Below are 57,671 nucleotides of genomic sequence, written 5' to 3'. Positions count from 1 at the left end.
GTCAAGACCTGCGGATGACGAAGGTTATCGACTGGTCTGTGACGGCCGGTGATTTCTCGGACGCTCGACGAGCGTGCCTTTGACGAACGTGGCCCCGGCGCCGTCCTCGGGCGGCTGTCTCGGTGATCGCTGTTGCCGAGCCGCTGGTCGGCGCGGGCGTGCCTGCTAACCGCTGCGTGTTTCCGCCCCTTTTCGGGCTGTCCGGAAATGGGTAATCGCGGCTGGGCTCCCGGCGCGGCGCTCGGGTGGACTTCCCGGAAATTGGCGCTACCAAATCGCATTGATATCTGTAAATATCAGTTCAGATGGTGCTGGAAGTGGCGCTTCGGGTCATGTGACGACGGGTCGGCTGGTGCGGTACAGCCGGACGTCGTGCGGTATGTCATGTCAAGGGGAGGCCTAACGTGCGCGACTCGTCAGTCCGTCTCGCCCGGATCGGTGATTTTTGGTGAGCCCGGCGTTGCCCCGCCGGGCGCTGGCCGAGTATGTGGGCACGCTGCTGCTGGTGACGGTGGTGGTCGGGTCGGGGATCATGGGGCAGGAGCTTTCGCCCGATGACGTGGGACTTCAGTTGCTGGAGAACTCGATGGCGACGGTCTTCGGGCTCGGGGTGTTGATCCTCATTCTCGGCCCGATCTCCGGGGCGCACTTCAACCCGGTGGTCACGCTGGCCGACTGGTGGGTGCACCGCGAGCTTTCGCTCTCCGGCGTGGGGGTCTACGCCGCCGCCCAGATCGCCGGCGCCATCAGCGGGTCCGTGCTGGCCAACGCGATGTTCGGCAAGGCCGCCGTCACCTGGTCCACGCACGACCGCTCGGCCGGGAACCTCCTGCTCGGCGAGGTCGTCGCCACGGCGGGGCTGGTGCTCGTCGTCTTCCTGCTGGTCCGCGCGGGCAACGCCCGCCTGGCGCCGGTCGCGGTCGCCTCCTATATCGGCGCGGCGTACTGGTTCACCTCGTCGACCAGCTTCGCGAACCCGGCCGTGACCATCGGCAGGGCCTTCTCCGACACCTTCGCCGGGATCGCTCCGTCCTCGGTGCCGGGGTTCGTCGTCGCCGAACTGATCGGAGGCGTGATCGGTCTCGCCCTGGTCGCCGGGCTGTACGGCCGGGATCCGGGCGCGGTGACGGGCACGGCGACGGGTGCGGTGACGGGCACGGCGACGGCCGGACGCGCGGACGCCGACCCCCTGCTCGCCGATCGCACGCTGTGATCTGGCGGAATTGGCCGACGTGTTATATGGCGCAATTACGAAAAGTATCGTAATGGTCACGTAACATGAGCCGTATGCATAAATAGACAGTCTTGTCCAGACTCTTGACCATTGCCGCCGGCCCATTTTAATGTGCACTCGTCGGCTACATCGATGGTTATCAATGTAGTTCACCTGATTTGAGATGGGGGGCGCTCTGTGGGAGGAAGGGAGCGCACCGTATCCTCCACCACATCGCATTCGGCTCCGGCGGTGGACGCCCCTGACGGCTGGCGGGGATCGTACGTCTGGGCCACGCTCATCGGCCTGGCCATCGGCGTGTTGCTCTGCGTCCTCAACGTGCTGGTCCTGTTCCGCACCGGCACGTCCTTCGGAGGGTCGGCGCTGGTGGCCGCGCTGGGCGCGGCGCTGCTCCGGGTGGCGGGGGCGCTCAGCTGGCAGGGTCTGTTCGTCGTCTTCTCCATCGCGTCCAGCGGATACATGGCCACGGCCGCGCTGGACACCGGCATCGGAGCCGTCGTACTGCGGGCCGGTGAGTTGCCGGCCTGGGGTTTCCTGGTGGTGCTGGCGATGGCCGCGAACGCTGTGGGCATTTTCCTCGGCGGACTCGTCGCCCGGACGCTCGTGGTCGCCGAGAGACTGCCCTACCCGACGCTGAAGCCGGCCATCACGCTGATGGCGTCGCTCAGCAGCCCCAGGGACGGGGAGAGCGACCGGCTCGGCCGCATGCTTCCCATCGCCGCCGGCGTGGGCGCCGCGTCGGCCCTGGGGGTCGCCCTGTGGGGGCACGACGTCACGCCGGAGGTCACGGGCACCCATCTGGCCCTGGCCCTCTCGCCGTTGCTGTACGGGGTCGGGTTCCTCATCGGCCCGCGCGCGTGCGCCTGGCTGGCGGCCGGCGCGGCGTACACCGTCGTCGTGTGGGCGGTCCAGGACGGCACGGCGGGCCGGTCCGTGTCGTTCACCGACCACCTGTCCTATCCGTGGGTGCTCGCCGCGGGTGTCGGCCTCATCCTCGGCTACTCCCTCGCCTCGATCGCCCGGGTCCGCGGTCCGCTGGCGCGTTCCCTCAAGGGGGGCCGTCTGCTCCCGGGCCGTGCCCGGTGGCTCGCTGTCGCCGTCCTCGCAGGAACGGCGCTCCTGGCGCTGATCTACCCGTCGCTTCTGCGCTACGTCGGCTACGGCCTGCTCGGCGTCGTGCTGCTCGCCGTGATGACCGTGTTCCTCACCCGGGCCGGCGGCGAGATCGGGCTGGTGCCGCTGTCCCCGGCGCTGTACTTCAGCGTCGTGGCCTTCGCCGTGTCCGGCGCGGACCAGACGGCGGCGTTGCTGATGGCCTCGACCATCTGCTGCGCGGCCCTCGCCGCCGTGTACTTCACCTATTCGGTGAAGGTCGCCCACGATCGTCCCGAGGGCCTTTCCGCGCCGCCCAGGCGGCTGACGGGCTGGACGCAACTGGCGGGCGGCCTGGCCGGCGCCGTGGTCGGCGTCCTGGTGATCGCGGTGCTCAGCCGCGCGGGGGTGCTCGGAGGACGTTCCTTCCCCGCTCCTGTGGCCACCGCGGTCCAGTTCGTGGACGCCACCGTCCGGGGATCGGCCGAATACCCCGCCACCGTGGCCCTCGCGCTGGCCGTCTCGGGCCCGGTGGGCCTGGGCCTGGCCTTCACCTCGGCCATGCCCACGATGATCGGCCTCGGGGTGCTGCTTCCCCCCGCCTACTCGCTGACCCTCGCCGCCGGAGGCCTGACCCAGTGGCTGCTCATCCGCCGCAACCCTGGCCGGCGCAGCGGCACCGAGATCGTCGCCTCCGGGCTGATCATCGGCGAGGGCCTGGTCACCGTCGCGGTGCTCATCCTGCGAGAGGTCCTGCGATGACCCGCCACCTGGGGCACGTGCCCCACCAACGACTCTCCCCGCCGTGTCGCGGCGGGGAGCGGGCCGGAGAGCGCGGCAGAGATCACAGTGGAGGAGGTGATACCTATGATCGCCATTTCCATGATCGAGAACGCCGAAGTGTCCGAGAAGCAGACCGACTGCTGCACCGCCATGCGCGGCCGGAAGAACCTCGACGTCGTGACCAGCATCATGGCCAACGACCCCGACGGCTGCGAGTGATCGTGGCCGGCGGACCGTACGGCACAGGTATCCCCTGCCGCGCCCTCCAATTCCCGGCCCACCCCCTCACCCACCCCCTGGCGGCACCACGGACACCCTTTCTGGGAGACACACCATGCTTGTGAGCCCGAACACCGTCACCTTCTCGGTGGAGCTCCCCGAGGGAACCTTGGACCCGGCCTATCTCGACGACAGCGGCAAGGTGAGCGTCCTCGCCAACGCGGTGTCCGGATCGATGGACATCGTCACCCCCGCCGAAATCGCCGTGCTGGAACGGGTGCGCGCCGGGGACGCCGCCGTCGACGGCGAACTCGTGGCGGGCCTGCTCGAACGCGGGTACGTCTGCACCGACCCGGTCGAGGAGGAGGCGCGCTACCGCGCCATCGTCGACGGCTACTTCCAGGCGATCCAGGAAGCGCCGTTCCAGTTCATGTTCATCCCGTCGTTCGTGTGCAACCTGGCGTGCCCGTACTGCTTCGAGGGCGAGCTGACCACCAAGAGCCCGCGCATGGACGAGGAGATGATCGAGGCCGCGTTCGACACCATCCCGGAGATCCAGGACCGGCACCAGAACTCCGGCCCGCCGTACATCACCCTGTTCGGCGGGGAACCGCTGCTGGACACCGCGTACCAGCGCGGCGCCGTCGAGCAGATCCTGCGCGGCTCCTACGATCGCGGCTACCCGGTCACCGCGATCACCAACGGCGTGGCGCTGGACGCGTACGTGCCGATGCTGCTCAAGTACGGCTGCGAGGAGGTCCAGGTCAGCCTGGACGGCACGCCGAGGACCCATGACACCCGGCGGGTGTTCCGCAACGGCAAGCCGACGTTCGAGCTCATCGAGCGCAGCATCGACGTGGCCGCGGAGGCCGGCATCCGCGTGCTGATCCGGGTGCTCGTCGACGAGGACAGCGTGGACGACATGCCGCGCTTCGCGGAGTTCGCGCAGGCCAAGGGGTGGCTCGACCACCCGAAGATCCGCCTGTTCAACGGCTTCACCAAGGCCACCACGTTCCTGTACGTCACCCCCGACCACCCCGAGGAGAAGCGCAAGCGCATGGTCCGGGGGGACGTCAAGGCCGGGCTCCAGGAGGCCTTCTGGAGCATGGTTCAGCAGAACCCCCTGGTGGACCGCATGCTGCAGCCCGACCTGGCCCGCATCAGGTCGGCCGTCCTGGAGGGCGACCGGCTGCGGCCCAATCTCCAGGGGTGCAGCGCCGGCACGAGCGTCGTCGCCTTCGACCCCTACGGAAAGATCTACGGCTGCCCGGAGACCGTGGGCCGTCCCCAGCACGCCTGCGGGACGTTCTACCCCGAGTTCAGCTACGCGGCCGGCTATCGGGATCCCTGGCGGCACCGCCACGTGGACACCGTGCCCATGTGCCGCGACTGCAACGTGAAGTTGTTCTGCGGGGGCGGCGGCTGCCCCATCAAGGCGTGGGCGGCCAACGGCGGCGACTTCAACACCTGCTACTGCCCCAAGGTGTCCAGCATCACGACGCGTGTCGAGACCCAGTTGGCCTACCTGTTGCCCATGGCGCTGCGCCGGCGGCAGGAGCACGCGAACCGACCGGAAGGAGAAGAGGGAACGTGGGAGCAGATGACACGCGTGGGTTCGTTTCCCTGGATGAGCTGATCCGGCCGCAGGCGGCGGCCGGCATGGTCGCCGAGCCGGACGCCTGCGGATGCGCCCCCGCGACCGCCGACCAGGCGGCGGGCTGCTGCGCGGCCCCGGCCGACCAGGGTCCCGTCCCAATCGAGACGCACGTCAAGAAGCGCTACGACGCGCTGGCGGTGCAGGGCACCAGCACGCTGTGCTGCTCTCCCACGTCGGTGTACACGCCGGAGGAGCTCGCCGAGATCCCCGACTGGGTCCTGGAGCTGTCCAGCGGCTGCGGCTCGCCCATGAACGCGATCGGCCTGCGCGCCGGGCAGACTGTCGTGGACTTCGGCTGCGGCGCCGGGCTGGATCTGCTGATCGCCGCGCGCCGGGTGGGTGAGACGGGCCGAGTCATCGGCGTCGACGCGTCGATGCAGATGGTAAGGACGGCTCGCCGCGCGGCCAGGGAGATGGGGCTCAAGAACATCGACGTGCGGGTCGGTGACATCCGGCGCCCGCCGGTGCGTGAGGGCAGCGTGGACGTGGTGATGAGCAACTGCGTCCTCGGCATGTTCCCCGACAAGAAGGAAGTGCTCCACGCGGTCGCGGCCGTCCTGCGCCCGGGAGGGGTGGCGGTGATCTCCGACGTCGTGTACTCCGACGACGGCCCGCCCCCGGCGGACGTGGCGGCCGGCGAGTCCGCCGGCGCGGAGGACTTCGCCCGGTGCGTGGTGGGCATGACCGAGAGCCAGTACCGCGACCTGGTGCTCGGCGCGGGCTTCGGCAGCGTGGACATGCGCAGCGACGGGCTCGTCTCCTACCGTGACGGTGCGCAGGTCACCAGTGCCATGATCTTCGCCTACCGGGACGACAGCCCCGCGCGACCGTGCTGCTGACCGGCGGCTCGCCCGCGCTCTTCCGGGACGCCGGTCTGCGGGCGGGCGACTACGCCGAGGTACGGCTCGAACGCGCCAGGACCGTCGATCTGGTGTGGCGCGGTGACGGCCTGGAAAGCAGCGTGACCAGCCGTGACGAGGGGTGCTGTGCCCGGGTCGTCGGCCGGTCGGGGTCGGCGTTCGCGTCGAGCACCGCCGTGGACGCCGGGCCGGTGCTGCGCAGGGCCGCGCGCGACGCCGCCGAACTTGGGTGTGCGGCGGGACGTCTCGCCGCACACCGGCCCTACCGGGACGACCGTCCCGGCGAAACCGGCGAAACCGGCGAAACCGGCGAAACCGGCGAGGCCGGTGAGCTCGCGGAGACGGTCGGCCTGGCGGAGAAGATCGAACTGCTCGGCGCCTACCACGCGGCGGCGCTGGCGGCGCACCCCGGCGTGACCGGCGCGCTGGTCTACTACCGCGAGTCGGTCGCGGACGTGGAGCTGTTCACCAGCGAGGGGACCGGCGTCTCCTACCGGCGCAGGGACCTGACGCTGCAGATCACCGTCTACGCCGACGGCGGCGCCGCGAGGACCGCCGGCTCGGTGTCGGCCGGCAGCGGCGGCGACTTCTCCGTGGTGCGGGGCCTGGCCCCGGATGTGGAGGCCGCCGTCGCGACCGCCGTGGACCTGCGCGCCGCCCCCGTCGTGGCGCCCGGGGACTACGACGTCGTCTGCGACGGCCCGCTGGCCGGCATCTGGGCCCACGAGACGATCGGGCATCTCGCCGAGGCCGACCACCACCTCGGGGACGCGCATCTGCAACGGTCCCTGGCCCCCGGGCGCCGGCTCGGCCCGTCCATGCTGACGATCACCGATCACCCCGGACGCCCCGGTGCGCGGGGCTTCGTACCGGTGGACGACGAGGGCACGGCGGGGTCTGCGGTGGAGCTGCTGCGCGACGGTGTCGTCACCCGGCCCCGGCTGCACGACCGCTCCACCGCGGCGGCCTTCCGCGAGGAGCCCACCGGCAACGCCAGAGCCCTGAACTTCCGCCACCCGCCGCTGCCCCGGTTGCGGACGATCGCCATCGCCCCCGGCGCCGCGTCCGAGGAGGAGATGATCGGCGGTGTGACGCGCGGGCTGCTGGCCCGCGGCGTGCTCGGCGGGCAGACCGACCGCGCCGGATTCACCTTCCTGCCGGCGGAGTGCCGGGAGATCCGCGACGGCGAGGTCCGCGGCCGGGTCAGAGGCGTGGTGCTGTCCGGTGACGTGCTCGGCGCCTTCGCGGCCATCGACGCGATCGGCCGTGACCAGTGGCGCGGCGACACCTCGGCGAGCTGCGGCAAGCAGGGCCAGAACGCGCTGCCGGTCAGCTCCTGGGCCCCCACGCTGCGATTGCGAGGCATACGTGTCACCTCTGGCTGACCGGCTGGAACAGGTCGGAGCGGAGGCCGCGGCCCGCGCCGACCACTGGGAGATCATGTCCGTCGAGCGCGACGACACCGTGGTGGAGGTCGGCTCGGGAGTGCCCGACCTGGTCAGGTCCGCGCATGAGACGGCGCTGTGCCTGCGGGTGCACCGCCACGGCCGGGTGGGCACGGCCACCACGACCCGCCTCGACGACGTGCACGGGCTGGTCGGCGACGCCGTACGGAACGCGGCTCACGGGCCTCCGGCGCCACGCGACCCGGTCATCGGGCGGAACGCCGCCCCTGCGGCCGCCGAGACGGCCGCCGTGGATGAGGGAACCCGGTCCGTCCGGCTCCTGGCCGAGCAGCTGGGCGCGCTGCAACGCTCGGCCGGGCTGACGGTGCACGGCACGGTGACCCGGACCGAACAGACGGTGCACCGCGCGGCCCCGGACGGGCGGACCACGACCTCGGACCGGTTCTTCCACATCGCCGCGCTGGCGGAAGGGTCGGTCGTCCAGTTGCCCTGGACCGGCTGGACCCGGACGCCGGCGCTGCCCGCCGCGCTCTCCGCATGGCTGGAGGCCGCGGCCGGCTGGGACGGGTTGCCCGCTGCCGACGTGCCCTCGGGCGACCACGACGTGCTGCTCGCGCCGTCCGCGGTGCACACCCTGCTCACCCCGCTGGTGACGGCGCTGAACGGCACCGCCGTCACCGCGGGCCGCTCGTTCGTCGCCGGGCACCTGGGGGAGCCGTTCCTGCACCCCTCGATCGGCCTGCGCGACCACCCTTCGGAGCCGGCCGCGCCGGACGCCGCCGACGAGGAGGGCACCGGCGGGCTGGCCTGGCCGGGCTGCGACGACGACGGCGTGCCGTGCGCGCCCCTCACGCTGGTCGAGCGGGGTGTCCCGGTCCGGGCGTACCACAGCGTCCGTACGGCGGCCGCGTGCGGGACGGCGCCCACCGGGCACGGGTTCCGGGGCAACGCGCTGCGCCGTACGGTGCTCAAGCCCGCCACGCCGGTGCTCAACGGCGCGACGCTGTCCGCCGGACCGGCCGACGCCGGTTCCCTCGACGACCTGCTGGCCGGCGTCCGCGAGGGGGTGCTCGTCGAGTCGCTGATGGGCGGGCACCAGCGCGCCGGCCTCTCACCGGTCGTCGAGGGCAGGCTGCGGCTCGGGTTCCTGATCAGGGACGGACGGGTGGCCGGGATCCTCCGGCAGCGTCCGATCGCGCTGGACCTGCGTGAGGTGCTCGGCCGCCGGTTCCGCGCGGTCAGCGACCGCCGGTGGGCCGTCAGCAGGATCTGGTCGGGCCGCATGCCGTTCGTGCTGGCCGGCGGGACATGACGCGAGGAGTGGCCGATGTATGACGTGATCGTGGTCGGCGGCGGCGTCACCGGGGCCGCGAGCGCCGCCCTGCTCGCGCGGGAGGGGCTGCGGGTCCTGGTGTGCGACCGCACCCGGCTGCCCGCTCCGGCCGTCTCCACCCACTTCTTCGGCCCGACGACGCTGGCCTTCCTGGACCGGCTCGGCGTGCTGGAGGAGGTCCTCGCCACCGGCGCGCCACCGCTGCGGCGCTGGCACCTGGAGGTCGAGGGCGGCTACTACGGGGCGCCCATGCTGCCCCGCTCGCCGTACCACTACAACCTGTGCGTACGCCGGGAGACCCTCAGCGGGGTCCTGCTGCGCGCCGCGAGCCGTTACGGGGCCGAGATCAGGGAACGCAGCCCCGTGCGGTCCCTGCGCTGGGACGGTGACCAGGTCATCGGGATCGAGGGCGCGGGGTGGTCGGAGAAGGCCAGGATCGTCGTGGGCGCGGACGGGCGGGGATCTGCGACCGCCCGCCAGACCGGCGCGGCCACGACCTTCGACGCCGGGGCCATGCGCTGCACCTTCCACGCCTACTGGGAGGACGTCGTCCCGCTGCCCTCGCCCGCGCTGGAGCTGTGGCACGACGGCGGCCACGTGCTCCAGGCCGGCCCGTGCGACGGCGGGCGGTGGGTGATCATGCTGTCGGCGCCCGTGGGAGAGTACGCGGCGATCCGGGCGGAGGCGGGGGGAGAGGAGGGGTACGAGCGCCTGCTCCGCTCGATCCCCGCCATGGCGGACCGGTTGCGTGCGGCGCGGCGGGTCTCGCCCGTGTACGCGTCCAAGAGCCTGCGCAACTTCCACCGCGAGCCGGCCGGACCCGGCTGGCGGCTGGCGGGCGACGCCTACTGCCACAAGGACCCGCTGTTCGGCGCGGGCATCACCGACGCCTGCGCGGCGGCGGAGGCCCTCGCCGCCACGGTGCCCCTCGCGGTGGACGGCGACACGCCGCAGGCCCGGGAGAGCTACGCGACCCGCCTGGACGAGCGCGTCGGGCGCAAGGTCCGCGCGGGTCTCGCGGGGCTGCGCATCGACCCGCCGGAGCCCGGCCAGCTCGCCTGGATCCGGGGCGTGCTGGCCCATCCCGGGCTGGCGCTGGAGATGACCCGCCGCTGCTCGGAGCTGTTCGCCGGGCTCCCCGAGGACCGGCGCGACTTCTGGCAGCGGGTCGCCGACGGCGCCTCGGAGGTGCTCGGCCTGCCCCCGGCGGCCTCCGTGGACGCGTCGTGACCACCGTCCCCGGCTACCTGGCCGGTCACGTCGAGAACCTGGCGGCGCTGCAGGCCCGGGTCGCCCATGCCCGCTGGCTGGCCGCGACGGGGCAGCGCGAGGACCACCCGGCCCTGCCGGAGGGCGGGCTCACCTGGCTGACCGACGGCGGGCTCGTCCTCCTGGCACTGGAGCACGGTGACCTGCACTACGCCGGGGAGCTGGTCCTCTGGTACTTCCGCGTCCGGCTGACGGAGGCGACCGCGGGGCTGCGGCTGCTCCAGCGCACCGTCACCGCCGAGGCCGGCGGCAGGACGCTCACCCACGGGGAACTGGTCGCCCTGTCGCGGACCGTCACCGACGACCGGCGGCGCGCCGAGGTCCGGGCCGCCCTGGCGGACGTGGGGGAGCGGCTGCGCGAGGGCCGGCGGCGCTGGCTCGGCGCGTACGCAGAGGCGCGGGCCGAGCTGGGGTTCCCGACGCACGCCGCGCTGGTGCGGGCGCTGCACCCGGAGGTGGACCGGTTCGTCGCCCACGCCCGGAACTGGCTGGACGCCACCCGGGCCGGGTTCCTCAGGCGATGGGACGACTGGCGGGCACGCGACGCGATCTCCACCCCGTCCCTGGCGGACGCCCGCCTCGTCGCCGCACGCGCCGTCCTGCCCGAGGGCGCCGTCGGCGCGCTCGCAAGCGTCCGCGCCACCGTACGGGAGTGGGGTTTCGGCGGATGTCTGGAACGCATCGTCGTCGACGACGTCGCACGGCCCGGCAAGTCGGGCACGGCGTTCTGCTCGCCGGTCGCGCCGCCGGCCGACGTACGGGTGTCCATCACGCCGGGCACGACGCTGGGGCACTACGCGACGCTTCTGCACGAGTTCGGGCACGCCCTGCACTTCACCGCGGGCACCCGGCACTGCGCCGACCTGTGGCGCACGCATCCGGCGCTGACCGAGGCGTTCGGCTTCACCCTGGAACAGGTCGTCCGGCGGCCGGACTGGCAGCGGCGCCACCTCGGTGTCACGGTGGACGCCGAGGCCGTGGAGCGCCTGGCCCTCGCGCGTGAGCACGTCCGGCGCCTGGTGGCGACCGGCCTCTGCTTCGAGATGGCCGTGCACGACGGACACCCGGACCCGGCCGGCGAGTACGTGCGCTCGCATGAGCGGGAGTTCGGCGTCGCGGTGGACCGAGGGGCCGCGTGGGATCGGATGCAGACCTACCTGGAGGGCAAGCCCTGCTACCCGCTGGTGTATCACCAGGCGTTCGCACTGCGCGAGACGCTGTGGGACCACCTGGCGGGCCGGGCGGGGGAGCGGTGGTACGCGGGCCCGGACGCCGGACCGGCCGTGCGGGAGCTGTTCGAGTCGTTCGCCGCCGGTGACGGCGCCGAGGAGTGGTTGTCACCCGGCGGCGTCCCGCTCCGACAGGTCCACGGCGAGGGCGAGCTCGGCCCTGGCCGCGCCGGTCAGTCTGACGAACCGGTCGTCGGCGGGCAGGCGGTCGATCACGCCGAGCGTGCGTCGTGAGACCGACCAGGAGGGGAACATCCGGACGGCGACCGTACGCGCCGGCTCCCGGTCTCCCATGGCGGCCAGCAGCGGGGGGACGTCCTGCGCGTAGCGCCGCGCGAACGGCGTGAGCAGGTGATGGTGCGCGGGGTGGGCGAAGCCGTCGGCCAGCGCGCGGACCTGTGTGACGCTCTCGCTGCGCAGGGCGGTCGTCCACGTCCACTCCTTGGCCTCCGCGGTGGGCACCGACGCCCTGAGCCGCTCGGCGAGCCGTTCCTCCACGGCGGTGAAGGCGCCGGTGACGTCCTCCAGGGGCTCACCGTGCGCGACCAGGGACCGGGCGAGCCTGCGGCGCAACGCGTCGTCCACGTCGAACGGGGCCGCTCCGTGGAACCATGCGCGCACGGTGTCGACGTGGCCGGCCGTCAGCGCCGCATCCGCGGCGGCCCGCGCCGCCGCCAGCCTCTGGTCCGTGTCGCCGTCCGTGTCGCCGTCCGTGTCGCGATCGTGGGCGCTGCTGACGACGTTCAGCAGGCGGTCCACGTACGAGGGCCAGCCGTGGGCGCGAGCCCAGCCCTGCTCGGTGTAGGCCGTCAGCACGGTGGCGGCCCGGACGAGGAGCCGCTGGAACACGCCGATCTGCGTCTCCGCCGTGAGCCCGCCGAGGACCATCGTCAGGAACCGCCGCGGCGGCAGCTCCCCGTGCCGGACCATGTCCCACGCCGCCGTCCAGCACAGCGAGCGGGCCATGGGATCGGCCAGCCGGCCGATGCGGTGGACGACCTCCTCCGTCGAGCGGGCGTCCAGCACGATCCTGCAGTACGTCAGGTCGCCGTCGTTGGGCAGCACCAGCGAGCCGGACCGGCTGCCGACGAGCGCGTCCACGCTCGTCCGGGGGCCGTCGGCGTCGAGTTCGTGCCTGCGCACGCGCACCAGGTCGCCGTGGCGGTCCTCCGCGTAGACGCCCACCGCGAGACGGTGCGGCCGGGGCGACCCTTCCTGGAGCAGGTCGAAACGCGTGAAGCACCCGGTCTCGTCGACGTCGAAGTCGGCCCGCACCTCGGTGAGCCCGGCCGTCAGCAGCCAGGCGTCCGTCCAGGTGGTCAGGTCCCGGCCGCCCGCCGCCGCCAGGGCGTCCAGCATCTCGGCCCGGCCGGCGGTGCCGTAGGAGTGGTCCGCGAAGTAGCGCCGCATGCCCTCCAGGAACCCGTCGAGCCCCAGGCGGGCCACGAGCTGGCGCAGCACGCTCGCGCCCTTGTGGTACGTCAGCGCGTCGAAGGCCGACCCGGCGGCGTCCACGTCGGGGACGCCGGTCACGACTGGGTGGGTGGAGACCGACTGGTCCAGGAGGTAGGCATGCGCCTTCTTGCCCGCGGCGAAGTCGGCCCAGGCGTCGGCGTCCCCCGTGAGCCGGGTCAGCGCGTGGACGCCCGCCCAGGTGGCGAACGCCTCACTCAGCCACAGGTCGTCCCACCAGCGCAGCGTGACGAGGTCGCTGAACCACTGGTGGGAGATCTCGTGGAAGATCATCTCGTCCCGGCGGCGGTGCGCGTACCGGGTCACCGCGCGGTCGAACACGAACGTCTCCGCGGCGAACACGCAGGCGGCGTTCTCCATGGCCCCGAAGTTGAACTCGGGGACGAAGCACAGGTCGAGCTTCAGGAAGGGATAGGGCGTCGCGAACGCCTCGGCGAAGAACGTCACCCCCGCCCCGAGCCGCTCCAGCAGTACGGCCGGGTCGAGGTGCGTCGCCAGGGAACGCCGGGAGTGCACGCCCAGGGGCACGGCGCCTGCCCGGTCCGCCGTCCACGACACCCACGGGCCGGCTGCCACGGCCACCACGTACGTGCTGATCGGCGGGGTGGGTGCGAACCTGTGGACGCCTGTCCGGGGCCGGTCATCTAGCGGGGCGTTGGACAACACGGTCCATCCGTCCGGTGCGGTCACGCTGATCTCGAAGGGCGCCTTGAGGTCGGGCTGGTCGAAGCAGGCGAACACCCGGGGAGCGTGGCCGGGCTGCAGGTGGCTGTACACGTACACCTGCTGATCGGCCGGATCCGTGAACCGGTGGAGGCCCTCGCCGCCGGTGGAGAAGCCGTAGTCCGCCTCCACGGTCAGTTCGTTGACGGCGGCCAGATCGGGCAGCGGGATCCGTCCCGCGCCGTCGTACTCGACCGGCCGCCCGTTGAGCACGGCGGAACGCATCCGCCGGGGCAGCGCGTCCGCCCAGCTGGAGGCACCCGGCCGGGCGCAGGTGAAGCGGATGGTGCTCCTGGATCGGAACACCGGCTCCCCGGTCCGGCTCAGATCGACGTGCAGATCGTAGGACCGCACGCGCAGCAGGGCGCCACGCTCCGTCGCCTCGGCGTGGGTCAGCGGGGGATGCGGTATGACGAGACCTCCTGGGCGGAAAGGTTGTCTAGACTCGTGGGGGATGCGGCCGGGTGACCCACGCCCGGGGCGCCTAGGGAGAGGACCCGATCGTCATGGCCGAGCACGACGAGCCCGTGCTGCTGCCGCATGAGGATCTTCCCGTGGTCGAACCCGGGGTCCCGCGCCCGGCGCGGGTGACGGAGCCGCTGACCCTGGAGCAGAGCGTCACGCTCGCCGCGGGCTTCAAGGCGCTCGGCGACCCCGTACGGCTGAGGCTGCTCTCCCTCGTCGCCTCTCATCTCGACGGCGAGGCGTGCGTGTGCGATCTCGTCGGGGCGTTCGACCTCACCCAGCCGACCATCAGCCATCACCTCAGGGTCCTCCGGGACGCCGGGCTCGTCACGTCGACTCGTCGGGGCACCTGGGTCTACTACCGGGTCGTGCCCGAGGCGCTCACCGCGCTGACGGGCATCATCGCCCTGCCTTCCGCCATCGCGAGATAGGCGATTCGACGAACGGTCGGGTGCCGATGCCGTCATTGCGGAAATGATGCGCGATTAATTTCCCACACAAATAGCTTCGTAATGATTGTAGCATCTGTATTGACTGTCATCAATACCTCTTTTCGGCACGGTCCCGCGGCATTGTTAATCATTCGTTTCCTGGCGTCAAGGATCTTGACCTGGGGGAACGGAGGCTGTTAGCTGACTGCGGATGGCGGATCACTGACACCACCTCGACACCCTGTGACGCGAATACTCACTCGTGCCGTGCCATGCGGCGATATCTGTAGAGCACCGTTACCAGAAGTGAGGCGAACGCCGGTTGATCACCTTTATGACCTTGAGCGGTTTTCTCGGGGCGGGCAAGACCACCACTCTCGTCGCGGTCGCGAAACATCTCCAGTCGCAGGGCCGCAGGGTCGCGGTCATCACCAACGACCAGGGCACCGAGCTGGTGGACACCCAGCTCGCCAAGTCCGCGATCGCCGAGGCCGGCGAGGTCACGGGCGGATGCTTCTGCTGCCGGTTCGAAGACCTGCTGACCGTCGCGCAGCGCCTGGTCGAAGGCCACCAGGTGGACACACTGCTCGCCGAGGCGGTGGGCAGCTGCACCGATCTGCAGGCCACCGTCATCCGGCCGCTCAGCGCTCACTACGGTGAACGGTTCACACCCGCACCCCTCCTGGTCGTCGTTGAGCCGGAAAGGCTCGACGCGCTCCGTACGTCGCTCCCGCTGGACGACACGGAGTCGGACATGTCCTACCTGTTCGGCAAGCAGTTGCAGGAAGCCGACGTGATCGCGCTCAACAAGATCGACCTGCTCGACGCGGCGGAGGCCGCCGCGATCACCGCGGATCTACGCGAGCGATACCCCACGGCCACCGTGCTCGGCTACTCCGCCAGAACCGGCGAGGGGCTGGAACAACTGGTGTCCCTCTGGCTCGGCTCGGAGCCCGCCGGGCGCGGCCTCGACATCGACTACGACCGCTACGCCAACGCCGAGGCCGCGCTGGCGTGGCTGAACCTCAGCCTGGACGTGACGGCGGCGGAGGGCTTCGACCCGGACACCTGGGCCCGTGGGCTGCTGGAGCACCTGTCCGCGACCGCCGCCCGCAACGGCTGGATGATCGGCCACGTGAAGGTCAGTCTGGAGTCCGCCGGTGACCTGAGCAAGGTGAGCGTGACCGCCGGCGGCGCCGAGCCGACCGTGGACGCCGTCGCGGGCAGGAGGTTCACCGGGGCGGAGGCACGGCTCAACGCCCGCGTCGCGTGCGAGCCCGCCGAGCTCGACGCCGCGGTGGCCGAGGCGGTGGAGGCGGTGTCCGCCGCCACCGGCACATCAGCCGTACAGAGCGCCGGCGTCCCGTCGTTCAAGCCCGGCTACCCACGTCCCACCTACCGGATCCCCGCCGCGGCGGGCTGAGCGGAATCGGGGGGCGGCCGGAGTGCCCGCCGCCCCCACCTGCACGTGAAGGAGGCCGCCGTGGCCCGCGAGGAGATCGTCGACCGTTACTCCCGGCTCGCCAGGGCCGCGATGACCGGTCAGTCCGTCACTGGCCGCGACTCGGCCTCCTTCGATGCGTCCGACGGCTCCTCCGACGCCGGCTCCATGGATGACGGCTGCTTCGGAGCCGCCGGCTACGAGGACACCGCCGCCCTGCCCGACGGAGCCCTGCGCGCCAGTCTCGGCTGCGGCAACCCGGTCGCCGTCGCCGACCTTCACGAGGGCGACGTCGTGCTCGACCTCGGCTCGGGCGGCGGAATCGACGTCCTGCTGTCCGCCCGCCGCGTCGGCCCCACCGGCAAGGTCTACGGCCTGGACGCCAGCCCCGACATGCTGAGCCTCGCCCGCGACAACGCCGCACAGGCCGGCGTGACCAACACCGAGTTCCTGCACGGCACCATCGAGCACGTCCCCCTGCCCGGCCGCACGGTCGACGTGGTCATCTCCAACTGCGTCATCAACCTGTCCGACGACAAGGCCGCCACCCTGGCCGAGGCGTTCCGCGTCCTGCGCCCCGGTGGCCGGTTCGGCGTCAGCGACGTCGTCAGCGACGACTCCGTCCCCGACCAGGACCTACGCTGCCGCACGGAGGCCCGCATCGGCTGCACGGCCGGTTCCCTGACCGTCACCGAGTACCGCACCCTGCTCCTGAACGCCGGCTTCACCGGCATCGCCATCACCCCGACCGCCGACCACGGCGACGGCGTCCACTCGGCCATCGTCAAGGCCACCAAGCCCCCCGTCACCCCCGGCTTCGAGATCCGTCCCATGCGGGACGCGGACGCCGACCAGGTCCTGAACGTCTACCAACTCGGCCTCGACACCGGCCACGCCAGCTTCGAGACCACCGCTCCGGCCTGGGAGACGTTCAGCTCCGCCCGCCTCCGCCATTTGCGGTACGTCGTCGCCGACACCCGTACCAGCCGGGTGGTCGCCTGGGTGGCCGCCTCCCGCGTCTCCGCCCGTCCCGTCTACGCGGGCGTCGTCGAACACAGCATCTACGTCCACCCCGATTACGGTTCCCGGGGCCTGGGCCGTGCCCTTCTGGACGCCTTCGTCGCCGCCAGCGAGGACGCCGGCGTCTGGACCATCCAATCGGGTGTGTTCCCGGAGAACGCAGCCAGCCTGGCCCTGCACCGGGCGGCCGGCTTCCGCGTCCTCGGCACCCGTGAACGCGTCGGCCGCCATCACGGCGTCTGGCGCGACGTCCTCATGATCGAGCGTCGCAGCCCCGCCGTCTGACGTCACCGTGGCGCGGTTCGGCCGCCCGCACCTCCGTACCTCCGCACTGGCGCACTGCCGCGCGGACGTGGAGGTTGGCCACCGTGGGCAGCAGTCCGGTCGGCAGTCCGGTCAGCAGCCGCCGGAGGAGGTGGGAGCGCCGATGCCGATCTGCAGGGTGGCCGGGGCGGCGCAGCAGCCGCCGGACGCCTGTGCGGCGTCGGGCTCGTCGAACAGGCCGGATCCGCCGCACACCCCGGTCTCGGGCAGGACCAGCTCGACGCGTTCGGCGGCCTCGCGGTCGCCGGCCAGGGCGGCGGCGATGGAGCGGGTCTGTTCGTAGCCGGTCATGGCCAGGAACGTCGGGGCGCGACCGTAGGACTTCATGCCGACCAGGTAGACGCCCTGCTCGGGGTGGGACAGTTCGCCCTCGCCGTGCGGGTAGACGGTGCCGCAGGAGTGCACGTTGGGGTCGATCAGCGGCGCCAGCGCGAGCGGGGCCTGCAGGCGCTCGTCCAGGCCGAGGCGCACCTCGGACAGGAACGACAGATCGGGGCGGAAGCCGGTCAGCACGATGACCTCGTCGACCGGTTCGGTGGTCCGGCCGTCGTCGGCGACGAGGACCAGGCGCTCACCGTCCCGCTGCACGGCGGCGGTGCGGAAACCGGTGACCGCGCCGGCGAGTCCCGCCTCGACCGCGGCCTTGGCCGCCAGGCCGAGGGCGCCGCGTGCCGGAAGCTGGTCCGCCTCGCCACCACCGAAGGTGCCCGCGCCGATGCCCCGCCGAAGGACCCAGAGCGCATGCGTGCCCGGCTCCTGGGTGGCCAGGTCGGCAAGGGCGGCCAGCGCGGTGAATGCCGAGGCGCCGGAGCCGACCACCGCGGTACGCCGACCGGCGTACCGGGCGCGTACGGCGGAGTCGCGCAGGTCGGGGACGCGGTAGGAGACGCGGTCGGCCGCGCCCTTCTCGCCGAGCGCGGGCAGCCCGTCGCCGCCGAGCGGGTTCGGGGTCGTCCAGGTGCCGGAGGCGTCGATGACCGCGCGGGCGGTGATGCGCTCTTCGCCGCCGTCGGCGGTCCGTACGTGCACGGTGAAGGGCTGCTCGTCGCGGCCGGAGTCGACGACGCGGTCTCGGCCGGCCTTGGCCACGCCGGTGACGGTCGTGGTGTAGCGGACCTTGTCGCCGAGGGCGTCGGCGAGCGGCTGCAGGTACAGCTCGGCCCAGTCTCCACCGGTCGGGTACGTCGCCGCGTCCGGGCGGACCCAGCCGGTCGGGGCGAGCAGCTTTTCGGCGGCGGGGTCGACGACCTCGCCCCAGGTGGAGAACAGCCGAACGTGTGACCACTCCCGGACGGCGGATCCGGCCGCGGGGCCGGCCTCCAGCACCAGCGGGTCGAGTCCGCGGTCGATCAGGTGGGCGGCGGCGGCAAGGCCGACGGGACCGGCTCCGATCACGACAACGGGCAGTTCGGCGGCGGGCGTGGTCACGACGACTCTCCTCTACTTCGACATCCGTCTATGAGTTGCGCGGCCAGCGTGACACCTGATTCGATAAACGTCAACATAGACATTTATCGAATCAGGGAGAGGGTTCGTCATGGGCCGACCACGGCGCCGCCGACCGGAATGCGACCTCCGTCCGACGAGCCGATCGCTGGTCCTCACGATTTAGTTCGATGTATGTCAACATAGATGGATGTCGAATAGGCGGACGCTGCCGGAGCTGGAGCCCGATGTGGTGGTGCCGTGCTGTCCGCCGCTGACCGAACGCACGCTCACGGCCGCTGAAGCCGAGCGGACGGCGGCGATGTTCAAGGCGCTCAGCGACCCGGTGCGGCTGCGCCTGTTCTCCGCGGTGGCCTCCGCTCCCAGCGGCGAGGCGTGTGTGTGCGACATCTCCGATGTCGGGGTGTCCGGGCCGACCGTCTCCCACCATCTGAAGAAGCTGAAGGAGGCCGGTCTGCTGGCCTCCGAGCGGCGGGGCACGTGGGTGTACTACCGGGTCGAGCCGAGCGTGCTGGCCGGAATGGGCCGGCTGCTGACCGGCGCCGGCCCGGCCTGAGAGCCCTGGACCAGTAACGCGCCGGGCCTCCTGGTGATCGGACGCCCATTGTCATCGCATACTCGTGTCCTTCACTGTGCGGCGGGGGCGAATCTACGGCGCCAGGCGAGGGAGACGTAGACCAGGGCCACCAGCACGGGGACCTCGATCAGCGGCCCGACGACCCCGGACAGGGCCTGGCCGGAGGTGACGCCGAAGGTGGCGATGGCCACGGCGATCGCGAGTTCGAAGTTGTTGCCGGCCGCGGTGAAGGCCAGCGTGGCCGTGCGGTCGTAGGGCAAACCCTCGCGGCCGAGCGGCTTGACGCCCTCGCCCACACCCGAGACCCGGCAAGCAGTGCCGTACCGAGGGTGCTTTTCGTGTGCAGCCGGAACGCGGGACGCTCCCAGATGGCCGCGGCTCTGCTGAACTCCGCGCCGGCGGGCGCGTCATCGTCTCCTCCGCGGGCACCGACTGGCCCATCCGCGACCCCGACGGCGCCCCCTGGAGGTGGTCCGCGCGATCCGCGACGAGATCAAAACGCGCATCCAGGCCCTGATCACCGAGATCGACGCTCAGCAAGAAAGCTGATCCCGCCGCGAGACGATGCCGCACCATGGTCACTGGCGTGCGATCACTGCGGGAATGGCTCGTACCGCCAGCATGATCCTCGCGACGCTGCCGGTCAGCGCTACGAGCAGCAGCAAGGACGGCGGCGGCACAAGCGTGACGACCGTGCCCAGCATGACCGTGTCCAAGACAGCGACGGTTCCCGCGCCACCCAGGGCGGCCAGTCGTACGGTGCGGTAATGCCGCTGGTCTCGGATGGCGGTCACGAGCAGGAGCACGGCCGAGCCGAGCAGGACGCCGACGGCCAGGCGTGATGACAGCGGGATCGCCGAGGTCCAGCCGTTGGCGGTGACGATAGTGGCTCCCCAGCTCAGCCCGACGATCGGCCCGGCCACGAGCAGCGTGAATGCGGCTTGCCTGGCCGATGAGGCACGAATGAAGGCGGCGGTGACGCTGTCGGCGTCACCGAAGTCCGCCAGGGCGGCCTGGGCTGCCGCGTCCGGGTCGCCGAGCCGCTCCATCTGGTCGTCGTAGGACGCCAAGAGGCCGTCGGTGAGTTCGTCGACCACGGGGTCGGGCAGCCGTTCGGCGAGCGTCCGCAGGTGGCGTTCGATCAGTTCGTGGCCGGCCACGGTCCACCACCCAGCGCTGCGGACATGACCGCGGCGAACTCCTGCCAATGGTCGCGTGCCCCCGCCAAAGAGCGTCGCCCCTGCTCGGTCAGCTCATAAGTGCGCCGTCTGCGACCGCCCACCACCGACCAGCTTCCCTTGATCAGTCCCGCGCGCTCCAGCCGGTGCAGCGCCGGATAGACGGTGCCGGTGGGCAGATCGAGCCTGCCGCCCGTGGCGTCACACAGCGCTTCCTTCACCGCATAGCCGTGCTGCGGTCCATGCTCCAGCGTGGCGAGCAGGAGACCGTCCAGGTGTCCTTTCAGTGCTTCCGCCCTCATAGGTAGTAACGCTACATCTGCTCTTCTCCGGGGCCAAGACCCGGAGTAGCGTTGCTACATGTAGCGTTCCTACGTATTGGAGATGCGATGGACCACATTGACTTCCTGGGCACTCCGATCCCCAACGCGGGACCGGTCTTCTTCGTCGCACTCGCCATCCACATCACTGCCGGGATCACCTGCGTGAGCTGCGGCGCGATCGCCGCACTGACGGGCAAGGCAAGCCCACGGCACCGGCGGTTCGGCCGCGTCTACCTGTGGGCGTGGGCCGTCGTCTACCTCACCCTGACGGTCATGTCGGCGATCCGCTGGCGGGAGAACGTCCACCTGTTCGTCATCGGCAGCCTTGGCTTCACCGCCGCGCTGACGGGCTACGCCAACCGGCGGCACCGGCCCGACATCCACATCCTCGCAATGGGCGCGTCCTACGTGCTGCTGTTGACCGGCTTCTACGTCGACAACGGCCCCCACCTGCCGCTGTGGGACAGGCTCCCGACCGTTGCCTACTGGCTGCTCCCGGCCCTGATCGGCTCCCCCTTGATCGCGCGCGCGATCGCCCGCAGGCGCCACCGGCGCGAGCCGGCACAAGCATGATCCTCGGCGAGCCCTGGCGACGATGGCGGCTCACCGCAAGGCCGAGGCGGACGAGTCGTTCGTGACGAGCTTTGCTCTCGTCGGGTGCTCGTATCGGTGTGGCTCGCATCGGTAACCATCGGGTGTGGAGAGGCGGACTCCGAAGCGGTGAACGTCGCTGTAGGGGTTGTCTATGACCCCGTTGAATGTGGTGTTCGTTCGGACGTTCGCGGAGCCATCCGGGGCACGGCTCTACGTCGGCCTCGGCGACGTACGGCTCGGGCGCAGAAGTCGGACGGTGAGCGGAGAGCGCATCGGTGAACGAACTCGCCGCTGCCGGCGAACGGGCTCTCGCCCTCGTCGATCAGGCGCTCAGCTGCCGGTGTTGCTGATCATGCTGGGTGACGATCTCGGGGTTGCTCACGGTCCTCTTCCCTCACCTGGCCTGCCTAGCACGCCAGGCTGGTGGTCGACCACTTCCCATCGTGCGGCCTGCCAACGCCGCCGTCAGGATCTATGGCTGGGGTGCGCCCATGCTCAGCGGCCGTGTCAGGCAGGGCGGAGGAGGGCGACCAGGAAGTTCGAGTCGTCCCTGAACGGACGCAGGTCCCAGGTGGACAGCAGCAGGTCGGGTTCGAGCGCGGCCGCGGCCGCGTCGGAGAGGAACTCGCTGAAATCGTAGCCGCGGTCGGCGCCGAAGCCGATCGCGGCCCGGCCTTCCGGCGCGAGGTGCGCACGGAACCGCCTCAGCACCTCACGACGGGTGCTCGGCGCGAGGAACGTCATCACGTTCCCGGCGCAGACGATGGCGTCGAACGGCGTGGAGACGCCCTGCGCGGGAAGATCGAGTTCGGCCAGGTCGCCGACCATCCATCGCGGCCCGGGGTGGTCCTGCTCGGCGGCGTCGATCAGTGCCGGGTCGACATCGACGCCGACGACGTCGTGGCCGGCCTCGGCCAACGCGCCACCGATCCGTCCGGATCCGCAGCCGGCGTCAAGGATCCGGGCGTGGCGCGGCATCATGGCATCCACGAGGCGGGCCTCCCCGGCGAGGTCGTCACCGGCGCGAGCCATGGAACGGAAGCGCTCGATGAACCAGGTGGAGTGATCGGGGTCGGCGGCGACCTTCTGCATCCAGATGCTCTGTTCAGCCATACCCGCATTCTTCCGTAGCGGAAGAGGCGACCGGCCTCGGGCTTCGAGTGCCGCCACCCTCTCTGAACATCACGAGCAGGCAGGGTGAAGAGCAGGCTCAGAGTTTGTGCAGCTTCTTGAACGGGGCAGTGATGCGTTCCTGCTGTGATCGGAAATCGACGAGCACCGCCACCCCGTCCTCTACTTCCAGGACCACACCGAGACCGTATCGGTCGTGGGTGACCTGGTCGTTCACACTGAACTGCTCAAGAGGCGGAGCGGGAGGCGGGGGCTTGAAGGGACTGGTGGGCAGGTGACGGCGGGACGCGCCGCTGGCTGGCTTCATTCCAACCAGTATGGGCTGCTCGCCGCGCCGCTCACAACCAACCCACGGCCTTGACGCACTGTCTTCGTCCTGGCAGTCGTCACTCAGGCTGCCAGGCGTCCTGGTAGTCGGTATGCCAGTTGTACGCCGATGCTTCCAGTTTCAGCAGATGCTCTGCCTGGGCATGTTCTTCCAGCGCCAGGTAGAGCCCGTTGACGAGCACGGACTCCAGGAAATTCACGCGGTCCCGTTTCGCCGCCAGGTCCCGCTCCGCTTTGCGCGAGTCGGGCTTCCCGGCGTCCGCGGCCCCGTACGTCTGGTCCGGACCCTCGCCGATACGGGCACGCAGGAACGCGATCAACCCCTCGAACACGGTCTCCGCCTGGTGCGCACGGGCCCGGCGCGCGTTGGCCACGATCTCGCGGTAGCGAGCGGCCATGGCCGGCTCGTCCGTGCTCGTGAGCTCCAGCCGCGGCAATCGCCGCAGGAGTGTTTCCCTGTCGATCGGTTCTTCGCCGCCGGAGGCCAGAGCGTCCCCAAGGAGCTCCGCGGCAAGCAGAGGGCGGTTTCGGATCAGCTCCAGGAGCGTCCCCCGATTGATCATTGTCATGGCCAGGAGATTACAGTGAGTAGTTACATGTACGCCAAGGGTGGCCGGCGTGGGCTGAGGTGGTTTCCTTCCCTCCGGTGGAAGGTCTCTGCAACCGGGTGGGTCTCGACCACCTCGAAAGCGTCGATCTTGCGCGCCTCGCCCGTGCGGTCCAGAACGTCGTGGGTAACGCCTGACGCGGTGGGCGGCAGCCGAGCCCGGCGCCGCCGCGCATGCTCTGCCAACAGGAGCGCGGCTGGTGTGAAAGTTATCGGCACGTCGGCGAAAGTATCGACCATTTTTCGCCCGAAGTGACAACGGTCCGCCCGAAAACAGCGAGGGAGCCTTACGAGAGGCAAGATTCACATCAGGGCATGTCAGTCCGCCCGCAACGGGAGAGGCGGAATCGGCCTCGGGCGATGGACGGCCGAGGAAAACCCCTGCTCACGCCGGTGAAATTGCCAAGACGCGGCCCGTGGCGCCGTGGAACCCGGGGAGCGCACCGATCGCGGCCCGGTTCGCGCGGGCCGTTCCCGGCGGATTTCAGGTAACTTTCACGCCTCCGCCTGGCCCCGCCCACTTGCTGATCGCCGCTGAGCAGGACCGATACGTCGAGACGGCCCTCGGGGCGGAAGTGACCTTACCCGAGTCGTTGACAGCTCTGCGGGCCCGGCCTGACACTTTCGCCGTCTATCCGATAATTTCGCCCGCGCGGAAGGCCGCCACTGTCGATCCGGGCCACGAACCGCGACACGGTCCTCAGGGCGGCGACCGCGTGATGACCGGCCAACCTCCGCCGCGGTGTGCGACGCCGTCGCGCGGTGGTCAGCATCCCGGCCGTCACCCCGGCCGTCACCCCGGCCGCCGGCGTCACGTAGCCGGCCGCGGTCGGCCCGTTGAGGAGGAAGCACGTACATGAATCAGATTCCCGTCCGGATGAGAAGCCGCGGGCGCGGCGGTGTGCGGCTGTTCGTCGCCCGCGTCTGCGCCGTGGCGCTGGCCGCGGCTGTGGCGATGCTGCCCGGCGTCGCCGACGCGGCGGTCACCACGAACCAGACCGGCACCAACAACGGCTACTTCTTCTCGTTCTGGACCGACAGCCAGGGCACGGTGTCCATGGAGTTGGGCTCGGGCGGAAACTACAGCACCTCCTGGCGCAACACCGGCAACTTCGTCGCCGGTAAGGGCTGGAAGCCCGGCGGCCGCAGGACGGTGAACTACTCGGGCAGCTTCAACCCCTCGGGCAACGCCTACCTGGCGTTGTACGGGTGGACGCGGAGCCCGCTGGTGGAGTACTACATCGTCGACAACTGGGGGACCTACCGGCCCACGGGCACCTTCAAGGGCACCGTGACCTCCGACGGCGGCACCTACGACATCTACCAGACCACCCGCTACAACGCGCCGTCCATCGACGGCAACCAGACCTTCAACCAGTACTGGAGCGTCCGCCAGCAGAAGAGGACCGGCGGAAGCATCACCGTCGGCAACCACTTCGACGCCTGGGCCCGCGCCGGCATGTCGCTGGGCAACCACGACTACCAGATCCTCGCCACCGAGGGCTACCAGAGCAGCGGCAACTCCAACATCACCATCGCCGGCACGAGCGATCCCTCGCCGTCGCCCTCGCCCTCGCGCTCGCCCTCGGCCTCGCCTTCCCCCCGCCCCTCGCCCTCGGTCTCGCCCTCCTCTCCGGGAGGCACCGGCGCGTGCCGCGTGTCCTACGTGAAGAACGAGTGGAACAACGGCTTCACCGCCGAGGTGGCCGTCACCAACACCGGCGGCAGCGCGATCAACGGCTGGACGCTGGCCTGGTCCTTCTCCGGCAGCCAGCAGATCACCAACTCCTGGAACGCCACGGTGAGCCAGAGCGGCTCGTCGGTGACCGCGCGCAACGTGTCCTACAACGGCTCGCTGGCCCCCGGCGCCACCACCTCGTTCGGTTTCCAGGGCACCTACTCCGGCAGCAACCCCAACCCCTCGGCCTTCAGCCTCAACGGCTCGGCCTGCACCGCCGGCTGACCGGCACGACCGTGTGTGCACAGCGCGGCGACGCGTGAGCGGGGAGCGGGCGCCCTCGGGCCCGCTCCCTCGCCGCACCGGCCCGCGTCCGCTCCCGTCTGCCGGGCGCATTCAGCCTGGTAGCGGGCCGCGGTGTACTCCTGGGGAGCAGGTGATCGCTGAAGGCTTCGGCGGGGGTTTTACAGCCGATATGCACGCCGGGCGTCCGGCGTGGTCATCCGGCCCCCTCGGGGGCCGGGTCTCCCGAGAACTCGGTCACGTAGCGGCGCAGGGTGGCGGCCTCACCGGTCAGCATGCCGGGGTCGTCGCCGGGGACGAACTCGAGGGCGGCGTCGATCCTCCTGCCGGTCGAGGCCAGCATGCTCATGGCCGCCCGCCACAGTGCCGCGCGGTGATGGAGCGGACGGCGATCCTCCGACGTGGGCCACCAGCTGAAGACATGCACCGCGTCCACGCGGTCCAGCACGGCCCCCAGTCCCGCCACAGCCTCGTCGTCCGGCATGCCGTTCGGCGGCTGCCAGTAGGTCCGCAACCCGGGAACCTCGTCCAGCATCGACAGCGCGGATCCGATCTCGTCGGTGAGCGTGTCGGCGTGGAACTCGGTGGCGACCACGATGTCCCCTGCGCTGTCCACGCACCGCTTCAGGCGGTCGAGCGTTCTGCGGCGATCGGCAGGACCGGTGTACGCGGAGGCCAGGTTTCCCGCCCAGACCCGGACCCGGGGTGCGCCCAGAGCGCGGGCGGCGACCAGCACCCGCCGCCACAGGCGATCGGCCTCGTCCGGGTCGGAGGGGACGCCCGCCCGGTAATACGATCCCAGGGCCGAGACGGAAAGCCCCGCCGCTCTCGTCGCTTCGCCCAGGCGGCGGGCCTGCGCCTCGTCACCGAGCCGCACGTGGGCGTCCTGACCCCACTCGATGTGCTGGAGCCCGGCCTGCCGGGCCATCGTGATGATCCGCTCCGGGTGAAGCGGCCGATAGGTGACACTGCACATCCCCGCCGTCAGTAGCCGCGTGTTCGTGCCCAATCACGTCTCCTGCCGGTGCCGGGAAAGGACCGGGGCGACGGCGAACCGCGTGGTGGCCCAGACGACGTACAGCAGGGGAGAGCACGCGAGGAAGATACCTGCCACCGGCTTCAACAGGACGACGGACACGGCCAGGCCGAGCACGGCGATGTCGAGGACGGACAGGTACCAGCGCCGGACCACGAGGTAGAGGCAGGGCAGCATGAGAGGGCGCAGCCGCACCGGCCCCGATGCTTCGGCCAGCAGCACCAGGAACGCGAGCACCACCGTCACCACCAGCGCCGACACCGTGAGGAAAAACGGGACCAGAGCCGGTCCCCACCCTGTGGGCGTGACGGCGGCCATGTCCACGACCAGCACGCTCACGGCCGCCGTACCACCCGCCCAGAGAAGGAACGCCTGCCGCGCCGCCCGCCGGTACGAGCACCAGAACGCGCGCAGCACGTCCGTCGATCCCTCAACGAGCCCGGCGAAGCATCCGAAGGCCCCGGCCAGCGCCGGCCCGCACGGCAACGACAGCACGGCGAAGAAGGGCCACGACGCGAGCGGGTCCTTCACGATCGCGAGCGCGGCGAGGAGTGGTGCGCACGTCACGGCGAGCAGGACGTTGATCATGAGCCCGACGTAGACGGTGGAGAACAGCTTCTCGTACGTCTCCTGCCGGGCCGGCCTGAGCAGGCGCGGCGCCCGCCCGCCGCCGTAGGCGCTCATCCCTTGAGTCCGCTCGTCGCGATACCGCGGATGAAATACCGCTGCCCGAACAGGAAGACGACCAGGATCGGCAGCACCGACAGCACCGCGCCCGTCATGATCATCGCGTACTCGGCGTCGTACTGACCGACGAACGAGCGCAAGCCGAGCTGGACGGTCCACAGGTCGTTGCTCGTCAGATAGATGAACGGCCCCATGTAGTCGTTCCACGTGTTCACGAACGTGAGCAGGGCGAGGCTCGCGAGCGCCGGTTTCGACAGCGGCAGCATGATGCGCACGTAGATGCCGTACTCGCTCAGGCCGTCGATCCGTGCGGCCTCGCACAGGTCGTCCGGGATCGACATGTAGTACTGCCGCATGAGAAAGACGCCGAACGCGCCGAACGCCTGCAGCAGGATGATCGACCAGTAGGTGTCGGTGAGCTCCGCGCGCTGCATCATGATGTACTGCGGCACCATGTACGCCTGCCAGGGCACCGCGATGGTGGCGATGTAGGCCAGGAACAACGCGTCTCTACCGGGAAAGCGCACCTTGGAGAACCCGTAGGCGGCGAAGCTGCCGGTCAGCACCTGCAGGACGGTGATGGCGACCGACAGGAAGGCCGAGTTGCCCAGGTAGGTCAGCATCGGGATCCGGTCCCAGATCTCGGCGAAGTTCGACCAGCGGAACTCCCGTGGGATCCACTCGATGGGAACGGTGAGGACCTCGTTGTCCCGTTTCAGCGAGGACGACACCATCCACGCGAACGGCACCAGCACGAGCAGGGCCACAGCGAGGAGGCACACGTACGCCAGCGCCGTCCTGACCAGGCGTGGTCCCCGGGAACGGGTGCCCGGGGATCGGCCGGGTGACCGGGGCGGGGCGACGGCCGGGGGAGCGTCGGGCAGTGCGGTCATCGGTCGCTCCTCCGTTCGTTGAGGCGGAACTGGACGACGGTCACGGTGAGCACGATGACGAAGAGCACCAGCGCGATGGCCGAGGAGTAGCCGAACCGTCCCTTGGTGATGCCCTCACGGTAGACGAGCTGGGCCAGGACCAGCGTGCTGCGGCCGGGCCCGCCGTCGGTCATGACCACGATGAGGTCGAGCACCTTGAAACTCTGGATCGTCAGCATGACGACGACGAAGAACGTCGTGGGACGCAGGCACGGCAGGGTGATCCGCCAGAAGCGCTGCCAGGAGTTCGCGCCGTCCACCCGGGCGGCCTCGTGGTACTCCTTGGGAATCGTCTGCAGACCGGCGAGGAAGAGCACCATGTAGTAGCCCATGTCCCGCCACACGCTCGTGACGATCACCGCGGGCATCGCCCAGTCCGTGCTGGCCACCCACCGGGGCGGGTCGTCGACGCCGAACGCGTGGAGGACCTGGTTGACCGGTCCGGCCGTCGGGTTGAACAACATGTTCCACACGACGGCCACCGCGACCAGAGAGGTGATGTAGGGGAAGAACGCCGCGGTGCGGAAGAACTGCACCCCGCGGAGCTTGCGGTCGAGCGCGATCGCCAGGCCGAGCGCCGCCGCCAGCGTGAGCGGGATGTGGCCGGCCGCGTAGTAAAGGGTGTTGCGGAGGGCGACGAAGAAGTTCTCGTCACGCAGGAGCCGCCGGAAGTTCTCCAGGCCCACCCACTCCGGCGTGTTGTAGGAGTCCCATTTCAGGAACGCCAGCGCGAACGCCGCGAGCATCGGAACCAGGGTGAACAGGGCGAAGCCGAGGAAGTTCGGGAGGATGAAGCTCCATCCGATGAGGATGCCGCGCCAGGCACGTCGTCTTCGTCGCGAGTCCTCGGGCGCTGGTTGCGTTATCACATGAGCCATGGCCGTCCTTCGAGTCCTCCTGCTCCTTCACCGAGATGCGCGCGGCGCCTCCGCTAGTTGAGCACTTCGCTCTTGACGCGGTCGCCCATCGAGCGGATGCCCTCGTCGATCGACTTGTCGCCGACCATGATGAGCTCGTGCTCCTCGTTGAGAATCGTGTCGACGTCGGAGGTGTGCTCACTGACCGGCATCTCCAGCACGACCTTGTCGGGCTGGAACGCCTTCTGCGACAACTCGTCGGCGGGCATCCCCTTGAGCGAGAAGTACGCCTTGGTGATCTCGGGGCTCTGCAGGGCCGGGACCACGCCCACCTTGCTGATCGCCTCGGCGCCGCCCTGGCCCGCGGCGAACCGCACGAACTTCTTGGCCGCGTCCGCGTGCACGGCCCGCTTGTTCACCGCGAAGGCGGTCGGCGAGCCGAACGTGGTCACGCCGGTGGCTCCCGGCCGCTGCGGCATCGGCGCCAGGGCCCAGTCGACGTCCGTGGCACCCTTCTGCTTCTGCTCAAGGATGCCGGAGATGTACCAGGTGCCCATCGGCAGCATCGCCGTGGCGCCGCTCTCGAACATGGTCCTGTAGTCCGACTTCTGTGACGTCGCGGTGCCGAAGTCGAGGGTCGCGCCGTCCTTCTGCAGCCCGAGCGCCATCTCGTACTGGTCCTTGAAGAAGGAGTAGTCGCCGCCGAGCTGGTCGCCGCCTGTCTGCGCGGCGGCGATGGCCTGCACCACCGACCGCCACGTGTGGTGGTAGGTGCCGTAGACCTTCTTGCCTCCCTCGTCGTGCACGAGGCTCCGGGCAAGCTTGGCGTACTCGTCCCAGGTCAGCTGCTCGGGCATCGCGACGCCCGCCTTCTCGAAGTACTTCTTGTTGTAGTACAGCAGCCAGAAGTCCTGTCGGTAGGGCAGCGCGTAGTACTTGTCGCTCACGTTGAACGCGGGAAGGCCGGCCAGCTTCGAGGTGTCGGTCGGCGTGACCAGATCGGTGATGTCCAGGAGCTGCCCGCGGTTGGAGTAGCGCGAGTAGTCCGTGACGTTCTTCATCGTGATGACGTCGGTCCGGTCCCCGCCCGCGAGCATGGTCGTGACCTTGTCGGGGTAATCGTCGGCGAGGATGTCCACCGGCTTGATCGTGATGCCGGGGTTCGCCCGCTGGAAGGCGTCGAACAGGGCGGTGAACTCGGGGGTCTTGGCGAGGTTCCACACGGCGACGGTCAGGGTGACAGCCCCGTCGCTCGCCGGCTCGTCGGAACCGCGGCCGCACGCGGTCAGAGCCAACGTGAGCGCGACCGCCGCTCCCGCGAACCTGGCGAAACGGCGGACTCTTCCTGCTCTGGTCGAAGCGATCATCGATCCGGTCTCCTTTCCTGCGCCGGGTCAGGCGCTGACCTTGAACTCGTCGGCGGTCACGATCGCGCGGGGCGGTTGACCGGACAGGTAGCGCTCGAGCTCATCGAGAGCGCTCTCGCTCATTCGCCGGGTCTCCGATCCGAGCGATCCGGCGATGTGGGGGGTGATCATGACATTGGGCAGGTCGTACAGCGGTGAGCCCGCCGGGAGCGGCTCCGGGTCGGTTACGTCGAGGATCGCGTCGAGGCGGCTCCGGGCGCACTCGCGCTCCAGGGCCGAGGTGTCCAGGACCGTGCCGCGCGCCGTGTTGATCACGGTCGCGCCGTCGGGCAGCAGGGCCAGCTCGGCCGCTCCGATGAGGTGGTGGGTGGACGGAAGCGCGGGCACGTGGAGCGTGAGCACGTCGGAGCGCGGCAGCAGTTCGGGCAGTCGCACCAGGCGGGCGCCCGCGGCGCTCACCTGGGCCGCGTCCGCGTAGGGGTCCGCGACGAGGACGTCGACCTCCAGGCTCCGGAGCCGTTCGACGACCCGGCGTCCCACCCGGGAGAAACCCACGACGCCGATCGTCCGTCCCCGGTTGGACAGCTCTCCGCGGCGCGCGGCGTACGACCAGTCCTGCCGGTGCCTGCGCGCGTCCTGCGCGAGGAACGGGGCCTTCTTGCCCGCGAAGATGATCGCGGCGAGGGTGAACTCGGCGACCGGGATGGCGTTCTCGTCGGCGGCGTTGGTGACCAGGATGCCCCGGCGCCAGACCTCGTCGGTGACGAAGTCGCGCACCGTGCCCGCGCAATGGAAGACCGCTCGCAGCCGCGGGGCGTCGGACAGCCGTTCGGCCGTCAACGGCGGGCAGCCCCACGAGGTCATCAGCACCTCGATCTCGCGCAGCCGGCGCCGTATGTGCGATGCGTCGAGATCGCCGGTCACGATCGGTTCGCCAAGCTCGACCAGACCGTGCAACCGGCGGAGCTGGGGCTCCTGGAACTGCACGGCGAACGTCGCGGGGTCCATGACCAGCAGGGCGTGAGGCCGTCGTCCGTTCGTCACTCACGATCCTTAGGGAAAGCGCTTACCAGTGCGCCGATCATGTCCGACCGTTTCAATCACGTCAATACCGTGTTGCTCATAATGATCAGGGTGAGTGATCGTTGTTGATCGAAGAGGCCTCATCGCTCACCCTCTCTTGACGGGGCCGAACGGTGCTGCCACGATCACGTCCACGCTGGTGGCTACGTAAACGTCCACTCGCATGGTGACGGCATCGCCTTCGACCGTCCATACGAAGGGACACGCGGGATGCTGGGCGAACTCGACGACCTGCGGCTCTCGCCGTTCACCGGGTGGACCAGAGCGCACTGGGCGGCACTCGCCGACCGCGTCCTGCTGGCGGCCCGCCGGTACGCCTCGGCGTCGCACGCGCGCGTCTCGTTCCCCGGCGCCCCCGGAGGCTACGGTCCGGACGTCGACGCGCTCGAGGGATTCGCGCGCACGTTTCTCGCCGCCGGGTTCCGGGTGGCCGGAGAGAACGGGCGCGACCCGCTGAACCTCATGGAGTGGTACGCCGAGGGCCTGGCCGCGGGCACCGACCCTGGTTCGCCCGAACGCTGGGTGCGGCTGGACGAACACGACCAGGCCAAGGTCGAGGCCGCGTCGATCGCCCTGGTCCTCCACCTCACCCGGCCGTGGTTGTGGGACCGCCTGACCCCGGGGGTTCAGGAGCGGGTGGTCGAGTACCTCGCGCCGGCGATCGGCGCGCACTATCCGCCGATCAACTGGATCTGGTTCCAGATCGTCGTCGAGCAGTTCCTCGCCTCCGTCGGCGGCCCGTTCGCGCGGGAGGACATCGAGGCGGGGCTCGCGCTGACGGACGGCTTCGTCAGGAAGAACGGCTGGTACGCCGACGGCGCGGAACGCGCCTACGACCACTACGTCGGATGGGCGTTGCACTTCTACCCGCTCATCTGGACCGAGATGGCCGCCGGAGACCCCGACGCGGACGCGCGACGGCCGGTCTACCTGCGCCGGCTTGAGCGATACCTGCACGACGCCGTCCACCTGGTCGGCGCCGACGGCTCGCCCCTCATCCAGGGACGCAGCCTGACCTACCGGTTCGCCGCGGCGGCCCAGTTCTGGCTGGGCGCGCGCTCGGAGGTCGCGACACCCGCTCCCGGTGTGCTGCGCCGCGCCGCTTCCGGGATCGCCCGGCATTTCGCCGGCCACGGGGCGCCCGACGAGGAGGGCCTGCTGACGCTGGGCTGGCACCGGCCGTGGCGGCCGATCGCCCAGTCCTACTCCGGGCCGGGGTCACCGTACTGGGCGGCCAAGGGCTTCCTGGGACTGTCCCTCCCCGCCGACCACCCGGTCTGGACGGCGGTCGAGGAGCCTCTGCCGGTCGAGTCCCACGACTACCACCTCGTCGTCTCCTCGCCCGGATGGCTCGTCAGCGGAACGCGGGCGGACGGCATCGTGCGGGTGACCAACCACGGCACGGACCACTCCCACCCCGGATCCACCCTGACCGACTCCCCGCTGTACGCGCGCCTCGGATATTCGACGGCCACCTCGCCGGTTCTCTCCGGCGAGCACGCCGAGCATCCGCTGGACCAGTCTGTCGTGATCCTCACAGGGAGCGGCGAGACAGGGAGCGGCGAACCCAGCCACCGCACCGGATTCGAGACCCTGGGCATCGATCGCCTGGCCACCGGGACGCTCGCCGGCGCATCCCGCTGGCAGGCGCACTGGGTCGACTCCGATCGCACGCGCCCCGACCACGGGTACGGGCGCGACGGCAGGGTGCGACGCGGTCCGTGGATCCACCTGATATCGGTCGTGCGCGGCCCCTGGGAGGTACGCCTCGTCCAGGTGCCGGAGGCGGGGGACGAGCAGGGCGCGCTCCGCGTCGGCGGATGGCCGCTGCCGGGGACGGGAAAGGCCCGGAAGGCCGCGGCCGCGGTGTCGAACGACACCGCGCACTCACTGGTGGTGGGCGGGGCGGGGCTGGACGTGTCCGGCCTGGTGCCCGCCGAGGACGCCTCGCCGCTCGCGGCCCGGATCCTCGTCCCGTGGTGCGCCACGAGCGGACCGGCTCGGCCTCGCACCTGGTACGACGCGGCCGTCTTCCTCGGCGGGCGGGAACCGGAGAAGCCGCCGATCGTGCGCTGGGCCGGCTCCGTGGCGGTCGTCGCCTGGCCGGACGGGACCACCGACAGGCTGGAAGCCGGGCTCATGACGAGGACGAGCGGACGATCAGGCGGGGTTCTATGACGACCCGATGCGCGGGACGGTACGCGTCCTGGTCGGCGATACGGTCCGCGAGGAGCGCGAAGGCGGCACGCCCGATGGCCGCCTTGGGAGGGCGGACCGCGGTCAGCGGAGGGTCGCAGAGTTCGGCCACCTCATCGTCGTACGCGACGACGGCGAGATCGTCAGGTATCCGGATGCCGCGTTCCTGACAGCGTTCCACCAGGGAGATGGCCTCCGGGTCGGAGTGGACGAGCAGCGCGGTCGTTCCGGAGGCGACGCACTCGTCGAGCAGGTCGTCCAGTTCATGAGGCCAGTCGGGATCTCTCCGGTCGACCGTGTCGGCATCGAGCGCGTCGTCCAGCCCGAGGCCGAGTTCCCCGCAGGCCTGCCGCCATCCACGCCGCACGTGCGGAGTCGTCGGGCTCTCCCTCGTCGTGATCACTCCGATCCGCCGGTGGCCCAGCGCCGCCAGATGCCGTACGGCCATGGCGGCCCCGAAAACGTGGTCGCTGACCACGGACTCCATCGCCTCCTGGTAGGGCCCGACGACGGCGGCACGCTCGACGAGGACCACGGGCACCTCGGCGGACTGGAGCCAGCGCACCAGCGCCTCCCCGTCCTCGCCGGTGGTGGTCGGCGCCACCAGGAGGCCGTCGACTCCCACGGAATCCACCAGCCAGGAGAGCTGGCGCCGCTCGTCGGCGGCCTGGTAGGTCGCGCCCCGCAGGACGACGCGCGTGTCGGAGGCGGCCGCGGCCTCACGCACCCCGCGGATGACATCGGGCCAGTAGTAGTCCAGCGACGGGACCACCATCCCGATCGTGACCTGAGCCTTCGCCTCCTCGGCCGAGTCCGGCGCCGGCTGCGGGGGCGGCCGGTCCCCGGGTGCCTGACTGATCGGCGCCTCGGCCACCGGCCGGCGCAGGAGGGCGGCTCCGCCGCGGACCCGGCGGATGAGCCCCTGTGAGGCGAGGAGGGCGATGTCGCGGCGGATGGTGATGGCCGACACGTCCAGCTCCGAGGCCAGCTCGTTGACGCGCAGGACACCGCGCCGCCGTAGCAGTTCGACGACCTGCGCCCGGCGCTCGTCCGGAAGCGGTGCGGCCGAGTCGGACACCGTCATTCGTCAACCTCCACCCGTATGTCGATGACTCCCTGCCGCGTGCTCGGCACGACCAGCGCCAGCCGGGTCGGATACTCGCCCCACACGGCCGAGAGCATCGGATCCTCCAGCGCACGAGGCGTCAGCACGGCGGTCAGCGCCTGAGGGCGCCAAGTGACGAGCACGGGGCGGCTCCCCGCCCGTGCCCGTACGGTCAGGCTCGCTGCCGCGTGCCGCTCGACGCGGCCGGCCAGCAGGAACTGCAGGGCGCTCGGGACGGACTCACCTTCGTCGGCGGCGAAGTGCCAGCAGTCCTCGATCGTCACGCGGGGTACGCCCCGGTCGAGCTCCACCGTCCGCCACCACCGCTCCAGCTCGTCGAGCGACGGACGGCGAGCATGGCGTCGCCGCCGTGACGCCTGATCCGCGCCCACAGTTCGATCTCGGCCGCGGGCGCCGGCAGTGCGGCGTCCGATGGCAGAAGGATGCGAGCCGGCCCCTCTGCCGAAGCCGCGGATCCCCAGAGCCCCAGGAGAGGACCACGAACGGAATCTGCCGCCCCGTCGTCGGCGCCGATTCTGGGTCCAGTCATCGTCCTCCTCGCCGGAACCAGTGTAGCGATCAAAGTTGATCGAAGATGATGTATATGAGTCCTTTCGTTCGCCTGATCGGCGTCGTCAGGATCGTGAAACTTTCACCCGACGCTGTCGGCGGACCACAGGGTCGTCCGGCATTCCTCGTCAGGGCGGTCATCGGCGCTCGTCATGTTCCTTCATGAACACAACGATCGAAATAGCTCGTACATGGTCTTGACATGATACGTACGGGTTTTCACACTGACTTTCGCGACCTCGCCTCAAGCAGCCGGTGAAGGACAGGGGTAGTCGTCTTCGCCGTTCAGTCACCCCGCCGACGGGCCCTCGTTTCCCCGTGAACCGACAGCGACTACGCCACCCCGCCGACCCGCGATGTAGCGCCAACAAGCCTTGCCGGTGTAGCGCTCCGGCTTCACGCACCGAGACCTGAGTCCCGGTGAGAGCCAAAGCGACCGTCCGCGCTCCAGGGCTGCAGGAGTGGTGGACGCAGAAGGGATGAGTCTATGAGATCTTCTCGTCATGCCGCGGGAGCATGGGGCGCGCTGATCGCGTTCCGGCTGTTGGCGGTGTTAGCGCTCGTCGGAAGCATGGTGACTGTCACCTCGCCCGCGGCCCACGCGTCCACCGGTCAGTTGAGAGGCGTCAACTGGGCGGACGCGAGGGACAACTTCGTCAACGGCGTGCTCTACGTGTCCGGGCTCGGTTCGTCCGACACCTACTCCTCGGCGGCCACGGTGGCGGACCGGGTGGTCGGCCAGCTGTATTCGATCACGGGGGCCAACACCGTTCGCCTGCCGATCAACGAGCCGACCGTGTCGAGTTACTGGGAAACGTACACCGGGGCGATCGACACTGCGCTCAGCAAGGGCAACGTGATCTTCGCGTACTGGGCCTCCAGCGGCGGCAAGCCGTCGAATATGACCGGGTTCTACCAGATGTGGGACAAGGTCGTCGCGAAGTACGGCGGCAACTCCAACGCCTACTTCGAGGTGATCAATGAGCCGTACGGCTACGGCGCGCCCGACCTGAACACCATGTACAACTCGTGGTTGACCAGGTACCCCGGCGTGCCCCGCGGCAAGGTGATCCTCGACGGTGCCGGCCTCGCCACCAATGTCGCCGCGGTCGGCGGCGACACCCGCCTCAACGGCACGCTGCTCGCGGTGCACGACTACACGATGTTCGTCGGCTCGCCCTACGACGACGAGACCACGTGGGCGAACCACATCGCCAGCTACATCGGTGGGTACGCCGACCGCACCATCGCCACCGAATGGGGTGGCCCGATGAGCCCCGGCAGCAAGTACGACATCCAGTGGAACACCATCGACTACAGCATCCCGAGCGGGTCGTACTTCGCCGACTACATCCGGGGGGTCAGCAGCAAGCTCCGCAGCCTCGGCATGGGGAGCGTGTACTGGCCCGGTCTCCGGGACGGCGACTGGTACAGCCTGACCAGCAGGAGCGGAAGCGGCGCGAGCATCAGGCTGTCGCTCGTGAACCCTTCGGGCCTGACCCGGCTGCAGTACGCCTGGGGGATCGGCAGCGGAGGCGGCACCTACGTGCAGATTCGCAATGCGAGCACCGGCCGTTACGTCGACGGCATGGGCAGCGGCGCCAATGGGTCCGATGCCGCCCAGCGAGGCGACACCGACAGCGCCAACCAGGAATGGAGCATCGAGAACGTCGGCACCTACGTGCGGATCAAGAACCGCGCGACCGGCCTCTACCTGGACGGCATGGGCCGCACGTCCAACGGCTCCGCGGCGGGTCAGTACGGGGACAGCAACAGCGCCAACCAGCAGTGGTCGGTCCTGACCGACGCCAACAACGTGCGGATCAAGAACCGGGCCACCGGCCTCTACCTGGACGGCATGGGCCGCACGACCGACGGCTCCGCGGTGGGTCAGTACGGGGACAGCAACAGCGCCAACCAGCAGTGGAAGATCGTGCCGACAGGTTGACGGTGCAGTACAGACCCGTGGACCGTGTCTGGTTCGGGGCGATCGCGCCGGCCGCGCCGCTCGCCGGCGCGACCGGCGGCTGGCGTTCGCCCCGAACCAGAGGCACTGCTATCGGAGTTACGCCGCGAGGCCGAGCCGTTGGTCGCGCACGGCGGTGGCGGCGAGGCAATCCTGCTCGTCAGCGGGCCGCGGCGGCGAAACGGCGCTTCATCGTGGCGAGCACCTCGTCGGGGTCGGCGGCCCAGACGTCGGCGTTGAAGATTTCCACCTCGATGTCGCCGTGGTAGTCGGCGGCGTCGACAGCGGCGGTGAGCGGCCCGAAATCGATGACACCGTCGCCCATCATGCCGCGGCCGAGCAGTGGGTCGGCGGGCAGCGGCACCAGGAAGTCGCTCACCTGATAGCTCGCGATCCGGCCGGCGGCCCGCGCGATCTGCGTCAGCACCTCGGGGTCCCACCAGACGTGAAAGGTGTCGACCACCACGCCTACCTGCTCGGCCGGGAAGTGCTCGGCGAGGTCGAGCGCCTGGCCGAGGGTGGACAGCACGGCGCGGTCGGCGCAGTAAACAGGGTGCAGCGGCTCCAGGGCCAGTCGCACCCCCCGCTCGGCGGCGTACGGCGCGAGCAGGGCGAGCGCCTCGGCGACCCGGGCCCGCGCCCCGGGCAGGTCGCGGCTGAAGCCCGGACCCGGGGCGCCTCCGGGGGCGACGCCGGGCAGACCGCCCACGACCAGCACCAGGCAGGCCGCGTTCAGGGCGGCGGCCTCGTCGATCGCCGCACGGTTGTCCTTGAGCCCGAGCCCCGGGCCGGTCAGGAAGCCGCCCCGGCACAGGGAGGAGACGCGCAGTCCCGCGTCCGTGACCAGTTTCGCGGCCGCGGCCAGACCGTGCTCGGCCACGTGCTCCCGCCACAGCCCGATCGCGGCGACACCGTGCCGGACGCATCCGTCGACGGCTTCGCGCAGCGACCAGCGCCGGGTGGTCCACTGGTTGAGGGAGAGGCGGGCGAGGGTCATGCGGTCACCCCGGCGGTGACGAGCAGGGCGCGCATGCGTGCGGCGGCCAGGTCGGGGTCGGGCAGGAGCCCGGCCTGGTCGGCGAGGCGGAACACCTCGGCCAGGTGGAGGATCGACCGGGCGCCGTGCGCGCCGTTCACCATGACGAACGCGTCCTGGTGCCCGGCGAGCCAGGCCAGTAGGACAACGCCGGTTTTGTAGTGATATGTCGGGGTTTCGAAGATCTTTCGGGCGAGTGGCAAGGTCGGGGCGAGGGTGGACGCGAACCGCTCGCGGTCTCCGGCGTCGAGCGCCAGCAGGGCGGCCGCCGCGGCGGGGGCGATCGCATCGAAGATCCCGAGCAGCGCGTGGCTGCCGCCCGCGATCAGCTCCGGGTAGTTGAAGTCGTCGCCGGTGTAGAGCCGAACTCCGTCCGGGAGCCGTTCGCGCAGGCGCACCTCGTGTTCGGCGTCGAGCAGTGACACCTTCACCCCGTCCACGCGGGCGGTGTTGTCGTGGACGAGCGCGAGGAACGCCTCGGTGGCGACCTGGAGGTCGTGCGATCCCCAGTATCCGGCGAGGGCGGGGTCGAACAACTCGCCGAGCCAGTGGAGGATCACCGGCCGGTCGGCGTGGTCGAGCAGGGTCGCATAGACCTTGTGGTAGTCCTCGGAACCGCGGGCGAGTCGGGCGAGGTGCCTGCTGGCCATGACGACGACCCGGGCGCCCGCGTTCTGCACGGTCTCGATCTGTTCCAGGTAGCCGGCCACGACCTCCTCCAGGGTGGCCGCTTGGGGCAGGTGGTCGGTGCCGGCGCCACAGGCCAGCAGGTCGGCCGGGTCGCCGAAATCCCGGGCCTCGGCGGCGCTGCGCCGGATCAGCTCGGCCGTCGCCGTCCAGTCAAGGCCCATGTTGCGCTGAGCGGTGTCCATCGCGTCGGCCACCCGCAGCCCGTAGGACCACAGATGGCGGCGGAAGCGCAAGGTCGCGTCCCAGTCGAGGGCGGTGTGGGAGCCGGGGGAGTGGTCGGCGAGCGGGTCCGCCACCACGTGCGCGGCGGCGTAGGCGACCCGGCTCACCGGCCGGGCAGGCGGTCGCGTCCAGGCGACCGGCTCGCGCATCCGGTAGGTCTCCAGCCGGCGGTCCGGTCCGGGCAGCGTAACGGCGGTCATGCCCCGACTCCGCTGGTGATCGGGGGCACCTCGACGCGGACGCCCTCAGCCGAGGAGCGCAGGCCCAGCTCCGCGAGCTGCACCCCGCGGGCGCCGGAGGCGAGGTCATAGGGGAAGGGCGCGTCATCCACGACATGGCGCACGAACATCTCCCACTGCGTCTTGAAGCCGTTGCCGAACTCCGCGTTGTCCGGGACCTCCTGCCACTGGTCGCGGAACGGCTCGGTCACGGGCAGGTCGGGGTTCCACACCGGCATCGGCGTCGCCGACCGGTGCTGCACGCGGCACCGGCGCAGACCGGCCACGGCGCTGCCGTGAGTGCCGTCCACCTGGAACTCCACCAGCTCGTCGCGGTTCACCCGCACCGCCCAGGAGGAGTTGATCTGGGCGATCACCCCGCCGGCCAGCTCGAAGATCGCGTAGGCGGCGTCGTCGGCGGTCACCTTGTAGGGCCGGCCGTGCTCGTCCACTCGTTCCTCGATGTGCGTCACCGCCCTGGCGGTCACCGCCTCGATGCCACCGAACAGGTTCTCCAGCACGTACGCCCAGTGCGGGAACATGTCGAGCGCGATGCCGCCTCCGTCCTCGGCCCGGTAGTTCCAGGAGGGCCGCTGGGCCGCCTGCCAGTCGCCCTCGAACACCCAATAGCCGAATTCTCCGCGCACCGACAGGATCCGGCCGAAGAAGCCGCCGTCGATCAGCCTCCGGAGCTTCAGCAGTCCCGGCAGGAACAACTTGTCAGCGACGACGCCGTTCTTCACCCCCGCCTCCCGCGCCGCCCTCGCCAGGGCGAGCGCGTCGGCAAGGGTTTCCGCCGTCGGCTTCTCGACGTAGACGTGCTTGCCCGCCTCGATCGCCCGGGTGACGGCCGCGACCCTGGCGTTCGTGGTCTGCGCGTCGAAGTACACCGTGGTGCGGTCGTCGGCGAGGGCCGCACCGAGGTCGGTGGTCCAGTCAGGGATCCCGTGCCGGGCCGCGATGGCCTCCAGCTTGGCCGCGCTCCGCCCCACGAGCACCGGCCGCAGCCGCACTCGCCGGCCGCCCGACAGCTCGACCCCGCCCTGCTCGTTGATCGCAAGAATCGACCTGACCAGATGCTGGCGGTAGCCCATGCGCCCGGTCACCCCGTTCATGACGACACCGAGGGTCTCCATTCGTCCTCCTCATCGGTGAAGGCCTGCTTGGAAAGCGCTTTCCATAAGCGTGGAAAGCGCTTTCCGCTACTGTGGACCGTACGGCCGGGGCCGCGGAGGCGTCAACCGGGGTTCGCCGTTCGAATCACGACCGTGGGCAGGCCAAGATGAGGACCATGGGTGCGAAGCGCTGCGCGGTGACTCTGGAAGACGTGGCGAGACAGGCCGGGGTGTCGCTCGCCACCGCGTCGCGCGCCATCAACGGCAGCGCGCGTACCGTCCGCCCGGAGATCCGCGAGCGGGTCGAGCGGGCGGCGCGGGCGCTCAACTACGCGGCCAACGCGCAGGCGCAGGCCGTCGCGCGGGGCCGTACCAACCTGGTCGGGCTCGTCGTGCAGGACATCGAGGACCCGTACTTCTCCTCCATAGCCGCCGGGGCGATGCGGGCGGCCGAGGCCAACGGCCTGATGGTCAGCATCGCCGGCACCGGGAGACGGCCGGACAAGGAGGTCGAGTACGCCGCCGCGCTGCGCGGCCTGCGCGCGGCGGCGATCGTCATCGCCGGGTCGCGTACGGACGACCGCGACGCGCTCGACCGGCTCGGCGCCGAACTCGACGCCTTCGAACGTTCGGGCGGGCGGGTCGCGCTGATCGGTCAGCGGCGGCTGCCCGTCGACACCGTGGTCGTCGCCAACCGCGCGGGCGCCCGCGACCTGGGCACCCGCCTCGTGGGCCTCGGTTATCGCTCGTTCGGCGTGCTCGCCGGCCCGCGTGGCCTGCTCACGGCCGCCGACCGGCTCACCGGATTCGCCGAGGGCCTGGCGGCCTCGGACGTCGTCGTGCCGCCTGAGGCGATCATGTACGGGGAGTTCGACCGCGACGGCGGGCATGACGCCATGCTCGAACTGCTCGCGCGCCGCGGCGAGGTCGAGTGCGTGTTCGCGGTCAACGACGTCATGGCGGTCGGCGCCCTTGCCGCGCTGCGGTCACGCGGGCTCGAACGCACGGTGGCGGTCGCCGGATTCGACGACATCACCACCCTGCGCGACGTCACCCCCGCCCTCACGACGGTACGTCTGCCTCTGGTCGAGATCGGTGAAGCCGCGCTGGAGATGGTCCTGCGGGAACCGGCGGACACTCCCCGCCGGCGGCTCGTCCGTGGCGAGGTCGTCCTGCGGGAGAGCACACCCGGCGTGCGCCGCGGCTGAGGCCGAGCCGGAAGCCGAGCTGGAAGCCGGGCCGCCGCCAGGGCGCCCACGACCCGGTCGCCGTAGCTGCGCCAGACCGGCGGTGCCGGGGTCAGGCGCCCCAGCCGGCCTGGGTGCCGCCGGCTCTCCCGGTGCGGACCTTCGCGCAGGTCCGGAATCGGGCCCCGCTCGCCAAGGGGGCAGGTGGGGCTCGATCCCGGACCGCTCGTCACCGGTGGGTCGTCACGCGCCACGACGAGGTGATCTAGCAGCGTCGACGGCTCCGGCGGAGCTGAGCGCGCTCCAGCGTGATCCCGGCTCCGTACAGGCTCTAGCGGGCCGTGAGAGTCCAGAGGTGATCGGCGGTGCCGTTGTCCTCCCATTGGAGGACCTGGGCGCCGGAGGACTTGCTCATGCCGTTGACGCCGAGCAGCAGACCGCTGTTGTAGTTGCGGATCTTGTAGTGGCCGTTCCCGTCCGGGACGAACGACCACAGATGGTCGGCGGTGCCGCTGTCGCCCCAGATCAGGGCGGTCCCGCCGTTGCCGGTGCTCATGTTGGTGATGCCCAGGACCAGCCCACCGGCCTTGTTGACGATCTTGTAGAGACCGGAGCCGCTGTCGACGAGGGTCCAGGTCTGGGTGGTGCTGGACGAGGGAGTGGCCTGGTCGACCAGGGTGCCCTGGGCGGTGCCGGAGTTCTGCGTGTCCAGAGCGAGGCCGCTGTTCACGTTCTTGATCTGGTAGGACCCGGCCAGCGAGGTCCCGGGGTTGCCGCTGCCCGGAGTGACGACCACGTGGTATCCGTAGGTGGCGTTCATCGCCGGGATGGGCACGGTGACTGAGCCGTTGTTCACGGTGTAGTTGGACTCACCCAGCGTGCTCGGCCCGGAGACGGCCACCGTACGCCCGGGGGAGGGGGTGTACTCGACCTTCACGTGGACGGTCCCGCCGAAGGAGCCGAGCCCGTTGATCGCCACGGCGCTGTCGCCGGAGCCGCCTCCGAGGATGACGCTGAGCTGGTTGCCCGCGCTGTTCATCGCCGCGGCTCCGTCGATGCCGGTCTGCGCGGGCGGGGTGGTCGTCACCATGTTGCCGCTCATGTCGGCGTACCACTTGTAGAGCCAGTAGGCGCCGTTGGGCGAGCCGCCCCGGCCGGTGAGCAGGTCGCCGAGTGTGCCGGACTGGTTCCAGAACGCCAGCTCGGCGTCGTGGACGCCCAGCCGCTCGAACTTGGCGATGTAACCGACCAGGGCGCCGGGGATGCCGACCTCGGACGGGGCGGCGTACTCCTCGATGGCGATCGGACGCGGGCTGATGCCGTACTTCTTCTCGAGGTTGACGACCGTCGTGATGTCACCGGCGATCTTCGAAGACCTGATCAGCTCGTGCCAGGCGATGATGTCCGGGACGGTGTTGGTCGCGACCGCGTTCCTCAGGAAGTTGTCCATGTCGCTGATGTTGTCCGAGAAGCTCGGCCCCTGGATCGGGGTCGTGGGGTCCTTGGCCCGCACCTCGCGGTAGGTCCTGGTCCAGAAGTCCTCGTACGTGCCGTTGGACGACTTCCAGGTGTTGTCCGACTCGTTCCACAGCTCATAGGCGGCCAGGTTGGAGATGCCTGACGCCTTGGTCTGGGCGATCTGCTGGTCGACCAGGCTGAGCCAGTTGCTCCAGTTGAACTGGTACGGCCAGCCCGCGTAGAGGTCGGACAGCCGGTTCACGACCTTCGCGCCGGCCCTGGCGGCCTTGGGCGCCACGGTCAGGATGTCACCCGTCGGCTGCTGCTGCCCGCCCTGCGGCTTCTGGACGAAGGTGTTCGGCTTGATGGCCTGGACGAGGTTGTCCGCCGGCGTCGACGCGTCCGCCAGGCCGTACAGCGAGCCGCTGGCCACATGTGTCACCGGACGGAAGGGCTGGTTCGCGTTGACCACCAGGGTGGTCGAGGCACTCGCGGCGGCGTCGGCGGGAGCGGCGGCGAGGGTCCCGCCGGCTGCGGTGAGCGCGAGCGAGGTGAGCAGGGCAGCGGCCTGCCCGGCTCTGAGTCTGGTCGTCTTCACTGCGTCTCTCCTGAGGAGTGGTGGGGGGGTGATTGGTGCCGAGCGGATCGAGGGGGTCGCCGGCCGGTGCCGAGGGTGGCTCGACGCCGGCCGCCGGGGCCACGTCCACGGGTACCGACGGCAGGGTGGTCATGACCTCGGTCCTCGACCGCGGCGGTCGCGGAGGGGCGGAAGACTCGCTGGACATGGGATTCCCCAGATCGGTGCCTGTGCGGCGGTCACGGCGACGCAGCGCACACAACCCGGGTTGGGCAACTGTGCGCAAAGGTTTTCCGAGCCGGAAACGTACGTTGAACTTGTCTGGCCGTCAATACTTTCCGCCAGATGACTTTTCATCTGCACACGATTTCCCAAGGCGGGAAAGTAATAGGACCATGGCCGCAGCAAGAGCGCAGAGCAAAGGATTGCGTGTGCCGGAATCGGGCCGTACGATCACAAAAGCTGAGGGGCGCGCTCAGCGATGTCGCCGCCACCGATCGAGCGCGTATCACTGAGCGAGCACGTATCACCGAGCGAGTTCCGCGCGGACGCCGTCGACGACATCCCGCACCCGGAGTCCGCACGGTCCCCCGCAGGGCCCGCCTCAAGGCCGGACACCAGCAGTGACATCAAGCAGACGTGCCGGGCGATGCCGCCGTCACCGCGGCCGACGTCGTCGCACCGGCTCCACTGAAGAACCGCGGCCGGCGGGAGGCGGCGGCGTAAAGCCCAGGTGCCCGCGGGCGCCCTCGACCAGGTCGACGACCTGGGCGCGCAGGCTGGGTGCGGCGTCCTCGCGGGGGGTCTGCAGGGCGAAGATGGTCGAGCGGATCTGCCGGATGGTGGTGTCCAGTTCGTCGATGGCGCTTTGCAGGCGGGAGGAGGCCTCCGGGCGTTCGACCAGGCGTACGGCGCTCATCAGGGTCATGGCGACGGCGAACAGCCGCTGGATGACCACGTCGTGCAGGTCCTTGGCGATGCGGTCGCGGTCTTCCAGCAGGCCGAGCCGCTCGGCGTCGCGGCGGGTTTCGGCCAGTTCCAGTGCGACGGCGGCCTGTCCGGCGAAGGCGTGCAGCGTGCGTAGCTCCGACTGGCTGAACGGCATCCGTCCTGAACGTTTCACCAGGGCCAGCACCCCGCGTACGGCCCCGGCCGCGCCCAGCGGCACCGCCGCCACCGGGCCCACCGGAGGGTCGCCGGCCCAGATCAGATGCGCCCGGCTGTCGTCGAGATCGTCCAACGCCAGCGGCTCGCCGCTCAGGAACGCCCGCCCGGCGAGCGAGCCCTCGACCGCGACCTCGTCGTTCACCAGCCGGACACCCGGCCCGTCCTGGACCGGTTCGACGTCCTGCAGCGCGACACGCAGCATGTCGCGGTCGCGGTTCGGCAGCAGGATGGCCACGGCGTCGGCGTCGGCCATCTCGCGGGCGCGCCGGGCGATGAGCGTGAGGACCTCCTGCGGCTCGCCGCCCGACAGCAGCCGGGTGGTGATGTCCGAGGACGCCCGCAACCAGGTCTCCCGGCGCCGGCTCTCCTCATACAGACGGGCGTTCTCGATCGCCACGCCCGCGGCGGTGGCCAGGGCCACCACGATCGCCTCGTCGTCCTCGTCGAAGTTCCCGCCGCCGCGTTTCTCGGTGAGATAGAGGTTGCCCAACACCTCCTCCCGGACCCGGACCGGCACCCCCAGGAAACTGCCCATCGGCGGGTGGCCGGGCGGGAAGCCGTAGGACTCGGGATGCCGGGAGATGTCGGCCAGCCGCAGCGTCTGCGGCTCCTTGATCAGCAGGCCGAGCAGGCCCAGCCCGTGCGGCCAGTGCTCGATCCTGGCGATCTCCTCCTCGCTCAGCCCCACCGGCACGAACTGGACGAGCGTGTTCTCCTCCCCGATCACGCCCATCGCGCCGTACGTCGCGTCCACCAGCGTGGCGGCGGTGGCCACGATGACGCTGCCCGGCAGAATCGACCGGAAAATTATCGAGCCGAGTTGTCGGATCCGGGCCGCGTCGTTCGTAGCCAGGGTGAGAGGCCGCCCACGAGGGCGCTGACACGACCAGCTGACACGACCAGCTGACACGACCAGCTGTCATGACCACAGGAGATCCGACCGATGCAGCAGCACCCCCAGGCCAAGGTTCACCGCATGTTCGAGCTCGTCGAGCCGATCGCCACCGTCACCTTCTCGGAGGTGCCGAACGAGGCGTTCCTGGCCCTGGGCATGCGTAACTACTGGGACGGATACTTCGCGGGCCGGGCCGCCCCGCTGGGCCTGGCACCGGCCGAGGTGGTGCACGCGGTCTTCTACAACTTCGCCGACGGCGAGGTGGCACGCCACATCCCGTGGGTGTGGGGGAAGATCACCCCGCAGGAGGCGATCGCCGTGCGCGAACGGGGCAGCGCCGCCGCCCTGCGGCAGATGATCGGAGAGCTCGCCGACTCGCCCGGTCTGGTGCGGGCCGCCGACCTCGCCACCCGGGCAGCGGTCAGCGCGCCGACCCAGGGCCGACCCCTGTACGCCGGGCTCCGGGCACTGGGGGTGCCCGAAGAGCCGGTGGCCAGACTCTGGCACGCGGCGACGCTGCTGCGCGAGCACCGCGGGGACGGCCACAACGCCGCCCTTCTCGCCCACGGCATCGGCGGCACCGAGGCCCACGTCCTGCTCGCTCTGTCCCTCGGAATGAAAGCGGAGGAGTTCGGCCGGATCCACCACCTGCCCAAGGCACGGCTGACCGCCGTGGTCGACGGGCTGCGCGGCCGCGGCCTCGTGGACGCCGCCGGCGGGTTCACCGACGTCGGCCGCACGACCAAGGAGCGGATCGAGGCCCTCACCGACGAGCTGGCCGCGCCGGCCTACGACGTGCTCACTGCGGACGAGCTCGACGAACTGGCTGCGGGGCTCGATCCGATCGCCGCCGCGGTAAGGGCCTTCGACAACTGAGCGGGCGCATCAAGCTGCCGGGACGGCCACCCCGGCCCGGCCACCGAAGCGAGCAGGTCGTCGCGCGGGATCACGCCGTCCGGCTGCCGGGGCCGGCTCCCGCAGTGTGGAGCGCAGGGTGGAGCGCAGGGTGGAGCGCAGAGTGCGGTGCTTGGGCCCCGTCGGCGCCCGGTTCCCGCATACGGCGTGGCCGTGAATTCGTGTCGTCCTGAATTGGTCCTCGACTGGCTTACGTAATCGGACCTTATCGAGGGTACCGATTCCTGCCAGGCTGAGTGGCATGACAACGACAGCGACCCGCTTCGACGGCCAGGTGCTCACGCCTGGCGACGCCGGCTACGACACCGCCCGTACCGTCTGGAACGCCATGATCGACCGGCGTCCACGAATGATCGTCCGCGCGGCGAGCGTCGCCGACGTGGTCGCCGCCGTGCGGATGGCCCGCGAACTGGACCTCGAGATCGGCGTGCGCTGCGGTGGTCACAACGCCGCCGGCTTCGCCGTGCCCGACGGTGGTCTCATGATCGACCTGACGCCCATGGGCGGCGTGCGGGTCGACCCGGCCCGTCGCCGGGCCCGGGTGCAGGGCGGCGCGCTGCTCGGCGCGCTGGACCGCGCGTCCCAGGCGTACGGCATGGCCACCACCGCCGGCAACGTCTCACACACCGGCGTCGGCGGTCTCACGCTCGGCGGCGGCATGGGCTGGCTGGCTCGCCAGCATGGCCTGGCCTGCGACAACGTCGTCTCCTACACGGTGGTCACCGCCGAGGGCGATGTGGTGACCGCGAGCCGTACCGACAACCCCGACCTGTTCTGGGGCCTGCGCGGCGGTGGTGGCAACTTCGGCATCGTGACCGAGTTCGAGTTCCAGTTGCATCAGACCGGCACGCGGACGCTGGTCGCCGAGTTCGACTTCCGCGCCGAGGACGCCGTCCCGGTCATCGAGGGCTGGCGCGACCTGAACGCCGTCGCGCCCCGGCAGGCGACGTTCGCCGCCGGTGTCGGCAGCACTCCCGCCGGCCCGATCTCCACGCTGGGGTTCGTGTGGGTCGGCGACCCGGCCGAGGGCCGCCTGCTGCTGCCCGCGATGCGGGCACTCGGGCGTCCCGTCGCCTCCCGCGTCACCACACCGTCCTACCTCGAACTTCAGCAACGCGAGGACTCCACCGGCGGCCACGCGTACCGCCGCTATTCCAAGGGGCACTACCTGCGGAGCTTTCCCACCGCGGCGATCGAGGCCTTCTTGCTGCGCGGCTGCCCCGACCTGAGCGCGAGCCAGGACCTGCCGGGTGTCGGCCTGCAGGCGCACGGCGGCGCGATCGCCGATGTCCCGGAAGCGGACGCGGCGTTCAGCCACCGGGGCACGATGTTCGAGTTCGGCGCCGGCGCCCGCTGGACCGACCCGGCCGACGACGACGCCAGGATGAGTGCCGCCCGCGCCGCCGGCGCATCGCTTGAGCCGTACGCCAGCGGCATCTACGTCAACTCGCTGACGGCCGACGAACTGGCCGATGGGCAGCGCGGCGTGCGGCGGGCGTACTCGGCCGCGAAGCTGGCCCGGCTGACCGCGGTGAAGACCGCCTACGACCCGGCGAACGTGTTCCACCTGAACCAGAACATCCGTCCGGCCCAGAACAGTCGTCCGGCACTGTGACGGGCCGCGTCAGGATCCCCGTATCTCCCGGATGGCCGTCGCCAGCAGCGCGACTCCCTCGGCGATGGCGCTCTCGCTGAGGATGGCGTAGCCGAAGATCAGGCCACCGGGCCCGGCGCCGGCGATCCGGAACCGCCCGACGCCCTGAATGCCGAGCCCATGCCGGGCCGCTGCCGCCACCACCGCCGCCTCGTCGAGGCCGGGCGGGAGCCAGGCGACCACGTGCTGCCCGGCGGCGATCCCGGCCGGTCGCAGGTCCGGCACATGGGTGCGCAGCGCGTCCAGCAGCGCGTCACGGCGGCGCCGGTACACCGGACGCATCCGGCGCAGGTGACGGTCGAACTCGCCGCGGCCGAGAAAGTCGGCGAACGTCAGCTGGTCGATGACCGACGAACCGCGGTCGGCGAGCAGCTTCGCCGCGGCGACGTCGGCGACCAGATGGGGAGGCACCACCATCCAGCCCAGCCGCAACCCCGGCGCGAGCGTCTTGCTGGCCGTGCCGCAGTAGACGACGTGATCGGGCGCCAGGCCCTGCATGGCGCCCACCGGAGAGCGGTCGTAGCGGTACTCCGCGTCGTAGTCGTCCTCGACCACGATCGCGCCGCGGCGTCTGGCCCAGCGGATCACCTCGGCCCTGGCCGCCGCCGACAGCACCCCGCCGGTTGGCCACTGGTGCGACGGCGTGAGGACCAGCGCGTCGGCGTCGGCCGCGTCCAGGGCGTCGACCTGAACGCCGTCCGGACCCACCGGGATGCCGACCACCTCCAGTCCCGCGGCCCCGGCCAGCACCCGGGCATCGTCGTCGGACGAGGGGTCCTCCAGGGCGATCCGCCTGGCGCCGCGCCGCGCGAGCACCTGGATCAGCAGCGAGATGCCCTGTCCGTAGCCGTTGCAGACGACCACGTCGCCGGGGACGGCCTGCGTGCCGCGTACCCGGTTGAGGTAGTCGCACAGGGCCTGGCGCAGTTCCAGCACGCCGCGCCCGTCGAGGTAGGCGAACCGGTCGTTGGGCGCGGTGGTGAGCACGGTACGAACCGAACGCAGCCAGGCGGCCCGCGGGAACTGCGACACGTCGGTGCGCCCGTATCCGAAGTCAACCCTGAAGCCGGCCCTGGAGTCGGCCCTGGAATCTGCCCCGAAACCGGCCCTGAGACCGGCACTGCTCGCGGCCGGCCGCGCCATCGAAGCCGCGGAGCCCGCGCCGGCGGCGGTCGGCGGCATCGACGCGGCGACCTGGGTGTATCCGCCCGATCGGCTGGCAAGGTAGCCCTCGGCCACGAGCTGCTGATAGGCCTCCACGACCACCCCGCGGGAAACCCCGAGCCCGGCCGCGAGGGTGCGGCTGGGTGGCAGCGACGCACCCGCTCGCAACCGACCGGCCCGGATGCTCGCGCGGATGGACGCCTCGATCTGCCGGTGCAGTGACACCCCGGCGTCACGGTCCAGTTCGATGAGCACGTCCTCGGCCAGCCTCGAATTGGTCCTCAAACGGTCCACAGAATCGGACCTTACCGGCGTGTACCAATTCCAGCCAAGTGTCTGGGCGTTGATCAGCTGCAGGTTCTTGTCCTGGGTGTCGCTGCTCCACCGGACCGCGCTGCCGCCGTCGTCGAGGCGTGGCTCCTCGTCATCGTGGCGACGCTGTTCACCCTGCTGTGGCTGAAGGACATCGTGCCCGCCGTCCCGGCCGGCCTGACGCGGACGCGTGGGCCCAAGGTCCTCCGGCGAGATGGCTTTGGCCTGCGGCCTTCCCATACGCCCGAGTGATCTGCTTGGAGGCATGGAGATCAGCGTGCATGAGCCGACCGGACTGAGCGCGCAGGCGGCATCGGAGCGGCTGGCCGAGTACGGGCCGAACGAGTTCCCGCAGCCGAGGCCGCCACGCCTGCCCGCCCGTGCCGCTCGCCAGCTCGCCGACCCGATGTCGATCCTGCTGCTGATCGCCGGACTGGTCACCCTGCTCGTCCTCGGCGAGATTCCCGAGGGCGCGGCGATCTTGACCATTCTCCTGGTCAACGTGGTCATCGGGGTGAGCCAGGAGGCGAAGGCCGACCACGCCGTGCGGGCGTTGCGCACCCTCACCGCGCCCATGGCCAAGGTCGTCCGCGACGGCGTCGTACGGAGGGTGCCCGCCGCCGAGGTCGTCCCGGGCGATGTCGTGCAGGTCGCGGCCGGAGACCGCGTCCCCGCGGACGCGCGGCTGTCGCAGGCGAACGCCCTGGCCGTGAACGAGTCCATGCTCACCGGGGAGTCGCTGTCGTCCGACAAACGGGCCTCGCGAGCGGACGGAGCAGGCGGCACGCTCGCCGACCGCCGCGACGAGTTGTTCGCCGGGACGCTCGTCGTGCGGGGTTCGGGAGTGGCCGAGGTGACCCGCACCGGTGCCCGCACCGAGATGGGGCGCATCGCCTCCGCGCTGGGCGGCGGCGTCAAGGGCCCGCTGGCGGTGGAGCTCGCGCAGGTGTCGCGGCGGATCGGCCTGGTCGCCGTCGTGGCGGGCGTCGTGGTGATCCTCATCGGACTCACCCGGGTCCAGCGGGGCGAGGCCGCGCTCCTCGACATCATCCTGGCCGGGGTGGCGCTGGCCATCGCCGCCGTGCCGGAAAGCCTGGCCGCCGCCGTGACCACGGCACTGGCGCTCGGCGCACAGCGCATGGCGGCGCTCGGTGTGATCGTCCGGCGGCTGGCGGCCATCGAGGCGCTGGGCGCGACCACCGTCATCGCCACGGACAAGACGGGCACGCTGACCACCGGGCATCTGACCGTGGCCGACCAGGTGGCGGTGTCCGAAAGCGACCTGTGGCGTGCCGCGCTGCGCTGCAACGACGCCCGCGACAACCTGGGGGACGCGGTCGACGTCGCCCTCGCCGTGGCCGCCGAGCGGCACGGGGTGAGGCTGCCGCCCGGCGAGGAACGCCTGGCCGTCCGGCCGTTCGACGCCGAGACGAGGTCGATGGCCGTGATCACCGCGGCGGCCGGGGAGGGGCCTCTGCTGACGGTCAAGGGCGCTCCGGAGGTGGTGCTCAGCCGGTGCGTTCCCGGCCCGGAGCCCGAGCGGCTGGCGCGAGCGGTGCCCGGTCTGGCGCACCGGGGCCTGCGGGTGCTCACGCTCGCCGGCCTGCGCACCGACGATCTGGACGCCACAGGGCTGCGTCCGCTGGGCCTGGTCGCGCTCAGCGACGAGATCCGCCCCTCGGCGGCGCGGGCGGTGGCGGACTGCCGCGCCGCCGGCATCCGCGTGGTGATGGTGACCGGCGACCATGCCGACACCGCCCGCGCCATCGCCGGGGAGGTGGGCATCGACGCCGACCCCGTGGTGACGGGCGCCGCGCTCCAGACCCTCGAAGGTGCGGACGGCGATCGTCCGAAACGCTTCGCCCGGCTGCGCGAGGCGGCCGTGCTGGCCCGCGTCGACCCCGGCACCAAGCTCGACCTGGTGCGCGCCCTGCGCGAGGACGGCCAGGTCGTGGCGATGACCGGCGACGGTGTGAACGACGCCCCGGCACTGCGCAACGCCGACGTGGGGGTGGCCATGGCCGGAGAGGAGGGAACGGACGTGGCCCGGGAGGCCGCCTCCGTCGTCGTCACCAACGGCGACCTCGGCACCATCGTCGTTGGGGTACGCGAAGGACGCCGCCTGCGCCACAACGTGGCCTCGATGGTCGGATATCTGCTCACCGGCAACCTCGCGGAGATCCTGATCGTCCTGGCCGGCCTGATCGCCTGGCCGGATCTGGTCGTGCCGCTGCTTCCCGTGCAGTTGCTGTGGATCAACCTGGTGCTGGACGGCATCCCCGCCATCGCGCTCGGCGTCGACCGGCCCGCCGGCGACCCGCTGGCACTGCGCCCCACCGGCGGCCTGCTCTCCTGGCCGGTCCTGACCCGGATCGCGCTGCGCGCGGTGGCCGTCGGCGCGCTCGTCTTCGCGGCCGTCGAGGTCGCCCGCCGCCTCGGCTGGAGCGAGGAACAGGTCCGCAGCCAGGCCGTGCTCGCACTGGTCTTCGCCCGGCTGACCCTCGCCTACGTCGTCCGGGCCCGCCGCCGGACCTTCGAGCGCGGCTGGTGGCGGAGCCGTCCTGTCCTCGTCGCGGTGACCGCCACCGCGGCGCTGCAGATCCTCGTGACGGTGATCCCGGCGCTGGGCGCGCCGCTCGCGCTGGTGCCTGTGCCGCCCGCCGGCTGGGCGATGGCACTAGGCGCCGCCGCGCTCTCGGTGCTGGCGTGCGACATGGTGCGCTCCGGCGGGAACGGCGGCCGGCGGCGGACGCACCGGGGACGGGCCGGTACCCCCGCACAAGCGCTGAACGGCAATCCACCAGGATCGTGAGCATCCGGCGAATCGGTGGCCTGGACGTCGCCTACCCCGGCGACGGCGTCAACGACGCGCTCGCCCTGCACCGCGCGGACGTCGGCATCTCCGTCGACGCGGCCCGGCCGCCCGAGGCGCCGCGTCCGCTGGGTCACCACGAAGGTTGCGCGTGCCGACGGGTCGCACGGCTGAGTTCGGCCGTGAGCTCAGCCACGATCGCGGTCCCCGCTGCGGCATCGGGTGCGTCGAGGACGGCCTTGACCAGTACGGAGGCGACGATCACCCCGTCGGCGAAGCGAGCCGTCCGGGCAGCCTGCGCAGCGTCGGAAATCCCGATTCCGACGCAGACGGGGAGGTCGGTGGTCGCCCTGATGCGCCGCACCAGCGCGTCGGCGGACGTGCCGGCGGCGTCCCGCGTGCCCGTGACTCCCATCAGCGACGCGGCGTAGACGAACCCCGTTCCCGCCGTGGTGAGTTCCCGCAGCCGCTCGTCGGTGGTGCTCGGCGCGGCCACGAAGACGGTGGCGAGGCCATGCCTGGCCGCGGTCTCGCGCCACAGCGCGGACTCCTCCACGGGCAGGTCGGGAAGGATGCATCCTGCGCCGCCCGCCTCGGCCAGCTCGCTGCCGAAGCGCTCGGGGCCGTACCTGTCGATCGGGTTCCAGTAGGACATGACCAGGATCGGCTTGCCGGTGGCCTGGTATGCCTCTCGCACGGTGCGGATGACGTCGGCGATCCGGACGCCCGCGCGCAGGGCGATGTCGTCGGCGGCCTGGATCACCGGGCCGTCGAGCACCGGGTCGCTGTGCGGCAGGCCGATCTCGACGATGTCGGCTCCGCTGTTCAGCATCGCCTGGGTGGCGGCGATGCCGTCGTCGACGGTCGGAAAGCCGGCCGTCATGTACGTGATGAGCGCGGCCCTGTTCTCTCGCTTCGCCCGGGCCAGTGTGTCGGCCAGAAGCCGCAGGTTTCCGTTCACTTTTCGCTTCCCCTGCCCTGGCCGCGCCGGCGTCCTGCTCGAAGTGCCGTGCGGCGGTCTCCATGTCCTTGTCGCCCCGGCCCGACGGGCTCGCCAGGATCAGCCCGTCCGGTCCGGGGTCGGTGCCGGCGTCGACAGCGCCGGCGAATGCGTGGGGCTCTCCATCGCCCGGTCTCCACCCGATGCCCGGCGGCCTCACAGCCGATGAGCCTCCACGCCGATGACGCGCTGGAAATCGCAGATCATGCACGTACGCTCCGGGCACGGCTTCGCCCGGCTCCAGGTGGCTGGTAGGGAGCCTCGAGTGAGCCTCGTCGTTCCGCATCCTGGGCCGGAACGACGGAGTCGAGGAGAGCGAGCTCGCTCAGATACCTCGTACGGCACAGGGGGTGCCGGACCATCGCATCCCGTTCACCTGACCGGCCTCGGCGCCAAGCACATAGCGCACTCTGCGGCCGAGCACACGCCGCGCCGGGGCCCGGCAACCGCGCGGCCGACGCCCGGGGGCGAGGCGGATGGCGACAGACACAGCAGGATGCTATCCCCCGGCTCGGGGTCGGACCACGGCGCGGCCCCGGGCGCCGGTCCCGTGAATGTGCGGGCGTGCTCTCCTCTCTCGTAGATGCCACCGGAGACACCTATATGAGGCCGCTGCTGCGATGGCAGAGGGGTGTTCAGCCTGGATCATGCGAGGGATAGAGTGAGGTCTGTGACGACGTTTCGGATCAGCGAGGCCGCCGCATTGCTCGGGGTGAGCTCCGACACCGTCCGCCGGTGGGTGGACGCGGGCCGGCTGGCCGCGGTGCGGGACGAGCACGGCCACCGGCAGATCAGTGGGGCCGACCTGGCCGCCTTCGCCCGGTCACAGGTCGAGACGACCGGCGACGGCCGGCGGTCCTCGGCGCGCAACCGCTTCCGCGGGATCGTCACCGAGGTCGTCAGGGACGCGGTGATGGCGCAGGTCGAAATCGCCGCCGGGCCGTTCCGGGTGGTGTCGTTGATGAGCCGGCAGGCCGCCGACGAGCTGGGCCTGGAGGCAGGGGTGGTGGCGGTCGCCGTGATCAAATCCACCAACGTCGTCGTCGAGATTCCCGGCCACGAGCGCGTGGTCACTACCTCCTGAGGAGCCGCCTTGGTGTTCAGGCGCCTTTCCCGACGGGCGATCGCCGTGCCCGTCGCGCTGGTGCTCGCCGGGCTGTCCGGTTGCGGCTCGGGGGAACCGGCCACGTCTTCGACTTCGGCGGCCGCCGGGGCGAAGGAAGTGAACGTGTTCGCGGCCGCGTCGCTGACCGAGACGTTCACGGAGCTCGGCAAGACCTTTGAGGCCGCCCGCCCGGGGGTGACGGTGAAGTTCAACTTCGGTTCCAGCGCGACGCTGGCCCAGCAGATCGTCCAGGGAGCTCCGGCCGACGTGTTCGCCGCGGCCAGTCCGGCCACGATGAAGACCGTCACGGATGCGTCGCTGGCGAGCGGGCCGACCACCTTCGCGCGTAACAAGCTGGAGATCGCCGTGCCGAAGGACAACCCGGCCAAGGTGGCCGAACTGAAGGACCTGACCGACCCCAGGGTGAAGGTGGCGTTGTGCGCCGAGCAGGTGCCGTGCGGGGCGGCGGCCGTCAAGGCGCTGGACGCGGCCGGGCTGAAGGTCACGCCGGTCACATTGGAGCAGGACGTCAAGGCCACGCTGACCAAGGTCGAGCTGGGCGAGGTGGACGCCGCGCTGGTCTACACGACCGACGTGATCGCCGCGGCGGGCAAGGTGCAGGGCATCGCCTTCCCCGAGGCGGACAAGGCGATCAACGACTATCCGATCGCGACTCTGTCGAAGGCTCCCGCCGGTGATCTCGCCAAGCAGTTCGTCGATCTCGTGCTGTCGCAGCAGGGCAAGGACGTGCTGACCAAGGCCGGCTTCGAGGCCCCCTGACCCGCATGACCTCTTCGCAGGCGCGGCGCTCCGGCCGCTCAGACCCACCCGGCCGCCCGGGCCCACCCGGCCGCCCGGACACGCGTAGCGGCGCAGCCGGCCACTCGGCCGCCCTCCGATCCGGCCGCCCGCCGTGGATGCTGGTGCTCCCGGCCGTGGCGGGGCTGGCCTTCCTGGTGCTGCCGCTTGCCGGGCTGCTGATCCGGGCGCCCTGGTCCACGCTGCCTCAGCGGCTGGCCGAGCCGCAGGTGCTGGAGGCGTTGCGGCTGTCGCTGGTGTGCGCCACCGCCGCCACAGTCGTCTGCGTGCTGTGCGGGGTGCCGCTGGCCTGGCTGCTGGCCCGGGTCGAGTTCCCGGGCCGCCGTGTGGTGCGGGCTCTGGTGACCGTGCCGCTGGTCCTGCCGCCGGTGGTGGGCGGTGTGGCGCTGCTGCTGGTGCTGGGGCGGCGGGGACTGGTCGGGCAGTGGCTGGAGTCCGCCTTCGGGATCACGCTGCCCTTCACGACCCTCGGAGTGATCGTCGCCGAGGCGTTCGTGGCCATGCCGTTCCTGGTGATCAGCGTCGAGGGGGCGCTGCGCGCCGCGGACCGGCGGTTCGAGGAGGCCGCCGCCACGCTGGGCGCCTCGCGCTGGACCGTCTTCCGCCGGGTCACCCTGCCGCTCATCATGCCCGGAGTCGTGGCCGGAGCGGTGCTGTGCTGGGCGCGGGCGCTCGGCGAGTTCGGCGCCACCATCACCTTCGCCGGCAACTTCCCCGGCACCACCCGTACGATGCCGCTGGCGGTCTATCTGGCGCTGGAAACCGATCCGGACGCGGCCATCGTGCTCAGCCTGGTCCTGCTGGCCGTCTCGGTGGTCGTCCTGGCCAGCCTGCGCGATCGGTGGGTGAACAGCCCATGACCGCCGACGGCCTGCGGGCGACCCTGGTCGTCCACCGACCCGCCTTCACCCTGGACATCACGCTCGACGTCGCACCAGGAGAGGTCGTCGCGCTGCTCGGGCCCAACGGCGCGGGCAAGACCACCGCGCTGCGCGCCCTGGCCGGGCTGATCCCGATGTCCGGCGGGCACATCAGCCTGGACGGCCGGCCGCTGCACCACCTGGCCCCCGAACAGCGCCCGATCGGCATGGTCTTCCAGGACTACCTGTTGTTCCCCCACTTGTCCGCCCTTGACAACGTCGCCTTCGGGCCGCGCTGCCAGGGGGTGTCCAAGGCCGAGGCGCGCCGCGTCGCCGCGGCACTGCTGGAGCGTGTCGGACTGGCCGACCGGGCGACGGACAAGCCCCGCCGGCTGTCGGGCGGGCAGGCACAGCGCGTCGCCCTCGCCCGGGCGCTGGCCGTACGGCCCCGGCTGATGCTGCTGGACGAGCCGCTGGCCGCGCTGGACGCGCACACCCGGCTGGAGATCCGCTCCCAGCTGCGCCGCCACCTGGCCGACTTCGACGGCGCCACCGTGCTGGTCACCCACGACCCGCTCGATGCGATGGTGCTGGCCGACCGGCTGGTCGTCATCGAGTCCGGCGTCGTCGTCCAGCAGGGCGCCCCCGCCGAGGTCGCCCGCCGCCCGCGCACCGGGTACGTCGCCCGCCTCGTCGGGCTCAACCTCTACCGCGGGATCGGCGACGGCACCCGGGTCGAGGTCGGCGAACTGCCGCTGCACACCTCCGAACAGCTCGACGGGCCCGCGTTCGTGGCCTTCTCGCCCGCCGCCGTGGCCCTCTACCGCACCCGCCCCGACGGCAGCCCCCGCAACCTGTGGCAGGCCACGATCGGCGGCATCGAGCGGCACGGCGACAACGTCCGCGTGCACCTCGACGGCCCGATCACCGCCTTCGCCGACATCACCCCCGCCGCCCTGGCCGACCTTGAGCTGAGCCCGGGTCAGCGGATCTGGGCCTCGGTCAAGGCCACGGAGACCCACGCCTACCCGGCATGAGCGGGCCTCGGGCGGACGACCGCCACGACTGCGACGCCATCCGTCTCGGCCGGTCGCGCCGCGGCCTGCGCACCCACAGCGCGCCGGGTGGGCGCGATGCCCCACAGGTCCTCGGCGAACCGGCGGTCCGGGGCGGGCTCGGTCTGGTACCGAGCCCGCCGTTCAGGTCCTCCCGGTCCTGATCATCGCGTCCGTGGTGGCGCTCACCTGGTTCGGTGTGCGCCGTGCCGCGATGGTCAGGAACCTGCGGGTGGGAACCGTGTCATGCCGTCAGCGCTGCAGGGTCAGCAGGCCGGGGCGGTAGGGCAGCAGGCCGTAGTCGCCGCCGGAGCTGGGGCTGCGGCCCTGGTAGAGCAGCTGCAGGTTGCAGGGGTCGACCGTCTTGGTCTGGTCGGGGTTGTTGCGGACCAGGTCACCGTGGCTGATGTCGTTGGTCCAGGTGGCGCCGCTGTTGGCCTTGCCGGCGAAGGGGTTGCTCTCGCTCGTGGCGTTCGCCGACCACGAGC

Annotated in this window: 49 protein-coding genes and 1 pseudogene; 25 read left to right on the top strand and 25 right to left on the bottom strand. The window is 71.0% G+C overall.

What is annotated here, in order from left to right; translation table 11 throughout:
- Positions 1-448 precede the first annotated feature (448 nt).
- The 8 genes from FLX07_RS33780 to FLX07_RS33750 all read left to right on the top strand — a co-directional run bounded on the left by FLX07_RS33780 (position 449) and on the right by FLX07_RS33750 (position 9,814).
- Positions 449-1,213, top strand: a complete 765-nt coding sequence (locus FLX07_RS33780) for an aquaporin (RefSeq protein ID WP_142575753.1) — start codon at positions 449-451, stop codon at positions 1,211-1,213.
- Positions 1,214-1,465: 252 nt separating this feature from the next.
- Positions 1,466-3,088: an OPT/YSL family transporter gene (locus FLX07_RS33775; protein ID WP_167748491.1), complete on the top strand. Its 1,623-nt coding sequence runs from the start codon at positions 1,466-1,468 to the stop codon at positions 3,086-3,088.
- Between the two features lie 105 nt (positions 3,089-3,193).
- A complete protein-coding gene (locus tag FLX07_RS38615; protein WP_259402773.1) occupies positions 3,194-3,328 on the top strand; it encodes a hypothetical protein in 135 nt (44 codons plus the stop codon).
- A gap of 115 nt (positions 3,329-3,443) precedes the next feature.
- Entirely contained in the window at positions 3,444-4,964 is a 1,521-nt protein-coding gene (locus FLX07_RS33770) for a radical SAM/SPASM domain-containing protein (RefSeq protein ID WP_142575751.1), read from the top strand.
- Positions 4,919-5,824, top strand: a complete 906-nt coding sequence (locus FLX07_RS33765) for a methyltransferase domain-containing protein (RefSeq protein ID WP_142575750.1) — start codon at positions 4,919-4,921, stop codon at positions 5,822-5,824. The genes FLX07_RS33770 and FLX07_RS33765 overlap by 46 nt, the downstream gene beginning before the upstream one ends.
- Positions 5,815-7,230: a TldD/PmbA family protein gene (locus tag FLX07_RS33760; RefSeq protein ID WP_142575749.1), complete on the top strand. Its 1,416-nt coding sequence runs from the start codon at positions 5,815-5,817 to the stop codon at positions 7,228-7,230. The genes FLX07_RS33765 and FLX07_RS33760 overlap by 10 nt, the downstream gene beginning before the upstream one ends.
- A complete protein-coding gene (locus tag FLX07_RS33755) occupies positions 7,214-8,563 on the top strand; it encodes a metallopeptidase TldD-related protein (RefSeq protein WP_142575748.1) in 1,350 nt (449 codons plus the stop codon). The genes FLX07_RS33760 and FLX07_RS33755 overlap by 17 nt, the downstream gene beginning before the upstream one ends.
- Positions 8,564-8,578: 15 nt before the next feature.
- Positions 8,579-9,814: an NAD(P)/FAD-dependent oxidoreductase gene (locus FLX07_RS33750; RefSeq protein WP_142575747.1), complete on the top strand. Its 1,236-nt coding sequence runs from the start codon at positions 8,579-8,581 to the stop codon at positions 9,812-9,814.
- Positions 9,815-11,190: 1,376 nt separating this feature from the next.
- On the opposite strand, the gene pepN is transcribed toward FLX07_RS33750, so the two are convergent.
- Positions 11,191-13,632, bottom strand: a complete 2,442-nt coding sequence (gene pepN / locus FLX07_RS33745; protein WP_229689900.1) for an aminopeptidase N — start codon at positions 13,630-13,632, stop codon at positions 11,191-11,193.
- Positions 13,633-13,784: 152 nt separating this feature from the next.
- Between pepN and FLX07_RS33740 the strand changes: the two genes are divergently transcribed.
- From FLX07_RS33740 to FLX07_RS37270, 3 genes are all read left to right on the top strand, one after another.
- Positions 13,785-14,174, top strand: a complete 390-nt coding sequence (locus FLX07_RS33740) for an ArsR/SmtB family transcription factor (protein WP_142575745.1) — start codon at positions 13,785-13,787, stop codon at positions 14,172-14,174.
- 322 nt (positions 14,175-14,496) lie between these two features.
- Positions 14,497-15,597, top strand: coding sequence for a GTP-binding protein (locus FLX07_RS33735; RefSeq protein ID WP_263407716.1), 1,101 nt, complete (start codon positions 14,497-14,499; stop codon positions 15,595-15,597).
- 60 nt (positions 15,598-15,657) lie between these two features.
- Positions 15,658-16,920 (top strand): GNAT family N-acetyltransferase, encoded by a 1,263-nt coding sequence (locus FLX07_RS37270; RefSeq protein WP_208762531.1) that lies wholly within the window; start codon positions 15,658-15,660, stop codon positions 16,918-16,920.
- A 111-nt stretch (positions 16,921-17,031) separates the two neighbouring features.
- Here FLX07_RS37270 and FLX07_RS33720 read toward each other — a convergent pair whose 3' ends face one another.
- Positions 17,032-18,387, bottom strand: coding sequence for an NAD(P)-binding domain-containing protein (locus tag FLX07_RS33720; RefSeq protein WP_142575743.1), 1,356 nt, complete (start codon positions 18,385-18,387; stop codon positions 17,032-17,034).
- A gap of 208 nt (positions 18,388-18,595) precedes the next feature.
- Between FLX07_RS33720 and FLX07_RS33715 the strand changes: the two genes are divergently transcribed.
- Positions 18,596-18,961, top strand: coding sequence for an ArsR/SmtB family transcription factor (locus tag FLX07_RS33715; RefSeq protein ID WP_142575742.1), 366 nt, complete (start codon positions 18,596-18,598; stop codon positions 18,959-18,961).
- Positions 18,962-19,032: 71 nt separating this feature from the next.
- Here FLX07_RS33715 and FLX07_RS33710 read toward each other — a convergent pair.
- The 3 genes and pseudogenes from FLX07_RS33710 to FLX07_RS33695 all read right to left on the bottom strand — a co-directional run.
- Positions 19,033-19,245 (bottom strand): annotated as a pseudogene (locus tag FLX07_RS33710) (arsenic resistance protein); the annotation flags it as partial.
- A 315-nt stretch (positions 19,246-19,560) separates the two neighbouring features.
- The gene (locus tag FLX07_RS33700) at positions 19,561-20,142 is read right to left on the bottom strand and encodes a hypothetical protein (RefSeq protein ID WP_142575741.1); all 582 of its coding nucleotides are present in this window, start codon (positions 20,140-20,142) and stop codon (positions 19,561-19,563) included.
- Positions 20,124-20,462: a PadR family transcriptional regulator gene (locus FLX07_RS33695; protein ID WP_142575740.1), complete on the bottom strand. Its 339-nt coding sequence runs from the start codon at positions 20,460-20,462 to the stop codon at positions 20,124-20,126. Before FLX07_RS33695 ends, FLX07_RS33700 begins: the two co-directional genes overlap by 19 nt.
- An 87-nt stretch (positions 20,463-20,549) precedes the next feature.
- On the opposite strand from FLX07_RS33695, the gene FLX07_RS33690 reads away from it, so the two are divergent.
- On the top strand, positions 20,550-21,056 hold the full coding sequence (locus FLX07_RS33690; RefSeq protein ID WP_142575739.1) for a DUF2306 domain-containing protein: 507 nt from the start codon (positions 20,550-20,552) through the stop codon (positions 21,054-21,056).
- A gap of 528 nt (positions 21,057-21,584) precedes the next feature.
- On the opposite strand, the gene FLX07_RS33685 is transcribed toward FLX07_RS33690, so the two are convergent.
- From FLX07_RS33685 to FLX07_RS33675, 3 genes are all read right to left on the bottom strand, one after another.
- On the bottom strand, positions 21,585-22,190 hold the full coding sequence (locus FLX07_RS33685) for a class I SAM-dependent methyltransferase (protein ID WP_142575738.1): 606 nt from the start codon (positions 22,188-22,190) through the stop codon (positions 21,585-21,587).
- Between the two features lie 97 nt (positions 22,191-22,287).
- Positions 22,288-22,515, bottom strand: coding sequence for a hypothetical protein (locus FLX07_RS33680; RefSeq protein WP_142575737.1), 228 nt, complete (start codon positions 22,513-22,515; stop codon positions 22,288-22,290).
- Between the two features lie 79 nt (positions 22,516-22,594).
- On the bottom strand, positions 22,595-23,104 hold the full coding sequence (locus FLX07_RS33675) for a hypothetical protein (RefSeq protein WP_142575736.1): 510 nt from the start codon (positions 23,102-23,104) through the stop codon (positions 22,595-22,597).
- Positions 23,105-23,998: 894 nt separating this feature from the next.
- Between FLX07_RS33675 and FLX07_RS33670 the strand changes: the two genes are divergently transcribed.
- Positions 23,999-25,105, top strand: coding sequence for a glycoside hydrolase family 11 protein (locus FLX07_RS33670; protein WP_142575735.1), 1,107 nt, complete (start codon positions 23,999-24,001; stop codon positions 25,103-25,105).
- Between the two features lie 214 nt (positions 25,106-25,319).
- Here FLX07_RS33670 and FLX07_RS33665 read toward each other — a convergent pair whose 3' ends face one another.
- From FLX07_RS33665 to FLX07_RS33640, 6 genes are read right to left on the bottom strand one after another with little or no spacing between them, the layout of a single operon-like run.
- Positions 25,320-26,132: a sugar phosphate isomerase/epimerase family protein gene (locus tag FLX07_RS33665; protein WP_208762530.1), complete on the bottom strand. Its 813-nt coding sequence runs from the start codon at positions 26,130-26,132 to the stop codon at positions 25,320-25,322.
- A complete protein-coding gene (locus FLX07_RS33660; protein ID WP_142575734.1) occupies positions 26,133-26,843 on the bottom strand; it encodes a YesL family protein in 711 nt (236 codons plus the stop codon).
- On the bottom strand, positions 26,840-27,739 hold the full coding sequence (locus FLX07_RS33655; protein WP_142575733.1) for a carbohydrate ABC transporter permease: 900 nt from the start codon (positions 27,737-27,739) through the stop codon (positions 26,840-26,842). The genes FLX07_RS33660 and FLX07_RS33655 overlap by 4 nt, the downstream gene beginning before the upstream one ends.
- Positions 27,736-28,656, bottom strand: a complete 921-nt coding sequence (locus FLX07_RS33650) for a carbohydrate ABC transporter permease (protein ID WP_142575732.1) — start codon at positions 28,654-28,656, stop codon at positions 27,736-27,738. Before FLX07_RS33650 ends, FLX07_RS33655 begins: the two co-directional genes overlap by 4 nt.
- 53 nt (positions 28,657-28,709) lie before the next feature.
- Positions 28,710-30,002, bottom strand: a complete 1,293-nt coding sequence (locus tag FLX07_RS33645; protein ID WP_142575731.1) for an ABC transporter substrate-binding protein — start codon at positions 30,000-30,002, stop codon at positions 28,710-28,712.
- Positions 30,003-30,029: 27 nt separating this feature from the next.
- Positions 30,030-31,046, bottom strand: coding sequence for a hydroxyacid dehydrogenase (locus tag FLX07_RS33640; RefSeq protein WP_229689899.1), 1,017 nt, complete (start codon positions 31,044-31,046; stop codon positions 30,030-30,032).
- A gap of 249 nt (positions 31,047-31,295) precedes the next feature.
- Here FLX07_RS33640 and FLX07_RS33635 point away from each other — a divergent pair, with 249 nt between their 5' ends.
- Positions 31,296-33,263: a DUF2264 domain-containing protein gene (locus FLX07_RS33635; protein WP_142575730.1), complete on the top strand. Its 1,968-nt coding sequence runs from the start codon at positions 31,296-31,298 to the stop codon at positions 33,261-33,263.
- Here FLX07_RS33635 and FLX07_RS33630 read toward each other — a convergent pair.
- Both FLX07_RS33630 and FLX07_RS33625 read right to left on the bottom strand, forming a co-directional pair.
- Positions 33,223-34,365 carry a substrate-binding domain-containing protein gene (locus tag FLX07_RS33630; RefSeq protein WP_142575729.1) on the bottom strand — a complete coding sequence of 381 codons (1,143 nt, stop codon included), beginning with the start codon at positions 34,363-34,365 and terminating at the stop codon, positions 33,223-33,225. The genes FLX07_RS33635 and FLX07_RS33630 overlap by 41 nt on opposite strands.
- Entirely contained in the window at positions 34,362-34,778 is a 417-nt protein-coding gene (locus FLX07_RS33625) for a hypothetical protein (RefSeq protein ID WP_142575728.1), read from the bottom strand. Before FLX07_RS33625 ends, FLX07_RS33630 begins: the two co-directional genes overlap by 4 nt.
- 749 nt (positions 34,779-35,527) lie before the next feature.
- Here FLX07_RS33625 and FLX07_RS33620 point away from each other — a divergent pair.
- Positions 35,528-36,904, top strand: a complete 1,377-nt coding sequence (locus FLX07_RS33620; protein WP_208762529.1) for an RICIN domain-containing protein — start codon at positions 35,528-35,530, stop codon at positions 36,902-36,904.
- Positions 36,905-37,082: 178 nt separating this feature from the next.
- Here the strand turns inward: FLX07_RS33620 and FLX07_RS33615 are convergent, their stop codons facing one another.
- The 3 genes from FLX07_RS33615 to FLX07_RS33605 are packed head-to-tail and all read right to left on the bottom strand — an operon-like array spanning position 37,083 to position 40,224.
- A complete protein-coding gene (locus tag FLX07_RS33615; protein WP_142575726.1) occupies positions 37,083-37,919 on the bottom strand; it encodes a sugar phosphate isomerase/epimerase family protein in 837 nt (278 codons plus the stop codon).
- On the bottom strand, positions 37,916-39,070 hold the full coding sequence (locus FLX07_RS33610) for a dihydrodipicolinate synthase family protein (RefSeq protein ID WP_142575725.1): 1,155 nt from the start codon (positions 39,068-39,070) through the stop codon (positions 37,916-37,918). The genes FLX07_RS33615 and FLX07_RS33610 overlap by 4 nt, the downstream gene beginning before the upstream one ends.
- Positions 39,067-40,224 carry a Gfo/Idh/MocA family protein gene (locus FLX07_RS33605; protein WP_142575724.1) on the bottom strand — a complete coding sequence of 386 codons (1,158 nt, stop codon included), beginning with the start codon at positions 40,222-40,224 and terminating at the stop codon, positions 39,067-39,069. The genes FLX07_RS33610 and FLX07_RS33605 overlap by 4 nt, the downstream gene beginning before the upstream one ends.
- A 155-nt stretch (positions 40,225-40,379) precedes the next feature.
- On the opposite strand from FLX07_RS33605, the gene FLX07_RS33600 reads away from it, so the two are divergent.
- Positions 40,380-41,411, top strand: coding sequence for a LacI family DNA-binding transcriptional regulator (locus FLX07_RS33600; RefSeq protein ID WP_142575723.1), 1,032 nt, complete (start codon positions 40,380-40,382; stop codon positions 41,409-41,411).
- A gap of 310 nt (positions 41,412-41,721) precedes the next feature.
- Here FLX07_RS33600 and FLX07_RS33595 read toward each other — a convergent pair whose 3' ends face one another.
- Both FLX07_RS33595 and FLX07_RS33590 read right to left on the bottom strand, forming a co-directional pair.
- A complete protein-coding gene (locus FLX07_RS33595) occupies positions 41,722-43,446 on the bottom strand; it encodes an RICIN domain-containing protein (protein WP_142575722.1) in 1,725 nt (574 codons plus the stop codon).
- Positions 43,447-44,083: 637 nt separating this feature from the next.
- Positions 44,084-45,367 carry a sensor histidine kinase gene (locus FLX07_RS33590; protein ID WP_229689898.1) on the bottom strand — a complete coding sequence of 428 codons (1,284 nt, stop codon included), beginning with the start codon at positions 45,365-45,367 and terminating at the stop codon, positions 44,084-44,086.
- A 168-nt stretch (positions 45,368-45,535) separates the two neighbouring features.
- On the opposite strand from FLX07_RS33590, the gene FLX07_RS33585 reads away from it, so the two are divergent.
- A complete protein-coding gene (locus FLX07_RS33585) occupies positions 45,536-46,363 on the top strand; it encodes an SCO6745 family protein (RefSeq protein WP_208762528.1) in 828 nt (275 codons plus the stop codon).
- Between the two features lie 280 nt (positions 46,364-46,643).
- Positions 46,644-48,017 carry an FAD-binding oxidoreductase gene (locus FLX07_RS33580; RefSeq protein ID WP_142575721.1) on the top strand — a complete coding sequence of 458 codons (1,374 nt, stop codon included), beginning with the start codon at positions 46,644-46,646 and terminating at the stop codon, positions 48,015-48,017.
- A gap of 9 nt (positions 48,018-48,026) precedes the next feature.
- Here the strand turns inward: FLX07_RS33580 and pdxR are convergent, their stop codons facing one another.
- Entirely contained in the window at positions 48,027-49,514 is a 1,488-nt protein-coding gene (gene pdxR / locus FLX07_RS33575) for a MocR-like pyridoxine biosynthesis transcription factor PdxR (protein ID WP_142575720.1), read from the bottom strand.
- Between the two features lie 135 nt (positions 49,515-49,649).
- On the opposite strand from pdxR, the gene FLX07_RS38610 reads away from it, so the two are divergent.
- Positions 49,650-49,784, top strand: coding sequence for a hypothetical protein (locus FLX07_RS38610; protein ID WP_263407715.1), 135 nt, complete (start codon positions 49,650-49,652; stop codon positions 49,782-49,784).
- Between the two features lie 25 nt (positions 49,785-49,809).
- The gene (locus FLX07_RS33570) at positions 49,810-52,344 is read left to right on the top strand and encodes a cation-translocating P-type ATPase (protein WP_229689897.1); all 2,535 of its coding nucleotides are present in this window, start codon (positions 49,810-49,812) and stop codon (positions 52,342-52,344) included.
- 133 nt (positions 52,345-52,477) lie between these two features.
- On the opposite strand, the gene trpA is transcribed toward FLX07_RS33570, so the two are convergent.
- Both trpA and trpM read right to left on the bottom strand, forming a co-directional pair.
- Positions 52,478-53,305, bottom strand: a complete 828-nt coding sequence (trpA, locus tag FLX07_RS33565; RefSeq protein WP_142575718.1) for a tryptophan synthase subunit alpha — start codon at positions 53,303-53,305, stop codon at positions 52,478-52,480.
- Between the two features lie 364 nt (positions 53,306-53,669).
- The gene (gene trpM / locus FLX07_RS38960; RefSeq protein ID WP_373292610.1) at positions 53,670-53,834 is read right to left on the bottom strand and encodes a tryptophan biosynthesis modulator TrpM; all 165 of its coding nucleotides are present in this window, start codon (positions 53,832-53,834) and stop codon (positions 53,670-53,672) included.
- Positions 53,835-54,014: 180 nt separating this feature from the next.
- Between trpM and FLX07_RS33560 the strand changes: the two genes are divergently transcribed.
- From FLX07_RS33560 to FLX07_RS33545, 4 genes are all read left to right on the top strand, one after another.
- A complete protein-coding gene (locus tag FLX07_RS33560; protein ID WP_142575717.1) occupies positions 54,015-54,428 on the top strand; it encodes a TOBE domain-containing protein in 414 nt (137 codons plus the stop codon).
- A gap of 9 nt (positions 54,429-54,437) precedes the next feature.
- Entirely contained in the window at positions 54,438-55,229 is a 792-nt protein-coding gene (gene modA, locus FLX07_RS33555; protein WP_142575716.1) for a molybdate ABC transporter substrate-binding protein, read from the top strand.
- Between the two features lie 137 nt (positions 55,230-55,366).
- The gene (locus FLX07_RS33550; RefSeq protein WP_223854323.1) at positions 55,367-56,128 is read left to right on the top strand and encodes an ABC transporter permease; all 762 of its coding nucleotides are present in this window, start codon (positions 55,367-55,369) and stop codon (positions 56,126-56,128) included.
- Entirely contained in the window at positions 56,125-57,165 is a 1,041-nt protein-coding gene (locus FLX07_RS33545) for an ABC transporter ATP-binding protein (RefSeq protein ID WP_142575714.1), read from the top strand. Before FLX07_RS33550 ends, FLX07_RS33545 begins: the two co-directional genes overlap by 4 nt.
- A gap of 270 nt (positions 57,166-57,435) precedes the next feature.
- On the opposite strand, the gene FLX07_RS33540 is transcribed toward FLX07_RS33545, so the two are convergent.
- Positions 57,436-57,671 (bottom strand): non-reducing end alpha-L-arabinofuranosidase family hydrolase (locus FLX07_RS33540; RefSeq protein ID WP_280116561.1); only part of this gene is annotated, 236 nt, incomplete at its 5' end.

This window comes from Microbispora bryophytorum (assembly GCF_006874465.1).
Classification (GTDB): Bacteria; Actinomycetota; Actinomycetes; order Streptosporangiales; family Streptosporangiaceae; genus Microbispora; species Microbispora bryophytorum.
Note: the sequence above shows the minus strand (reverse complement) of the source record. Positions and strands in the feature narration are given on the sequence as shown.

Coding starts and splice junctions, on each gene's coding strand:
- FLX07_RS33695 (WP_142575740.1), bottom strand. CDS start 20,462: ATGAGGGCGGAAGCACTGAAAGGACACCTGGACGGTCTCCTGCTCGCC.
- FLX07_RS33635 (WP_142575730.1), top strand. CDS start 31,296: ATGCTGGGCGAACTCGACGACCTGCGGCTCTCGCCGTTCACCGGGTGG.
- FLX07_RS38615 (WP_259402773.1), top strand. CDS start 3,194: ATGATCGCCATTTCCATGATCGAGAACGCCGAAGTGTCCGAGAAGCAG.
- FLX07_RS33630 (WP_142575729.1), bottom strand. CDS start 34,365: ATGACGGTGTCCGACTCGGCCGCACCGCTTCCGGACGAGCGCCGGGCG.
- FLX07_RS33550 (WP_223854323.1), top strand. CDS start 55,367: ATGCTGGTGCTCCCGGCCGTGGCGGGGCTGGCCTTCCTGGTGCTGCCG.
- FLX07_RS33605 (WP_142575724.1), bottom strand. CDS start 40,224: ATGGAGACCCTCGGTGTCGTCATGAACGGGGTGACCGGGCGCATGGGC.
- FLX07_RS33670 (WP_142575735.1), top strand. CDS start 23,999: ATGAATCAGATTCCCGTCCGGATGAGAAGCCGCGGGCGCGGCGGTGTG.
- FLX07_RS33660 (WP_142575734.1), bottom strand. CDS start 26,843: ATGAGCGCCTACGGCGGCGGGCGGGCGCCGCGCCTGCTCAGGCCGGCC.
- FLX07_RS33770 (WP_142575751.1), top strand. CDS start 3,444: ATGCTTGTGAGCCCGAACACCGTCACCTTCTCGGTGGAGCTCCCCGAG.
- FLX07_RS33740 (WP_142575745.1), top strand. CDS start 13,785: ATGGCCGAGCACGACGAGCCCGTGCTGCTGCCGCATGAGGATCTTCCC.
- FLX07_RS33645 (WP_142575731.1), bottom strand. CDS start 30,002: ATGATCGCTTCGACCAGAGCAGGAAGAGTCCGCCGTTTCGCCAGGTTC.
- FLX07_RS33690 (WP_142575739.1), top strand. CDS start 20,550: ATGGACCACATTGACTTCCTGGGCACTCCGATCCCCAACGCGGGACCG.
- FLX07_RS33685 (WP_142575738.1), bottom strand. CDS start 22,190: ATGGCTGAACAGAGCATCTGGATGCAGAAGGTCGCCGCCGACCCCGAT.
- FLX07_RS33655 (WP_142575733.1), bottom strand. CDS start 27,739: ATGACCGCACTGCCCGACGCTCCCCCGGCCGTCGCCCCGCCCCGGTCA.
- FLX07_RS33580 (WP_142575721.1), top strand. CDS start 46,644: ATGACAACGACAGCGACCCGCTTCGACGGCCAGGTGCTCACGCCTGGC.
- FLX07_RS33680 (WP_142575737.1), bottom strand. CDS start 22,515: ATGAAGCCAGCCAGCGGCGCGTCCCGCCGTCACCTGCCCACCAGTCCC.
- FLX07_RS33650 (WP_142575732.1), bottom strand. CDS start 28,656: ATGGCTCATGTGATAACGCAACCAGCGCCCGAGGACTCGCGACGAAGA.
- FLX07_RS33600 (WP_142575723.1), top strand. CDS start 40,380: ATGGGTGCGAAGCGCTGCGCGGTGACTCTGGAAGACGTGGCGAGACAG.
- FLX07_RS33715 (WP_142575742.1), top strand. CDS start 18,596: ATGTCGAATAGGCGGACGCTGCCGGAGCTGGAGCCCGATGTGGTGGTG.
- FLX07_RS33675 (WP_142575736.1), bottom strand. CDS start 23,104: ATGACAATGATCAATCGGGGGACGCTCCTGGAGCTGATCCGAAACCGC.
- FLX07_RS33750 (WP_142575747.1), top strand. CDS start 8,579: ATGTATGACGTGATCGTGGTCGGCGGCGGCGTCACCGGGGCCGCGAGC.
- FLX07_RS33545 (WP_142575714.1), top strand. CDS start 56,125: ATGACCGCCGACGGCCTGCGGGCGACCCTGGTCGTCCACCGACCCGCC.
- FLX07_RS33615 (WP_142575726.1), bottom strand. CDS start 37,919: ATGACCCTCGCCCGCCTCTCCCTCAACCAGTGGACCACCCGGCGCTGG.
- FLX07_RS33620 (WP_208762529.1), top strand. CDS start 35,528: ATGGTGACTGTCACCTCGCCCGCGGCCCACGCGTCCACCGGTCAGTTG.
- FLX07_RS33610 (WP_142575725.1), bottom strand. CDS start 39,070: ATGACCGCCGTTACGCTGCCCGGACCGGACCGCCGGCTGGAGACCTAC.
- FLX07_RS33585 (WP_208762528.1), top strand. CDS start 45,536: ATGCAGCAGCACCCCCAGGCCAAGGTTCACCGCATGTTCGAGCTCGTC.